Annotated in this window: 51 protein-coding genes, 1 tRNA gene and 1 pseudogene (2 of these 53 only partly in view); 14 read left to right on the top strand and 39 right to left on the bottom strand. The window is 69.5% G+C overall.

The window, feature by feature from the left end; all coding sequences use genetic code 11:
• The 4 genes from AC3DE3_RS14215 to infC form a co-directional block, all read right to left on the bottom strand.
• Positions 1-579, bottom strand: the 5' portion of a protein-coding gene (locus AC3DE3_RS14215; RefSeq protein WP_488370418.1) for a TrmH family RNA methyltransferase. Its footprint begins 261 nt before the window's first position; the window shows 579 of its 840 coding nt (coding positions 1-579); the start codon lies at positions 577-579; its stop codon lies off the left edge, out of view.
• Positions 580-590: 11 nt separating this feature from the next.
• A complete protein-coding gene (gene rplT / locus AC3DE3_RS14210; RefSeq protein WP_260487226.1) occupies positions 591-971 on the bottom strand; it encodes a 50S ribosomal protein L20 in 381 nt (126 codons plus the stop codon).
• Between the two features lie 68 nt (positions 972-1,039).
• Positions 1,040-1,234, bottom strand: a complete 195-nt coding sequence (gene rpmI / locus AC3DE3_RS14205) for a 50S ribosomal protein L35 (protein ID WP_007630819.1) — start codon at positions 1,232-1,234, stop codon at positions 1,040-1,042.
• A 91-nt stretch (positions 1,235-1,325) separates the two neighbouring features.
• Positions 1,326-1,946 (bottom strand): translation initiation factor IF-3, encoded by a 621-nt coding sequence (infC, locus tag AC3DE3_RS14200; RefSeq protein WP_260487225.1) that lies wholly within the window; start codon positions 1,944-1,946, stop codon positions 1,326-1,328.
• 318 nt (positions 1,947-2,264) lie between these two features.
• Here infC and AC3DE3_RS14195 point away from each other — a divergent pair, with 318 nt between their 5' ends.
• Positions 2,265-2,666, top strand: coding sequence for a DUF1844 domain-containing protein (locus tag AC3DE3_RS14195; RefSeq protein ID WP_488370416.1), 402 nt, complete (start codon positions 2,265-2,267; stop codon positions 2,664-2,666).
• Between the two features lie 103 nt (positions 2,667-2,769).
• Here AC3DE3_RS14195 and uvrA read toward each other — a convergent pair whose 3' ends face one another.
• Positions 2,770-5,814: an excinuclease ABC subunit UvrA gene (uvrA, locus tag AC3DE3_RS14190; protein WP_488370415.1), complete on the bottom strand. Its 3,045-nt coding sequence runs from the start codon at positions 5,812-5,814 to the stop codon at positions 2,770-2,772.
• A gap of 148 nt (positions 5,815-5,962) precedes the next feature.
• On the opposite strand from uvrA, the gene AC3DE3_RS14185 reads away from it, so the two are divergent.
• From AC3DE3_RS14185 to AC3DE3_RS14170, 4 genes are all read left to right on the top strand, one after another.
• Entirely contained in the window at positions 5,963-6,664 is a 702-nt protein-coding gene (locus AC3DE3_RS14185) for an MBL fold metallo-hydrolase (protein WP_260487222.1), read from the top strand.
• A 195-nt stretch (positions 6,665-6,859) separates the two neighbouring features.
• Positions 6,860-7,939 (top strand): DoxX family protein, encoded by a 1,080-nt coding sequence (locus tag AC3DE3_RS14180; protein ID WP_260487221.1) that lies wholly within the window; start codon positions 6,860-6,862, stop codon positions 7,937-7,939.
• A gap of 164 nt (positions 7,940-8,103) precedes the next feature.
• Complete coding sequence (locus AC3DE3_RS14175) at positions 8,104-10,497, top strand: HelD family protein (RefSeq protein ID WP_488370414.1); 2,394 nt, start codon at positions 8,104-8,106, stop codon at positions 10,495-10,497.
• Positions 10,494-10,922, top strand: coding sequence for a DUF732 domain-containing protein (locus AC3DE3_RS14170; RefSeq protein WP_260487219.1), 429 nt, complete (start codon positions 10,494-10,496; stop codon positions 10,920-10,922). Before AC3DE3_RS14175 ends, AC3DE3_RS14170 begins: the two co-directional genes overlap by 4 nt.
• Positions 10,923-10,952: 30 nt before the next feature.
• Here the strand turns inward: AC3DE3_RS14170 and AC3DE3_RS14165 are convergent, their stop codons facing one another.
• Both AC3DE3_RS14165 and uvrB read right to left on the bottom strand, forming a co-directional pair.
• Positions 10,953-11,402 carry a universal stress protein gene (locus AC3DE3_RS14165; protein WP_260487218.1) on the bottom strand — a complete coding sequence of 150 codons (450 nt, stop codon included), beginning with the start codon at positions 11,400-11,402 and terminating at the stop codon, positions 10,953-10,955.
• 90 nt (positions 11,403-11,492) lie between these two features.
• Entirely contained in the window at positions 11,493-13,622 is a 2,130-nt protein-coding gene (gene uvrB / locus AC3DE3_RS14160; RefSeq protein ID WP_488370413.1) for an excinuclease ABC subunit UvrB, read from the bottom strand.
• Between the two features lie 126 nt (positions 13,623-13,748).
• Between uvrB and AC3DE3_RS14155 the strand changes: the two genes are divergently transcribed.
• Positions 13,749-15,167 carry a glycoside hydrolase family 183 protein gene (locus AC3DE3_RS14155; protein WP_488370412.1) on the top strand — a complete coding sequence of 473 codons (1,419 nt, stop codon included), beginning with the start codon at positions 13,749-13,751 and terminating at the stop codon, positions 15,165-15,167.
• A 1-nt stretch (position 15,168) separates the two neighbouring features.
• Positions 15,169-16,725 (top strand): glycoside hydrolase family 183 protein, encoded by a 1,557-nt coding sequence (locus AC3DE3_RS14150; RefSeq protein ID WP_260487216.1) that lies wholly within the window; start codon positions 15,169-15,171, stop codon positions 16,723-16,725.
• A gap of 38 nt (positions 16,726-16,763) precedes the next feature.
• Here AC3DE3_RS14150 and coaE read toward each other — a convergent pair whose 3' ends face one another.
• Positions 16,764-17,855, bottom strand: a complete 1,092-nt coding sequence (gene coaE / locus AC3DE3_RS14145) for a dephospho-CoA kinase (RefSeq protein WP_488370411.1) — start codon at positions 17,853-17,855, stop codon at positions 16,764-16,766.
• Positions 17,856-17,945: 90 nt separating this feature from the next.
• Between coaE and AC3DE3_RS14140 the strand changes: the two genes are divergently transcribed.
• On the top strand, positions 17,946-19,517 hold the full coding sequence (locus AC3DE3_RS14140; RefSeq protein WP_488370410.1) for a glycoside hydrolase family 183 protein: 1,572 nt from the start codon (positions 17,946-17,948) through the stop codon (positions 19,515-19,517).
• 387 nt (positions 19,518-19,904) lie between these two features.
• Here the strand turns inward: AC3DE3_RS14140 and rpsA are convergent, their stop codons facing one another.
• Positions 19,905-21,383: a 30S ribosomal protein S1 gene (gene rpsA / locus AC3DE3_RS14135; RefSeq protein WP_260487213.1), complete on the bottom strand. Its 1,479-nt coding sequence runs from the start codon at positions 21,381-21,383 to the stop codon at positions 19,905-19,907.
• A gap of 142 nt (positions 21,384-21,525) precedes the next feature.
• On the opposite strand from rpsA, the gene AC3DE3_RS14130 reads away from it, so the two are divergent.
• Positions 21,526-22,281, top strand: coding sequence for a class I SAM-dependent methyltransferase (locus AC3DE3_RS14130; protein ID WP_260489295.1), 756 nt, complete (start codon positions 21,526-21,528; stop codon positions 22,279-22,281).
• 81 nt (positions 22,282-22,362) lie between these two features.
• Here AC3DE3_RS14130 and AC3DE3_RS14125 read toward each other — a convergent pair whose 3' ends face one another.
• From AC3DE3_RS14125 to polA, 4 genes are all read right to left on the bottom strand, one after another.
• The gene (locus AC3DE3_RS14125; RefSeq protein WP_312027425.1) at positions 22,363-23,124 is read right to left on the bottom strand and encodes an amino acid ABC transporter ATP-binding protein; all 762 of its coding nucleotides are present in this window, start codon (positions 23,122-23,124) and stop codon (positions 22,363-22,365) included.
• Entirely contained in the window at positions 23,121-24,104 is a 984-nt protein-coding gene (locus AC3DE3_RS14120) for an amino acid ABC transporter permease (RefSeq protein ID WP_260487212.1), read from the bottom strand. The genes AC3DE3_RS14125 and AC3DE3_RS14120 overlap by 4 nt, the downstream gene beginning before the upstream one ends.
• Positions 24,105-24,115: 11 nt before the next feature.
• A complete protein-coding gene (locus AC3DE3_RS14115) occupies positions 24,116-25,018 on the bottom strand; it encodes an ABC transporter substrate-binding protein (RefSeq protein ID WP_260487211.1) in 903 nt (300 codons plus the stop codon).
• An 85-nt stretch (positions 25,019-25,103) separates the two neighbouring features.
• Positions 25,104-27,896 carry a DNA polymerase I gene (gene polA, locus AC3DE3_RS14110; protein WP_260487210.1) on the bottom strand — a complete coding sequence of 931 codons (2,793 nt, stop codon included), beginning with the start codon at positions 27,894-27,896 and terminating at the stop codon, positions 25,104-25,106.
• Positions 27,897-27,975: 79 nt separating this feature from the next.
• Here polA and AC3DE3_RS14105 point away from each other — a divergent pair.
• The 3 genes from AC3DE3_RS14105 to AC3DE3_RS14095 all read left to right on the top strand — a co-directional run bounded on the left by AC3DE3_RS14105 (position 27,976) and on the right by AC3DE3_RS14095 (position 30,493).
• Positions 27,976-28,052: transfer RNA gene (locus AC3DE3_RS14105), tRNA-Leu, on the top strand.
• Positions 28,053-28,199: 147 nt separating this feature from the next.
• Positions 28,200-28,670 (top strand): MarR family winged helix-turn-helix transcriptional regulator, encoded by a 471-nt coding sequence (locus AC3DE3_RS14100; protein ID WP_163375661.1) that lies wholly within the window; start codon positions 28,200-28,202, stop codon positions 28,668-28,670.
• Entirely contained in the window at positions 28,667-30,493 is a 1,827-nt protein-coding gene (locus AC3DE3_RS14095) for an MDR family MFS transporter (RefSeq protein WP_240341259.1), read from the top strand. Before AC3DE3_RS14100 ends, AC3DE3_RS14095 begins: the two co-directional genes overlap by 4 nt.
• A 67-nt stretch (positions 30,494-30,560) precedes the next feature.
• Here the strand turns inward: AC3DE3_RS14095 and AC3DE3_RS14090 are convergent, their stop codons facing one another.
• The 25 genes from AC3DE3_RS14090 to AC3DE3_RS13970 all read right to left on the bottom strand — a co-directional run bounded on the left by AC3DE3_RS14090 (position 30,561) and on the right by AC3DE3_RS13970 (position 54,395).
• Positions 30,561-31,010, bottom strand: coding sequence for an SRPBCC family protein (locus AC3DE3_RS14090; protein WP_260487209.1), 450 nt, complete (start codon positions 31,008-31,010; stop codon positions 30,561-30,563).
• Positions 31,011-31,091: 81 nt separating this feature from the next.
• Positions 31,092-33,839: a cation-translocating P-type ATPase gene (locus AC3DE3_RS14085; protein ID WP_488370409.1), complete on the bottom strand. Its 2,748-nt coding sequence runs from the start codon at positions 33,837-33,839 to the stop codon at positions 31,092-31,094.
• Positions 33,840-33,905: 66 nt separating this feature from the next.
• Positions 33,906-34,565: an MBL fold metallo-hydrolase gene (locus tag AC3DE3_RS14080; RefSeq protein WP_205475720.1), complete on the bottom strand. Its 660-nt coding sequence runs from the start codon at positions 34,563-34,565 to the stop codon at positions 33,906-33,908.
• On the bottom strand, positions 34,562-35,647 hold the full coding sequence (locus AC3DE3_RS14075) for an S-(hydroxymethyl)mycothiol dehydrogenase (RefSeq protein ID WP_488370408.1): 1,086 nt from the start codon (positions 35,645-35,647) through the stop codon (positions 34,562-34,564). The genes AC3DE3_RS14080 and AC3DE3_RS14075 overlap by 4 nt, the downstream gene beginning before the upstream one ends.
• A gap of 139 nt (positions 35,648-35,786) precedes the next feature.
• Positions 35,787-36,500, bottom strand: a complete 714-nt coding sequence (locus AC3DE3_RS14070; RefSeq protein WP_163375657.1) for a M23 family metallopeptidase — start codon at positions 36,498-36,500, stop codon at positions 35,787-35,789.
• Positions 36,501-36,706: 206 nt separating this feature from the next.
• Complete coding sequence (pyk, locus tag AC3DE3_RS14065; protein ID WP_163375656.1) at positions 36,707-38,125, bottom strand: pyruvate kinase; 1,419 nt, start codon at positions 38,123-38,125, stop codon at positions 36,707-36,709.
• A gap of 46 nt (positions 38,126-38,171) precedes the next feature.
• On the bottom strand, positions 38,172-39,080 hold the full coding sequence (lgt, locus tag AC3DE3_RS14060; RefSeq protein WP_163375655.1) for a prolipoprotein diacylglyceryl transferase: 909 nt from the start codon (positions 39,078-39,080) through the stop codon (positions 38,172-38,174).
• Positions 39,077-39,868, bottom strand: a complete 792-nt coding sequence (trpA, locus tag AC3DE3_RS14055) for a tryptophan synthase subunit alpha (RefSeq protein WP_488370407.1) — start codon at positions 39,866-39,868, stop codon at positions 39,077-39,079. Before trpA ends, lgt begins: the two co-directional genes overlap by 4 nt.
• Complete coding sequence (gene trpB, locus AC3DE3_RS14050) at positions 39,865-41,160, bottom strand: tryptophan synthase subunit beta (protein WP_488370431.1); 1,296 nt, start codon at positions 41,158-41,160, stop codon at positions 39,865-39,867. The genes trpA and trpB overlap by 4 nt, the downstream gene beginning before the upstream one ends.
• 66 nt (positions 41,161-41,226) lie before the next feature.
• Positions 41,227-42,039 (bottom strand): indole-3-glycerol phosphate synthase TrpC, encoded by an 813-nt coding sequence (trpC, locus tag AC3DE3_RS14045; RefSeq protein ID WP_488370406.1) that lies wholly within the window; start codon positions 42,037-42,039, stop codon positions 41,227-41,229.
• A gap of 95 nt (positions 42,040-42,134) precedes the next feature.
• Positions 42,135-42,782, bottom strand: a complete 648-nt coding sequence (locus AC3DE3_RS14040) for a TIGR02234 family membrane protein (RefSeq protein ID WP_240341258.1) — start codon at positions 42,780-42,782, stop codon at positions 42,135-42,137.
• On the bottom strand, positions 42,779-44,320 hold the full coding sequence (locus AC3DE3_RS14035) for an anthranilate synthase component I (RefSeq protein WP_163375652.1): 1,542 nt from the start codon (positions 44,318-44,320) through the stop codon (positions 42,779-42,781). The genes AC3DE3_RS14040 and AC3DE3_RS14035 overlap by 4 nt, the downstream gene beginning before the upstream one ends.
• On the bottom strand, positions 44,317-44,496 hold the full coding sequence (locus AC3DE3_RS14030; RefSeq protein WP_163375651.1) for a tautomerase family protein: 180 nt from the start codon (positions 44,494-44,496) through the stop codon (positions 44,317-44,319). Before AC3DE3_RS14030 ends, AC3DE3_RS14035 begins: the two co-directional genes overlap by 4 nt.
• Positions 44,497-44,501: 5 nt before the next feature.
• Positions 44,502-44,855 (bottom strand): phosphoribosyl-AMP cyclohydrolase, encoded by a 354-nt coding sequence (hisI, locus tag AC3DE3_RS14025; RefSeq protein ID WP_488370405.1) that lies wholly within the window; start codon positions 44,853-44,855, stop codon positions 44,502-44,504.
• On the bottom strand, positions 44,852-45,625 hold the full coding sequence (hisF, locus tag AC3DE3_RS14020) for an imidazole glycerol phosphate synthase subunit HisF (RefSeq protein WP_163375649.1): 774 nt from the start codon (positions 45,623-45,625) through the stop codon (positions 44,852-44,854). Before hisF ends, hisI begins: the two co-directional genes overlap by 4 nt.
• 7 nt (positions 45,626-45,632) lie before the next feature.
• On the bottom strand, positions 45,633-46,547 hold the full coding sequence (locus tag AC3DE3_RS14015; RefSeq protein ID WP_488370403.1) for an inositol monophosphatase family protein: 915 nt from the start codon (positions 46,545-46,547) through the stop codon (positions 45,633-45,635).
• A gap of 66 nt (positions 46,548-46,613) precedes the next feature.
• Entirely contained in the window at positions 46,614-47,369 is a 756-nt protein-coding gene (gene priA, locus AC3DE3_RS14010) for a bifunctional 1-(5-phosphoribosyl)-5-((5-phosphoribosylamino)methylideneamino)imidazole-4-carboxamide isomerase/phosphoribosylanthranilate isomerase PriA (protein ID WP_163375647.1), read from the bottom strand.
• Entirely contained in the window at positions 47,369-47,620 is a 252-nt protein-coding gene (locus AC3DE3_RS14005; protein WP_163375646.1) for a hypothetical protein, read from the bottom strand. Before AC3DE3_RS14005 ends, priA begins: the two co-directional genes overlap by 1 nt.
• A 22-nt stretch (positions 47,621-47,642) precedes the next feature.
• A complete protein-coding gene (gene hisH, locus AC3DE3_RS14000) occupies positions 47,643-48,311 on the bottom strand; it encodes an imidazole glycerol phosphate synthase subunit HisH (RefSeq protein ID WP_163375645.1) in 669 nt (222 codons plus the stop codon).
• Positions 48,308-49,555 (bottom strand): MFS transporter, encoded by a 1,248-nt coding sequence (locus tag AC3DE3_RS13995; protein WP_488370402.1) that lies wholly within the window; start codon positions 49,553-49,555, stop codon positions 48,308-48,310. Before AC3DE3_RS13995 ends, hisH begins: the two co-directional genes overlap by 4 nt.
• A gap of 7 nt (positions 49,556-49,562) precedes the next feature.
• Entirely contained in the window at positions 49,563-50,186 is a 624-nt protein-coding gene (gene hisB, locus AC3DE3_RS13990; protein WP_488370401.1) for an imidazoleglycerol-phosphate dehydratase HisB, read from the bottom strand.
• Complete coding sequence (locus tag AC3DE3_RS13985; RefSeq protein WP_488370400.1) at positions 50,183-51,322, bottom strand: histidinol-phosphate transaminase; 1,140 nt, start codon at positions 51,320-51,322, stop codon at positions 50,183-50,185. Before AC3DE3_RS13985 ends, hisB begins: the two co-directional genes overlap by 4 nt.
• On the bottom strand, positions 51,319-52,659 hold the full coding sequence (gene hisD, locus AC3DE3_RS13980; RefSeq protein ID WP_488370430.1) for a histidinol dehydrogenase: 1,341 nt from the start codon (positions 52,657-52,659) through the stop codon (positions 51,319-51,321). The genes AC3DE3_RS13985 and hisD overlap by 4 nt, the downstream gene beginning before the upstream one ends.
• A 207-nt stretch (positions 52,660-52,866) precedes the next feature.
• Positions 52,867-53,820, bottom strand: coding sequence for a hypothetical protein (locus AC3DE3_RS13975; RefSeq protein WP_488370399.1), 954 nt, complete (start codon positions 53,818-53,820; stop codon positions 52,867-52,869).
• Positions 53,820-54,395, bottom strand: coding sequence for a serine/threonine protein kinase (locus AC3DE3_RS13970; RefSeq protein WP_260487197.1), 576 nt, complete (start codon positions 54,393-54,395; stop codon positions 53,820-53,822). Before AC3DE3_RS13970 ends, AC3DE3_RS13975 begins: the two co-directional genes overlap by 1 nt.
• 148 nt (positions 54,396-54,543) lie before the next feature.
• Between AC3DE3_RS13970 and AC3DE3_RS13965 the strand changes: the two genes are divergently transcribed.
• Positions 54,544-55,230 (top strand): YceI family protein, encoded by a 687-nt coding sequence (locus tag AC3DE3_RS13965; RefSeq protein ID WP_488370398.1) that lies wholly within the window; start codon positions 54,544-54,546, stop codon positions 55,228-55,230.
• A 383-nt stretch (positions 55,231-55,613) separates the two neighbouring features.
• On the top strand, positions 55,614-56,072 hold the full coding sequence (locus AC3DE3_RS13960; protein ID WP_260487194.1) for an Hsp20/alpha crystallin family protein: 459 nt from the start codon (positions 55,614-55,616) through the stop codon (positions 56,070-56,072).
• Positions 56,073-56,153: 81 nt separating this feature from the next.
• On the opposite strand, the pseudogene AC3DE3_RS13955 reads toward AC3DE3_RS13960, so the two are convergent.
• A pseudogene (locus AC3DE3_RS13955) lies at positions 56,154-57,671 on the bottom strand (NERD domain-containing protein) (it continues 92 nt past the right edge of the window).

Raw genomic sequence — 57,671 nt, 5'->3', positions numbered from 1 at the left:
GATGAGGTCGTCCTCGGCGATCCCCCGGACGACGGGCAGGTGGAACACACTGCCGGCGGAGGCCCGGACCGCCTTGGGGTTCTCCGGGTCCGCGCCGCCCTCCGTGAGCCAGACCGAGTCGGCGCCGAGGGCGTCGGAGACCCGGACCAGGGTGCCCACGTTGCCGGGCTCGGTCAGCGACTGGCCGACGGCGACCAGCCGGGGCGTCGGTGCGGCGACGTCTGCGGAGTCCGTGCGCACCACCGTGCGGCACAGGGCGACGATGCCCGTGGGGGTGACCGTGTCCGACAGCCCCTTCAGGGCCCTGTCGGTCGCCACGGACACCGGCACCCCGGACGACCGGGCGACGTCCAGGAGGTCGGCGAACCGGACGAGAGCGTCCTCGGTGCAGAAGACCTCGATCGCGGCGCCGGTGGCCAGTGCCGCCTCGACGGAGTTGGCGCCCTCGGCGAGGAACCGGCCGGCCTTACGTCTGGCGGCGGCGCGGTGGAGCTTGGATGCGGAAACGACCCGCGGGGTCCGTTCGGTGAACGGATCCGCGGGTCGTCCCGTGCCCTGGGCGGGCGGAGTGTTCGTCAATTCGCCCCGCGTCAGGCAGCCGGCGCGTTGACGTCGGCCGGCAGCGCCTTGCGGGCGACCTCGACCAGCGCCGTGAAGGCGGCCGGGTCGGTGACGGCGAGATCGGCGAGGACCTTGCGGTCGACCTCGACACCCGCGAGCTTGAGGCCCTGGATGAAGCGATTGTAGGTCATGTCGTTGGCGCGGGCCGCAGCGTTGATGCGGGAGATCCACAGCTTGCGGAAGTCGCCCTTGCGCGCACGACGATCGCGGTAGCTGTAGGTCATCGAGTGGAGCATCTGCTCCTTGGCCTTGCGGTACAGCCGCGAACGCTGTCCGCGGTAGCCCTTGGTGGACTCGAGTACGGTCCGACGCTTCTTCTGGGCGTTGACGGCCCTCTTCACGCGTGCCACTGGTCAATCCTCACTGGTCTGGGTCGACCGCCTGCCGGCGGCCGGGAAGTTCTTCGAAGGTGGGGGGCTCAGAGCCCGAGAAGCCGCTTGATGCGGGGCACGTCGGCCGGGGCGACGTCCGTGCGGCCGTCGAGACGACGGGTGCGCTTGGTGGGCTTCTTCTCCATGATGTGGCGGCGGTTGGCCTGCTGACGCACCAGCTTGCCGGTTCCGGTCTTACGGAAGCGCTTGGCGGTGCCCTTGTGGGTCTTCATCTTCGGCATGATCGGTCTTCCTCACATGGTTCGTCCCGGAAGGCCCGGTGGGGCCTCGGGTGTGCGGACGTCGGGCGTCCGTGGTCTGGTCGGCGGGGGCCTACTCGGAAGCGGGGTCGGTGACCTTGGAGTCCTGGGCCTTGGCGCGGGTCTTGGCACCACGGTGGGGTGCCACGACCATGGTCATGTTGCGACCGTCCTGCTTGGCGCTGGTCTCCACGTATCCGTAGTCGGTGATGTCGTCCGCCAGGCGTTGGAGCAACCGGAAACCGAGCTCGGGCCGGGACTGCTCACGACCGCGGAACATGATCGTGACCTTGACCTTGGAGCCCTTCTCGAGGAAACGGACGACGTTCCCCTTCTTGGTCTCGTAGTCATGGGTGTCGATCTTCGGCCGGAGCTTCTGCTCCTTGACGACGGTCTGCTGCTGGTTCTTCCGCGACTCGCGCTCTTTCTGCGCCGCCTCGTACTTGAACTTGCCGTAGTCCATGATCTTGCACACCGGCGGGCGCGCGTTGGGCGCGACCTCGACGAGGTCCAGATCGGCCTCCAGGGCCAGACGAAGTGCATCTTCGACGCGAACGATCCCCACCTGCTCGCCCCCGGGGCCGACGAGTCGGACTTCGGGGACACGGATTCGTTCGTTGATACGTGCTTCGGCGCTGATGGGCCCTCCTCGGTAGTTACGGTGCTCTGCACACGACCACTCACGCGGTCGCACAACCGCCCTCGAGGACCCCGGCCCGCCGGCGACTACCGGTCAAACCGAGAAGGCCCCACGGTATGCCTACCGGGGGCCTCTCACTCCTCACCCGTCGACGAGGACACTTCCGCGATCGCTCGCAGCCCCTCGCCGGGGTGGTGACCATCAAACTGCCTTCCGGCGTCGGATGGTGGGAGATTAGGCTCCTCTTGGACGACGGAACCCGCTACGTAGCGGATTCCCACAGTCGATACATCACTATACCAGTCTTGACCATTGCCCCCAAACCGGTGGCTGGCCACACGATGGGGATCGGTCCGTGGGACAGTGTTCGGCATGACCACCGATCAGCCCGCCTCCACCGACCAGGCCGGCACCGAGAACCTGCTCGAGGGGCACCTCGACGCCCGTGAGGTCGAGATCGTCGACCTGGCTGATGTCTCCGCGCAGGAGATCATCTTCCGCTCGATCGTCGTTCTCATGAGCGCCGCGGCCGAGAAGCTGGGGCTCTCCGACGACGACCCCACGTCGAGCCCGCGACTGGATCTCGACGAGGCACGCAAGCTCATCACCGCCCTCTCCGGTCTGGTGGCCGGGTCCGCCGAGCATCTCGGGCCCCAGGCCCGGGTCGTCAAGGACGGCTTGCAGGGCCTCCAGCGCGCGTTCCGGGAGGCCAGCGCCTACCCCGACGAGCCCGGCGAGGGCCCCGGCGAGAAGTTCACCGGCCCGGTCTACTGACCGCGCCCAATCGAAAAGGTCGGCGCTGAACCGGAAGATCGGCGCCGACCACGCCGCCCCCGGTGTTCCCGGTCCGGAACCGGCTGCCCGGACCGGGTACTCGTCAGCGTAGGGCTCGCGCCTTGCGGGCCGCTTTCGCAGCGGTCTTCTTGGCCGCCGCGGACGCGGGGGGCGTTGCGGGCGATGTCGCGGCCCGGTCTGTGGAGCCGGCCGTCTTCGTGGCGGCCTTCTTCTTGCCGGCCGTCTTCTTGCCGGCCGTCTTCGCCGGCGCCTTCTCCGACTCCTCGGTCACCGCAGGGAGGACCTCCGCCAGGAACCGGCCGGTGTGACTCTCCGGAACGACCGCCACCTGCTCCGGGGTTCCCTCCGCGACCACCCTGCCGCCGCCGGCGCCGCCCTCGGGTCCCATGTCGATGACCCAGTCGGCGCTCTTGATCACATCGAGGTTGTGCTCGATCACGATCACCGTGTTGCCCTTGTCGACCAACCCCTGGATCACCAGCAGCAGCTTGGTGATGTCCTCGAAGTGCAGGCCGGTGGTCGGCTCGTCGAGGATGTACACCGTCCGACCACTCGACCGCTTCTGCAGCTCCGCGGCCAGCTTGACCCGCTGGGCCTCACCGCCCGACAGGGTCGGGGCGGGCTGGCCCAGTCGGACATAACCGAGCCCGACCTCGGTCAGGGTCTTGAGGTACCGGTGGATCGAGGTGATCGGCTCGAAGAACTCGCACGCCTCCTCGATGGGCATGTCCAGCACCTCGGCGATGGTCTTCCCCTTGTAGTGCACCTCGAGGGTCTCGCGGTTGTACCGCGCACCGTGGCACACCTCGCACGGCACGTACACGTCCGGGAGGAAGTTCATCTCGATCTTCAGCGTGCCGTCACCCTGGCACGCCTCGCAGCGGCCGCCCTTGACGTTGAACGAGAACCGGCCCTGCTTGTACCCGCGGACCTTGGCTTCCGTGGTGGCGGCGAACAGGGTGCGGATCTTGTCGAACACCCCGGTGTAGGTGGCCGGGTTGGAACGCGGGGTGCGTCCGATCGGCGACTGGTCCACCTGGACGAGTTTGTCGAACCCGTCCACGCCGTCGATCCGGGAGTGACGGCCGGGCACCTGCCGGGCCCGGTTGAGCTGATTGGCCAGCGAGGTCGCGAGGATGTCGTTGACCAGGGTGGACTTCCCCGATCCGGAGACACCGGTGACCGCGCACAGCACGCCCCCGGGAAACACCACGTCGACGTTCTTCAGGTTGTTCTCCCGGGCGCCCTTCACGCGAAGGCTCTTGTCGGGGCTCGGTGTGCGCCGCTTGTCCGGGATGGCGATCTCTCGCCGGCCGGCGAGGTAGTCACCGGTCAGCGACTCGGAGTTGGCCAGCAATCCCTTGTAGTCGCCCGAGTGGACCACCCGTCCCCCGTGCTCCCCGGCGAGCGGTCCGATGTCGACGATCCAGTCCGCCGATCGGATGGTGTCCTCGTCGTGCTCCACCACCAGCAGCGTGTTGCCGAGGTCGCGCAGCCGGACGAGTGTGTCGATGAGTCGGCGGTTGTCCCGCTGATGAAGTCCGATGGACGGCTCGTCCAGGACGTAGAGCACTCCCGCGAGACCCGATCCGATCTGCGTGGCCAGTCGGATCCGCTGGGCCTCGCCCCCGGACAGGCTGCCCGCGACGCGGTCGAGTGACAGGTAGTCCAACCCCACGTCGAGCAGGAAGCCCATTCGTGCCTGGATCTCCTTGAGGACTCGACCGGCGATCATCGCCTGGCGGGAGTCGAGTTCGAGTCCGCCCAGGAATTCCGCGCAGTCCTCCACGGACATGCGGCTGATGTCGGCGATCGAACGCTCCTGCCCCCCGGGCCCGGCGAGGGTGACGGCGAGGATCTCGGGTTTGAGCCGGGTGCCGTCGCATCCGGGGCACGGGACCTCGCGCATGTACCCCTGGTAGCGCTCCTTCTGCGACTCCGATTCGGTCTGCTCCAGGCGCCGCTTGAGGAACGACATCACGCCCTCGAATTTGGCGTCGTAGGTCCGCACGCGCCCGAACCGGTTGCGGTACTGCACCCGGACCTTCGTCGGCGCGCCTCCCATCACGGCTTTGCGGACCTTCGCGGGCAGGTCCTGCCACGGAGTGCGGAGGTCGAATCCCATGTCGCCGGCGAGCCCCGTGAGGAGCTGTTGGAAGTAGTCGGCGCTCTGTCCGCCGGACCAGGGGGCGATCGCACCGTCGGCGAGCGAACGCTCGGGGTCGGGGACGACGAGGTCCGGATCCACCTCGAGGTGGGAGCCGAGGCCGTCGCACACCGGGCAGGCACCGTAGGGGTTGTTGAACGAGAAAGCCCGGGGCTCCATGTCGTCCAACGCGATCGGATGGCCGTTCGGGCAGGCCATGTGCTCGGAGAACCTGCGGTGACGGGCCGGATCCGAGTCCTCGAGGTCCACGTACTCGATCACGATCACGCCATCCGCCAGACCGAGCGCGGTCTCCACGGAGTCGGTGAGCCGCTGCCGGGAGGACGACTTGGCCGCCAGCCGGTCCACGACGACCTCGATATCGTGCTTCTCCTGCTTCTTCAGCGTCGGCGGCTCCGCGAGCGTGTGCAGCTCGCCGTCCACCCGGACGCGGCTGTACCCGTCGGCCGCGAGTTGCGCGAAGAGGTCCACGAACTCGCCCTTGCGGGTCCGCACCACGGGGGCGAGCACCTGGAACCGCGCGCCCTCCTCCCCCTCGAGGATCTGGTCGACGATCTGTTGCGGCGTCTGGCGGGAGATCACCTCCCCGCAGGTGGGGCAGTGCGGGATCCCCGCGCGGGCGTAGAGCAGCCGCAGGTAGTCGTGCACCTCGGTGATCGTGCCGACGGTGGAGCGAGGGTTCCGGTTGGTCGACTTCTGGTCGATCGACACCGCCGGAGAGAGGCCTTCGATGAAGTCGACGTCCGGCTTGTCCATCTGTCCCAGGAACATCCGGGCGTAGGAGGACAGCGACTCCACGTAGCGACGTTGGCCCTCGGCGAAGATCGTGTCGAACGCCAGTGAGGACTTGCCGGATCCCGACAGCCCCGTGAACACGATCAGCGAGTCGCGGGGGACGTCGATGTCGACGCCCTTGAGGTTGTGCTCCCGTGCGCCGCGGACGACCAGACGGTCCACCATGGGTTCTCCTTCCGAGTCGGGAGGCCGCCACGTACCCGTGACGAAAGCCGCACCTGCCGCATGGCTGCCGATCCCGCAGACGAAGGTACCAACGTAGTACGACACGGTTCCGGCCACCGACTCCGTCCGCCGTCGGTAGCCTGCAGTTATGGCGAATCCCACCGAGTCTTCATCCGACCGCATCACCCTCACCGAGGGTTACTCCGGACGCACCGCCGGCCGACTGACCGGCGAGCGATGGACCGTGGGTCCCGCCCGGCTCTCCAAGATCTCGGTCGGCGAGATGGACAACAACGTCTACGTGATCGAGTCCACGGCCACGGGCGAGGTGCTGCTCGTCGACGCCGCTGACGACGCGCCACACCTCGTCGCGCACCTGCGGGACCGCGCGCCCGGTGTCAGGGAGGTGCTCACCACGCATCTCCACGCCGACCACTGGATCGGGCTCGCCGAGACGGTCGACGCCCTGGGCCTGACCACCATCGCCTCCCCCGGCGACGCCGGGGGCATCGACGTCCCCACCGATCGCCACGTCTCGCACGGGGACGAGGTCGTGGTCGGCGACCTCCGGCTGGAGGTGATCGGACTACGGGGCCACACTCCCGACGGGATCGCGCTGGTATTGCGCACCGACGCCGGAACCCACCTGTTCTCCGGGGACTCCCTCTTCCCGGGCGGGCCGGGGAAGACCGGATCGGAAGACGATTTCGCCCAGCTGATGAGTGACCTCGAGACGCGGATCTTCGACGCCCTCGCCGATGACGTGGTGGTTCATCCCGGTCACGGGGACGACACCACCATCGGAGCCGAACGGCCACACCTGACGGAGTGGCGCGAGCGCGGCTGGTGACGACGATGGCGTCGCCGTCCCCTCCGCCCCGTGGCCCGTCATCCAATCGTTATCAAACGGCCGCCGTGCGCGATCAGCGCAGCGCACTCCCCCGCTGACGGACCGACCACGGTCCGCGGGGCAACGCGACCGGAGGCGCCCTCCCCGGGTTCGGGCTAGGTTCGACCACGCACTCCCACTTACACAGGAGGAACGATGATCCGACGACTCGCACGACCCATGCTCGCCACGGTGTTCGTCATCGACGGCGTTGAGACGCTTCGCAATCCGCAGGCCCATGTCGCCGACGCGGCCCCGCTCGTCGACAAGGCCACCCCCCTGGTGGAGAAGGGTGAACAGGCCGTCAACGAGGCGGTCTCCGCCAACGTGCCGCCCGTCCCCAAGGACACCGAGACGCTCGTCAAGGCCCTGGCCGGGGTCAAGATCGGCGCGGGAGTCCTGTTCGCGCTGGGCAAGGCCCCCCGCCTCTCGGCAGTCGCCCTCACGGCCGCGCACGTGCCCTCGACCATCAGCCGCCACGCGTTCTGGATGGAGTCCGACAAGGCCGCCCGCAGCCGCAAGACCACCGGTCTGGCGACCGACGTGGCGCTCCTCGGCGGGCTCGTCCTCGCATCGGTCGACACCGCCGGCCAGCCCGGTGTGGCGTGGCGCGCCCGTAAGGCCGGGGACAAGGTGGCCGCCAGGCTGCCCGGCGCCAAGGCGGAGTCCGCCGCGGCCGGCGCCGCTCTCGCCGGTGTCGCCCACACCGTGGCCGATCAGGCTCGTGGCGCCGCGGACACCGTCCGTGACAAGGCGCCCGAGGTGGCCGAGACCGTGCGCGCGAAGGCCCCGGTCGTCGCCGATCAGGTCCGCGACCAGGCGACGGGTTTCGCCGGGATCGTCCGAGAGACCGCCCCGGTGGTCGCCGCAACCCTTCGGGACCGGGCGAGCGCTGCCCGGGAACAGGCCGCACCTCTCGCTGCCCAGGTCCGCGACCAGGCGGGGGCCGTGGCCCACGCAGCGGCCGAGGAGGCGCGGCCCTACACCGCACAGGTCCGCGACCAGGCCGGTGCCGCCGCGCGGCTCGCCGCGGTCCAGGCCGAGGACGCCCGCAAGGTCGCGCAGGCCAGGAAGAAGGTCGCGGAGAAGGACGCTCGCAAGAAACTCGCCCGGGCTGGCAAGGACGCCAGGAAGAAGTCCGCCCGGTTCGAGAAGGAGGCCGGCAAGAAGGCTTCCGAGGCCAAGAAGATGACGGACGAGGTCCGCGAGAAGGCCGCCGACGTCATCCGTCCCTGACACCCCGGGGCCCCGCCCCCACCCGGAATGACCGCCGGCGACCCCACGCCGCCCCCGACGACCCCGCCCGCGCCCGGGCGGGGTCGTCGTCGTGGGAGCACCCGCCCGGTTCCCGGTAGCCTGGTCATCCTGCCCGAACAGCCCACACCCCGGAAGGAGCGCCCGTGACGGGACACGATGCCGTCGACGAGGAACAAACTCACCTCGGTCGTCTCCTCGACCGCCTGGACGAGCTGAAGGCGGATACCCGCGCACGCCTCGACGCTGTCCTGCGCGGATCCGGTGGCACCCCCCAGGCGAGGTCGGAGCGGGAGTCCTACGCCCGCCTCTACTCGTCGGAGCTCGCGGCGTACGGCGCCGCCAATCTGGGGCTGTACTTCGGCCGGTTGGACATGGCCGACGGTGAGGTGCGCAGGATCGGGCGCGTGGGGCTCCGCGACGACGACGAGGACCTCACCACGCTGCTGCTCGACTGGCGTGCCGACCACAGTCGCCCCTTCTATCTGGCCACGACGGCCCGGCCGGAGGGCGCTCACCGCCGGCGCCACCTGCGTACCATCGGTCGCCGGGTGATCGGGATCCACGACGAGTACCTCACGGCCCCCGCCGACGGCGAGCTTCCGGAGGACCACGACGACGTGGTGGGCGAGTCCGCCCTGCTCGAGGCCCTGGACTCCGCACGGTCCGCGCACATGACCGACATCGTGGCCACCATCCAGCGGGAACAGGACGAGATAATCCGCAACCCACACGCCGGGGTGCTCGTGGTCCAGGGTGGACCGGGCACGGGCAAGACCGCCGTGGCACTGCACCGCGCGGCGTACCTGCTCTACACGCACCGCCAGCGACTGGACCGGAGCGGTGTGCTCATCGTCGGACCCAACGCGCGATTCCTCGACTACATCGCGCGCGTGCTGCCGTCCCTCGGTGAGTCCGGCGTCGTCCTGCGCACCCTCGCGGACCTCTACCCGGGCATCCGCGCCACCGGCCCGGAGACCCTGCGCGGGGAGGAGGTCAAGGGCTCGGGCGAGATGGTGGGCATCCTCAAGGCGGCGGTCCGGGCCCGCCAGCTGGCGCCGGAGGCCGACGTCGTGGTGCGGGTCGAGGGACACGATCTGACCCTGACCCCGGCGATGGTGCGGGCGGCACGGGGACGCGGCCGGATGACCCGACGACCCCACAACCAGTCCCGCGGCGCGTTCGAGACCCGGATCATCGATGCCCTGACCGAGCAGTACGTCGCCGCGCTGACCGATCCGGTCGGGCACGCGGAGGACGAGGCGTGGTCGCCGGATGGGGACGGTGTCGGTGACCTCGGCGATCCCGCCCGACCGTTGCTGGACGCCGACGACCGCGCCGAACTCCGACGCGAGGTGGAGGCCTCCCGCGAGGTCATGCAGGTGATCGATGAGTGGTGGCCCGTTCTCCGACCCGAGCAGCTCCTCGCCGATCTGCTGTCGAGCCGCGAGCGGATCGCCGAGGCGGCGGGCGACTACGTCGCGGAGGACCAGGACGCACTGTTCCGGGAGGACGGCACCGCGTTCTCCGTCGCGGACGTCCCGCTCCTGGACGAGCTCGCAGAGCTCCTCGGGGACGACCCGACCGCCGAGGGCAGTGAAGCGGACCGAGCGTGGGAGGAGCAGCTGCGGCAGGCCGAGGAGGCACTCGAGATCCTCACCGGTTCGGCCGTGCAGGACATCGAGGACGACCTCGATCCCGAGGTGCTCATGGCCTACGACGTCGTCGACGCCGAGTCCCTGGCCCGCCGCCACAGCGCGGATTCCGACCTCACCGTGGCCGATCGTGCCGGTGCGGACCGGACATGGGCGTTCGGACACGTGATCGTCGACGAGGCCCAGGAGCTGTCCACCATGGCGTGGCGGGTGCTCATGCGTCGCTCCCCCAACCGGTGGATGACCCTGGTCGGGGACGTCGCCCAGACCTCGAGCCCGGCGGGCATCGACTCGTGGGATGACGCGTTGTCGCCGTACGTGGACGATCGGTGGGTACTGTCCGAACTGACGGTCAACTACCGCACCCCGGAGACCATCTCCGCGGTGGCCGAGCTGCTTCTCGCCGAGATCGACCCGCAGGCGCGCTCGCCCCGGACGGTTCGTCCGGGGCGGCGGCCGGTGGCGTGGATCGAGCCTGATGCCCGGTCGGTGGAGCAGGCGGTGGCCGAGGAGGTCACGGCGGTGCCCGCCGAGCGGGCGGTGGCGGTATTGCTGCCCGACCCCGGGGGCGACGACACGGTGGATGGAGACGACGACGCGAAAACCGGCGCGGGCTGTCCCGCCGTCCGCGAGGCCGCCGAACTGGCTCGGCCGGGCACCACGGTGTTACCGCTGGCTCTGGCCAAGGGGCTGGAGTTCGATGTCGTCGTGGTGGTGGACCCCGAACGGGTCCTCGCACGCTCTCCCCAGGGGGTCCAGGACCTCTACGTCGGCGCCACCCGGGCCACGCAGGAGCTCGTCCTGATCCAGCCGGGTGGCTTCGGCCCGCTACTCTCGGGTATCCGGGACAGCCTCGGCGACAGTGCACAGGAGCTCACCGCATGACCGACAGCAGACCACGCGTGCTGGGGGCGTCGGCCCTCGTCGCCCTCGCGGCCGTGGCCGGCGCGTGCGGCACCGGTGCCGAGGATCCCGCCGGCACGATGTCCACCGTCGCCGCATCCGGATTCGGATCCGAGTCCTCCGAACAGCTCCCCCCGGAGGACCGGATCGACACACGGACCGACGAGGAGCAGGCGTTCCTCGCCGATCTTTCCGGCTTCGGCCTCCCCACCGAGATGACCGCGGCCACCACCGTCGAGGTGGGCGTCGGAATCTGCAGGGGGATCGCCGACGGGGCGGACACCGAGACGATCCTCGACCGGATCCGTCCGCTCACCAGTGCGATCGCAGCCCAGACCCCGGACCTCGACACCGCAGAGGTGGGTCGGGCGATCGTCGATGCGAGCCGGACCCACCTCTGCGACTGACCACCGCGCCCCGGGTGGGGCGAGGCGGTCCTAAGTGGTGTGGACGATGAGTACGTCGCAGGTCGCGCGACGGGCGGCATCCGCGGGCACGGACCCGAGCAGCCGACCCGTCAGCGAGTTGAGGCCCTTGTTGCCCACCACGAGGAGGTCGGCGCCCACCTCGTTCGCCAGCTTGATGAGTGATTCCACGGGCGCGCCCTTCACGGTGCGCGCCTCGATCCTGTCGGCTCCGGCCTTCAGGGCCCGGTCCTTGGCGCCCCGGACGATGTCCTCGGCGGGATTGTCCCCACGGATCTGGTAGGCGTCGTCACCGAGCTGGTCCGCGGCCTGGCTGACGGACCGCGGATCGGCGGGCACGTAGGCGCAGGCGATCACGAGGTCGGCCGAGGCGTCGGCGGCCAGCTGTGCGGCGCGGTCGACGGCTCGGTAGGACGACTCGGAACCGTCGGTTCCCACCACCACTTTGGTGTAGGCGCTCATTTGCTTCCTCTCCTCGGGAACACGTTTCACCCAGAGTAGTCGGACGACGCGCCCGACGGGCGGGGTAAACGGGCGAGAAACCGGTCCGGGTCAGTCGATCCCGGCCTCACGCATCCCCTTGAGTTCCCTGCGCAACTCCGCGATCTCGTCGCGCAATCGGCCCGCCAGTTCGAACCGCAGGTCCGTGGCCGCGGACATCATCTGCTCGGTCATCTCCTCGATGAGCTTCTCGAGCTCCTTGCGGGGTCTCGCCGACCCGTCGGCCGCCCGGGCGCCCACGAGCTCCGGTCGGTCCTTGGGATCCGCGTCGTCCCCGCGTTCCTCTCCGACCCGGTCGAGGATGTCGGCGATCTTCCTGCGGAGCGGCTGCGGGTCTATACCGTGCTCGGTGTTGTACGCGACCTGCTTCTCACGCCTGCGATCGGTCTCGTCGATGGCCTGCCGCATGGCCTCGGTGACCGAGTCCGCATACATGTGGACCTCACCGGAGACGTTGCGGGCCGCACGCCCGATGGTCTGGATGAGCGAGGTGGCCGAGCGGAGGAAACCCTGCTTGTCGGCGTCCAGGATCGCCACGAGCGAGACCTCTGGCAGGTCAAGTCCCTCCCGGAGCAGGTTGATGCCGACCAGGACGTCGTACTCTCCGCGCCGGAGATCCCGGAGCAGCTCCACCCGCTGGAGGGTGTCGATCTCCGAGTGGAGGTACCGCACGCGGATCCCCAGTTCGAGCAGGTAGTCCGTGAGGTCCTCGGACATCTTCTTGGTCAGCGTGGTGACCAGTACCCTCTCGTCGCGCTCGGCGCGCTGACGGATCTCGCCGATCAGGTCATCGATCTGGCCCTTGGTGGGTTTGACCACGATCTTCGGGTCGACGAGGCCGGTCGGCCGGATCACCTGCTCGACGAACTCGCCGCCCGCGCGGCCCATCTCGTAGGGCCCCGGCGTGGCGGACAGGTATACGGTCTGCCCCACCCTGCCCGAGAACTCCTCCCAGGTCAGCGGACGGTTGTCGAGTGCGGATGGTAGACGGAATCCGAAGTCGACGAGATTGCGCTTGCGGGATGCGTCGCCCTCGTACATGGCGCCGATCTGCGGCACGGTCACGTGGGACTCGTCGATCACCGTGAGGAAGTCCTCGGGGAAGTAGTCGATGAGCGTGGCCGGGGAGCTTCCCGCCGGCCGCCCGTCGATGTGCCGCGAGTAGTTCTCGATGCCGGAGCAGAAGCCCACCTGTTGCATCATCTCGATGTCGTAGGAGGTCCTCATCCGCAGCCGCTGCGCTTCGAGCAGTTTGCCCTGCTTCTCCAACTCGGCGAGCCTCTCCTCCAGCTCGGCCTCGATGGAGGCGATCGCCTTGGCCATCCTCGCGGGACCGGCGACGTAGTGGGTGGCCGGGAAGATGCGCACCTCGTCGACCCTGCGGACGACGTCGCCCGTCAGCGGGTGGATGTAGTACAGCGCATCGATCTCGTCGCCGAAGAACTCGATGCGGACGGCGAGCTCCTCGTAGGTCGGGATGATGTCGACGGTGTCGCCCTTGGCGCGGAACGTGCCGCGGGTCATGGACACGTCGTTGCGTTCGTACTGGACATCCACCAGTAGTCGGAGGAGCTGGTCACGGTCGACCTCCTGCCCGATGGACAGGGCCACCGACCTGTCGAGGTACGACTGGGGGGTGCCGAGTCCGTAGATGCACGAGACGGAGCTGACGACGACGACGTCGCGCCTGGACAGCAGCGACGAAGTCGCGGAGTGCCGAAGCCTCTCCACGTCATCGTTGATGGACGAGTCCTTCTCGATGAAGGTGTCCGTCTGGGCGATGTACGCCTCAGGTTGGTAATAGTCGTAATAGGAGACGAAGTACTCGACCGCGTTGTTGGGCAGCATCTCGCGCAACTCGTTGGCGAGCTGCGCGGCGAGCGTCTTGTTGGGCGCCATCACCAGGGTCGGCCGCTGCACCTTCTCGATGAGCCACGCGGTGGTCGCCGACTTGCCGGTGCCCGTCGCACCCAGGAGGACGATGTCGCGCTCTCCCCGTGCCAGGCGCTCGGTCAGCTCCGCGATCGCGGTGGGCTGATCGCCCGACGGGGTGAATTCGCTCACCACCTCGAAGCGCGTCGTGCTCCGTTCGACGTCGCCGATCGGTCGGAATTCCGAATAGGAGAGCACTGTCGGGTCGGCGGGGACCCCGTCGTCGGGGATCTCGGTCGCGAATGCCATGTCACCAGCGTACGAGCAGCTGTTCACCCCCGCCCACCGGAGTTCCCGGCTCAGATGTCAGAGGTGCCAACTACCGTGTCGTCTAACACCCCTTGCAGCCCCTGCCCACTCGTCTGGAGATCACCCGTGGCCCGCAGCTCCCTTCGTCGTCGTACCGCCTGCCCACACGGCGTGCGTCGGCCGATCACGGCGGTCACCGCCGCCTCACTCGCGGCGGGGGCTCTCACCCTTCTCGCTCCGATCGCCGTGGCCGCGCCCTGTGACCCGTGGCCCCCGGCCGGCGCGGGCGCGGGATCGGGATCCCTCTCGGGCTCCCTGGGCGGGTCCGCACCAGAGCCTGCCACCCCGTGGGCCAACGGTGAACGGGGATACATCCCGGTCCTCCAGGGCCGCACCACCACGGTCGAACTGCTCACGGGGCCGACCAGCCCCAACGACACGGTCGACCGGTTCGGCATCACCGGCACTGACCTGGGGATCCTGTGGGACAACGGCGACTCCGCCCGTCCGCAGGTGATGATGGCCCTCGGCGACACGATGGGCGACTGCACCGCGCCCGATGACGAGTGGCGCAGCAACATCCTCTTCCGGTCCGACGACCGCACCCTCACCGACGGGATGCGCGTCACCGACGCACCGATGGAACGGCCCGGGATGGCCAAGTCGATCCTCCCCCGCACCGGCCAACCCGGCGAGACCACGGTGATCCCGACCGCCGGCGTCGAGGTGGGCGGCACCCAGTACCTGCGCTACATGTCGGTGGAGCGCTGGGGCGACCCCGGCGAGTGGACCACCAACTACTCCGCGCTCGCCCGGTCGACGGACAACGGTGAGAACTGGCGTCCCGTACGCGGCACCGCACGCCGGGGAACCGCGCCGATGCCTCTCCCGGCCGACCTGGGCGCGGAGTCGACGACCCACGTCGCCGGGCAGATGAGCGCGTTCGTCAAGCACGACGGGTTCGTCTACGAGTACCTCACGCCATCGGGCCGCAGCGGGTCCGCGCGGCTGGCGCGGGTTCCCGAGGCACAGATCGAGGAGATGGCGGCCTACCGGTTCTGGGACGGCAGCGACTGGGTCGTCGATCACCGCGACGCCGTCCCGGTGCTCGGCGCCCCGAACGGGACGTCGGTGAGTGAGTTGTCCGTGTCCTGGAGCGAGCATCTGGGCCGATTCATCGCGCTGTACAACAACCGCGCCAACAACATCGTCATGAGCCAGGCGGCCACTCCGTGGGGGCCGTGGTCCGGTGAGGACATCCTCCTCTCGTACCAGCACGTCCCCACCCTCTACGGCGCCTTCGTCCACCCGTGGAGTCCGGCCGTGGAGACCCGCGGCGAGGACCTGTACTCCACCATGTCCACGTGGGACGCCTACAACGTCTTCCTCATGAGGACCGACCTGACCCAGATCCCCACGAGGACCCTGCCCGACGCCCGGGCGCGGATGCAGACGTCCGATGACAGCTGGACCCGCAACACCCCCGATCCGGCGGACACCGGAGAGACCGTCCTCGTCGATCGACTCCCCATCCCGGAGGCATGACATGTCCCGCCCTCTCACTCGTCTCCTCAGCACGGTGGTCGCGGCGACGATGACCACGGCCGCGTCGGTCGTCACCATCGGCACGATCGGTGCCGGCACCGCCTCGGCCGGCCCGTGCAGTGAGATGTTCGGCAACTTCGGCTCCCTGCTCGAGAACCGGACCGGGGCCGGAATGGCCACCGGCTCTCTCGGCTCACTCGGTTCGACCGGAGAATCCGGGTCGCTCGGTTCCGCCTCCCGCGCCCTCGGATCCGCGGACCGCTCAGGATCGCTGGTCCAGCAGTTGGAGACCGGTTCGCTCGGCAACGGACTGTCCGGCTCCCTCGACCCGATGATCGGCTCGGTCTACGGGATGCCGCCGTGGATCACGGGCGAGGAGGGCACGGTGCCCGTCCTCCGCGGCCCCACCCGCTTCGAACAGCTGGTCACCGGCCCCACGAGCCCCGGCGACTCCGTCAACAGATTCGGGGTGGCCGGAACGGACCTCGGCATCATGTGGGACAACGGCGATCCCGACCATCCGGAGGTCCTCATGGCCTTCGGCGACACCATGGGCGACTGCACCGTGCCCGGCAACCAGTGGCGATCGAACGTCCTGTTCCGATCCGCTGACACGGACCTGACCGACGGCATCTCCGTCGACTCGGCGGCCGTGGGCACCGACGGACTCGCCAAGTCGCTCGTCCCGCGATCCGGGCTGCCCGGTGAGGTCACCATCATCCCCACCGCGGGCATCTCGGTCGACGGTGTCCAGTACCTGCGGTACATGTCCGTGGCCCACTGGGGCCAACCGGGAACGTGGACCACCAACTACTCGGGGATGGCGTACTCGACGGACAACGGCGAGAACTGGACCGCCGTGCCGGCGATGGCCCGCCCCATCACCGACACCATCCCCCTCGGCGAAGGGGCCCCGACCGTGGACTCCGCCTGGCGGGGCGCCCAGATGAGCTCGTTCCTCAAGGCGGACTCGCATCTCTACGAGTACCTCACCCCGTCCGGGCGGCAGGGCTCGGCGATCGTCGCCCGCGTCCCACTCGCGGGTTCCCCGACCGCGGGCGAGCTCGACGCCTCGAGCACCCCGCCCACCGCAGGTGTCCTCGACCCGACGGACTACGAGTACTGGGACGGTTCGGAGTGGGTCTCGGACATCGGCGCGGCGGAGCGGGTCCTGCCAGCTCCGGCGAGCGAGATCTCGACCATGTACAACGAGTACCTCGGCAAGTACACGGCCATGTACTCGCAGGGCTACAACTCGGTGGTCATGCGTACGGCCGACCGGCCCGAGGGGCCGTGGAGCTCGGCGACGGTCCTGGTGGACTACTCCGTGCTGCCGGGCGTGTACGGGGCGTTCATGCACCCGTGGGCGCAGGGTGAGGACCTCTACTACCTCGTCACCACGTGGAACGCGTACAACGTCTTCCTCGTACGCACCCGCCTGTCGGAGGTGTTCCCCAACCCGAACCTGCGCCGAGCGGCCGCACAGCCCGTGGAGACCGAGGTCATCCGCCGGGTGCCGGTTTCCGAGCTGGTGGACGGAGTGGTCCCGACGGCGTGAGCGCGGCGGCGGGCGGGTCTCGGACCCGCCCGCGGTCGTCACAACCGGCCGCGCAGCAGGGCCTCACTCAGGGTGCGTTCCCACTGCCGGGTCTCCTCGCGATCCGCCCGACGGAGGATCTCCGAGTACTCGGCCCGGGCGGCGGAGTCCGCGCCGATCGCCTCCGCTATGAGAAGCGAGAACTCGTGCTCGGGGTCGTCCTCGGCGAGAATCGAGACCTCCAGAGGACGCGCGGGATCGCACCAGTGCAACAACGGGCGTTCGCTGGACCGGTCGCGTACGTAACCGGCCCCGGTGAGCGTGGTCAAGGCCGCCTCCACCGCCGCGGTGTCGCGGACCGTCACCTGGAGGTCGATGACGTCGGGGGCGTCCAGCCCCTCGACCGCGGTCGGACCGACATGGTCGATCCTGGTCGCGATCTCCCCCACCACGTGACGCAACCGGGCACACGCCCTCTCCGCCTCCCCCGCCCATTCCGGACGGAACGGCACGACGGTGCGATCACCCACCACCGGGGTCCCGGTGCGCAGATTGTGTTCGAACGGATCCAGCCGGATCTCGACCAGGGCACGGGTCAGGTCCACGACCGTCTGTCGATCCCCGGAGTTGTCGATCAGCACGTCGGCGACGGCCCGCCGGGCCTCATCGGTCGCCTGCCGCGCCATACGGGCCCGGGCATCGTCCTCCGGCATCCCCCGGAACTCCACAAGGCGCCGGAGACGGATCTCCGCCGGGGTGTCCACGACGATCACCAGGTGGTAACCGGGCGTCATCCCGCCCTCTACCAGCAGCGGCATGTCGTGTACGACGATCGCGTCCTCCGGGGCCGAGCCGAACAGCTCCGCCGTCCGCTCGCCGATGAGCGGATGGGTGATGGCGTTGAGGGCCGCGGTCCGGTCGGCATCGACGAAGGCGCGGGCGGCGAGGGCCGCGCGGTCGAGCGCGCCGTCGGGCCCCAGGATGTCCTCACCGAACTCGGCGACCAGCATCGCCAGACCCGGGGATCCCGGTTCGACGACTTCGCGGGCGATGAGGTCCGCGTCCACGATCACCGCCCCCGCCTCCGCGAGCACCGCCGTCACCGTCGACTTGCCGGCACCGATCCCACCGGTCAGACCCACCATCAGCATTCCAGGAGTGTAAGTGAACCCGGGATGTTTACAGCGCATCGACGCAACTATAAGGTCGCACGCATGGTTCGACACTCAGCAAGAACCTCAGTGCTCCTCACGGTCCCCGTGACGATCCTGGCCACCTCCCTTCTTGTTCCCGCCACCGCGAACGCCCAGTCCTCGGGCTCACTCGGCACGGCGGGCTCCGCGGAGGTCCCTGGTTCGTCAGGGTCCGCTGGATCGTCGGGTTCCAGCGGCTTCGAGAGCGGGCCGTGCAACAACTTTTTCGGCAACTTCCCTCCCGGATCGCTTGGCCTCAACCTCGCGACGGGCTCGCTCGCGAACGCGGCCAATTCCGTCGCCGGTACCGCGGCCTCCTCCGTACGCGACTTCCCGCGATGGATCACCGGGGACCAGGGCACGATCCCCGTCCTCAAGGGCGCCACGTCAGTGCTTCAGTTGATCACCGGCCCCACCAGCCCTGCAAATACCGATTCCGCATACAACATCTACGGGACCGACCTCGGGATCATGTTCGAGCACGGCGACGAGACGATGGTGCTGTTCGGCGACACCTTCGGCGACTGCACCCCGTCAGGCAACGACTGGCGCTCCAATGTCATGCTCACTGCCCAGAGTGGACCGCCCGAAAACGGCCTCAAGATCACTGGTGCACGACCGAGCGGACTTACCGGCTACGCCACGGCGTTGGTTCAGGGCGCCCATCAGCCGAACGGCATCGGCGAGGTAACGGTGATCCCCACCGCCGCGATCAGCCTCCCTGACCCGAACAACGCCACCGGCGACGCCCTGTACATGCGCGTCATGTCGGTCCGCGACTGGAACGCCCCGGGCGGCTGGAACACCAACTACTCCGCGCTGGTGAAGTCGGATGACGACGGCAACACGTGGAAGATCCTCGCCAACTCGATGCGCCGGGTCACCGAGTTCACCGGCTGGAACAACGACGTCGAGTTCGAACCCGACGCCGACGACCTGCCCGAGGCCGACAGCAGCCTCTGGTACGGGATGCAGATGAGCGCATTCCTCGAGAAGGACGGCTATCTGTACGAGTATCTGACACCGTCCGGGCGTCGCGGGCCGGCCACGCTCGCGCGAGTGCCGATCGATCAGGTCGAGAACCCCGGCGCTTACCAGTGGTTCAAGGGAGGTTCCACCTGGGAGTCCGACCCGAGCGGGAGCGAGGTGATCCTGCCGGCGCCGGTCGAGGAGTTGTCGGTCGCCTACAACGAGTACCTGAACAAGTACATATCACTGACGTCCACCGCGTCGGGAGTCGTCTCGATGCGGGTGGCGAGCGCACCGGAGGGCCCCTGGTCTGCGCCCCAGACGCTCGTCGATCGCCGTATGTTCCCCAACGCCTACGCCCCGATGATCCACCCGGACTCGATCACCTCAGACGGCTCCCACCTGTTTTTCACTCTGTCCACCTGGGATGCGTACAACGTCTTCTTCCTGCGCACCGATCTCAGCCAGTTCAACTTCAACGCCCCCGACACGAACACGCACACCGAAGTGCAGTCGCGCGTCAGAGTGAGCGACGCCGTGGAGGCCGGGGCCATCGATGACGAGGGCGTGATCGACGAACAGCGTCTGGAGGATGCCTCCGAGGTCATGCCCGCGGCCCCGGAGCCGATCGCCGAGCCGCCGGGCCGCTAACGCCCCTCCGGCAGATGAACCTTCGATCTGTCGGGTCGCACACCTGATTGCGCGGGCGTCGAATACTCACCACCGTCGGACTCACCGCCATCGTCGCCGGTGAGTTCGTCCGAGGCCCGGCGGAGGACTGTCCCACCACGCTGCTCGGTCGCCGCTGGCGCCGGGCTCTGCAGCGGCCGATGTCCCGTACTCAGAGGACTCACGGGCATGGCAGTCCCGATCGCATACGGAGATAGCAGTGGGGCCGCCTCCCCACCGGGCCACACGCTTCAGAGACAATCGGGCGACAAATGCGCGGCGGCCCCGGCCGCGCCCACCATGTGGTGGTGCGCGCGGCCGGGGCCGTGCGACGTGCTATGAGACGATCAGCGCCTCAGTCAGCGACGATCACTCACCACCGGCGAGCTTGGCCCGCAGGGCGGCCAGCTGCTCGTCCGAGGCCAGCGAACCGCCGGTGGTCTCCGCCGGAGCGGCGTCGGCCGCAGCAGCGGGACGCGACGACGGGGTGGACTCCGACGAGTAGTTGGTCGGAGCGGCCTCGGCGGCCTCCGCCGCAGCGGCCCGACCCTTCTCGATCTGGGCCGTGTGCATCTTGTGGCGACGCTCGGCCTCCGCGTAGCGGTTCTCCCACTCCTCGCGCTGCTTCTCGAAACCCTCGAGCCACTCGTTGGTCTCGGGATCGAAGCCCTCGGGGAAGATGTAGTTGCCGGCCTCGTCGTAGCTGTCGGCCATGCCGTACTTCGACGGGTCGAACTCCTCCGTGTAGTCCTCGTCCGCCTGCTTCAGCGAGAGCGAGATACGACGACGGTCGAGGTCGATGTCGATGACCTTGACCATGGCGTCGTCGTTGACCGTGACGACCTGGTCCGGGACCTCGACGTGGCGCTCGGCCAGCTCGGAGATGTGGACGAGGCCCTCGATGCCCTCGTCGACGCGCACGAAGGCGCCGAACGGCACGAGCTTGGTGACCTTGCCCGGGACGATCTGACCGATCGCGTGGGTCCGGGCGAAGTGCCGCCACGGATCCTCCTGCGTGGCCTTGAGCGACAGCGAGACGCGCTCGCGGTCCAGGTCGACGTCGAGGACCTCGACGGTGACCTCCTGGCCCACCTCGACGACCTCGGACGGGTGATCGATGTGCTTCCAAGACAGCTCGGAGACGTGGACCAGACCGTCGACGCCGCCGAGGTCGACGAACGCACCGAAGTTGACGATCGAGGAGACGACGCCCTTGCGGACCTGGCCCTTCTGCAGCTGGTGCAGGAACTCGGAGCGCACGGCCGACTGGGTCTGCTCGAGCCACGCACGACGCGAGAGCACGACGTTGTTGCGGTTCTTGTCCAGCTCGATGATCTTGGCCTCGAGCTCCTGGCCCACGTAGGGCAGGAGGTCGCGCACGCGACGCATCTCCACCAGCGAGGCGGGGAGGAAGCCACGGAGACCGATGTCGAGGATCAGGCCGCCCTTGACGACCTCGATGACGGTGCCCTTGACGGCCTCGTCCTTCTCCTTGAGCTCCTCGATCGTGCCCCAGGCGCGCTCGTACTGGGCGCGCTTCTTGGACAGGATCAGACGGCCGTCCTTGTCCTCCTTGGTCAGGACCAGGGCCTCGACCTCATCGCCCACCTCGACGACCTCACCCGGGTCGACATCGTGCTTGATGGAGAGCTCGCGCGAGGGGATGACACCCTCGGTCTTGTAGCCGATGTCGAGCAGGACCTCATCACGATCGACCTTGACGATCGTGCCCTCGACGATGTCGCCATCGTTGAAGTACTTGATCGTGGCGTCGATGGCGGCGAGGAAGTCCTCAGCAGAGCCGATGTCGTTGACGGCTACCTGCGGGGACGTGGTGTTGGTGGTCATATGGTGGGGTGCTCCGGAGTGGATAGGAATCGTAGCGGACAGGAAGAAAGCGAGCGCGTACGCACGCGACCGTCAACTGTACGCTTCACACGTGACGTCCACAAACCCCCCCGGACATGGAGAGTCGGTCCGAGCCTCACGGATGTGGTGGGACTCGGAAGCGACCGTCTACCACGATCAACACGGCGACTTCCTCGGCGCCCACTCCCCCGAGGGTGAGTTCATCTGGTGCCCCGAGGGCCTGCACGAGGGTGACTGGCATCTGCTCGGCGACGTGGCGGGCCGCGATGTACTCGAGATCGGGTGCGGGTCGGCGCCGTGCTCGCGGTGGCTCGCGGGCCAGGATGCCCGCGCCGTGGCCGTGGACCTGTCCGCCGGGATGCTCCGAGTGGGGGCCGAGGCGGCGAGCCGGTCGACGGGCCCGGCCGCGACTGTTCCTCTCATCCAGGCCGATGCCGGTCGGCTCCCGTTCGCGGAGGACAGCTTCGATGTCGTCTTCTCTGCATTCGGCGCGGTCCCGTTCGTGGCCGATTCCGCGGGTGTCATGGCGGAGGCGGCTCGCGTCCTGCGGCCGGGCGGCCGGTTCGTCTTCTCCGTGAACCACCCCATGCGGTGGATATTCCGTGACGACCCGGGGCCGGAGGGACTGCTGGCGATGTTCCCGTACTTCGACCGGTCGCCGTACACCGAGTACGACGACTCCGGCGAGTTGACCTACGTCGAGCACCACAGGACGGTGGGTGACCGAATCCGCGAACTCGTCGCCGCCGGTTTCGTGGTGCAGGACCTCATCGAGCCGGAGTGGCCGGAATGGCTCGACAGGGAGTGGGGGCAGTGGAGCCCGCTCCGGGGCGGGATCTTCCCCGGCACGGCGATCTTCGTGGCCACGCTTCCCTGAACGATTCGACGCCGGGCCGCGACGGCCCTGATCCCCCGCGTCCGCAGGGGATCAGGGCCGCCGACCCGGGGCGCCTGCGCGTCAGAGGATCTTCGACAGGAAGTCCTTCGTACGCTGGTGGGACGGCGACCTGAGCACGTCGGCCGGCTTGCCGGATTCCACCACGACGCCGTCGTCCATGAACGCCACGGTGTCGGCGACCTCGCGGGCGAAGCCCATCTCGTGGGTGACCACGACCATGGTCATCCCCGCGTCCGCGAGATCCCGCATCACGCCCAGGACCTCTCCGACCAGTTCGGGATCAAGCGCGGAGGTGGGCTCGTCGAACAGCATCAGCTTGGGGTCCATCGCCAGGGCGCGGGCGATAGCGACACGCTGCTGCTGCCCGCCGGACAACTGAGCCGGATAGGTGTCGGCCTTCGCTGCGAGGCCGACCTTGGCGAGCAGCTCCCGGGCCCGCTCGGTGGCGTCCGAACGTGACTGACCCTTCACCAGCATCGGTGCCTCGATCACGTTCTCGAGGGCGGTGCGGTGGAGGAAGAGGTTGAAGTGCTGGAACACCATGCCGATGTCCCGGCGCTGGCGCGCGGCCTGCTTCGGGGAGATCTCGTAGAGCTTGTCGCCCTTCTCGCGGTATCCCACGAGCTCCCCGTCGACGTAGAGCCTGCCCGCGTCGACCCTCTCCAGGTGGTTGATGCACCGGAGGAACGTGGACTTGCCCGAGCCGGAGGGCCCGACCAGGCACAGCACCTCACCAGCGGCGACCTCGAGGTCGATGCCCTTGAGGACGCGGAGTGACCCGAAATTCTTACAGACCTGCTCGGCCCTGACCATCGGCGTCATGGCTTGCCTCCGGACGGGTCGGCGGCCCGGGCCGCGGCGAGAGAGGACGGGGTGAGCCCGTCCGCATCGGCGAGTGCACGCAGCTGTCGACCCGTGAGCTGACGGGTGGCGCCGCGGGAGAAGCGCTTCTCGAGGTAGTGCTGGCCCACCATGAGGACGCTGGTGATGACCAGGTACCAGGTGGCGGCCACCAGTAGCAACGGGATGGGCTGGAAGTTGACGCCCGAGATGTCGCGCGCCTGCCCGTACAGCTCACCGGAGAAGGGGATGGCGACGACGAGCGAGGTGGTCTTGAGCATCGAGATGAACTCGTTGCCGGTCGGGGGGATGATGACCCGCATGGCCTGCGGCAGGATCGTCCGCCGCATGGTCTGGCCCCACGTCATGCCCAGTGCGGTCGAGGCCTCGGCCTGCCCCTCCGGCACCGAGGAGATGCCGGCGCGGACGATCTCCGCCATGTACGCGGCCTCGTTCATGGCGAGTCCCACCACGGCCAACCAGAAGGCCGAGTACAGCACCATCGTGTCGTCGAAGCGGACGATCTGGAAGTCGGTGAACGGGATCCCGAACTGGACCTGGCGGTACAGGGTGAAGATCAGGCCCCAGAACAGCAGCTGCACGTAGATCGGGGTCCCGCGGAAGATCCACAGGTACACCCACGCCACGGCCTTGAGGACCGGGTTGCTGCTCATCCGCATCACCGAGAGGATGACGCCCAGGACGACGGCGAGGATCATCGACAGCAGGGTGAGCGCGATGGTGTAGAACACCGCCATGCCGAACCGGGTGTCGAACAGATACCTCCCGTACGTGCTCCAGCCGTAGGCCGGATTGGTCGCCGCGCCCCAGATGAAGAGGAACACCAGCACCAGGACGACCGTCGCCGAGACCCATCGCCACGGATGCCGCAGGGGCACCGCCTTGATGGGTTCCGGGGCGTCCGCCCGGGGGGTCGTCGCCCCCTGTTCCGCGGTACTCACCTACCGGTCACTCAACCCTTCCGGATCTCGGCGTCGTCGATGAGCCCGGCCTCGAGGCCCCAGTTCTGGGCGATCTTCTCGAAGTCGCCGGTCTCGATGAGCTTGTCTGCGGCGGCTTCCAGGGCGGCGGTCAGCTCGGAGTCCTTGCGGACGGGCCAGCCGTAGGGTGCGGAGTCGAAGACGTCGCCGGCCAGCTGCATCTTGCCCTCGGACTGCTTGACCGCATAGGCCGAGATGGGCGAGTCGGCGGACATCGCGTCGACCTTGCCCAGGGCGACAGCGGTGGAGGCCTCGTCCTGGGAGTCGAACTGGACCTTCTCGATCGCGGGCTTGCCGGCGTCCGTGCAGGCCTTGCTACGGGCGGGCACGTCCTCCTGATCGGAGACCGTGGTGCGCTGGACGGCCACGTTCAGGCCACAGGCGTCATCCGGGTCCACCTCGTTCCCGGCGGCGGAGGCCCACTGGATACCGGCCTCGAAGTAGGTGACGAAGTCGACGGTCTGGAGCCGCTCGTCGTTGACGGTGAACGAGGAGGCGCCCATGTCCATGGTGCCGCCCTCGATCGCCGGGATGATCTTCTCGAAGTCGGACTCCCGGAACTCGGCGCGCAGCCCCATCAGCTGGGCGGCCGCGGTCATCACGTCGATGTCGAAACCGACGATCTCGCCCTTCTCGTTCTTGAACTCGTTGGGCGCGTACGGCGGGTTGGTGCCGATCACGATGACGCCCTTGTCCCGGATCTCGGCCGGGACGAGGGCTGCGATCTCCTCGTCGGTCTCGAGGGACACCTCCTCGCGGGGCTCCCCGGAGTCCTGCGGCCCCTCGGTGTTGGTGGTGCAGCCGGTCAGCGCGAGGGCAGCGGTGGCCGTGAGTGCCAGGGCGGCGCGTAGACCGCGCCGAGAGGTGAGGGTCATGGTTGCCCTTTCAGGCGTCGTGGAGCCGAATCTGAAATGAACTTAGGGTACAGGTCGGCGGGCTCCGAGGAGGTGGACGGGGATGTCAGTGCGCCGCAGAGTCCCAGTTCGGGCCGGTGCCGGTGGACACGTCCAGCGGGACGTCGAGCTCGATGGCGGAGAACATGCGGTCCACGACCAGGTCGCGGACCTCGTCGAGTTCACCCTGCGCCACCTCGAGCACCAGTTCGTCGTGGACCTGGAGCAGAAGACGGCTCTTCAGCCGCCGCTCGGCGAGGTCCGCGTCGACCTTGAGCATGGCCGCCTTGATGATGTCGGCGGCCGTGCCCTGGATGGGCGCGTTGAGCGCAGCACGTTCGGCGTTCTCCCGCTTGAGCCGGTTGTCCGAGTTGAGCTCGGGCAGGTAGCGGCGCCGACCGAACAGGGTCTCCGTGTACCCGTCGCGGCGGGCCTGTTCGACCACTGCGCGCAGGTAGTCGCGCACGCCGCCGAAGCGCGAGAAGTAGGCCTCCATCTGCTCTTTCGCCTCGCCTTGGCTGATCCCGAGCTGGGCGGCGAGGCCGAACGCACTGAGCCCGTAGGCCAAGCCGTAACTCATGGCCTTCACCCGGCGACGGAGCTCCGGGGTGACCTCGTCGATGGGAACGCCGAACGCACGGGAGCCCACGAACGAGTGGAGGTCCTCCCCCGTCCGGAACGCCTCGATGAGCCCGGCGTCTCCGGACAGGTGCGCCATCACCCGCATCTCGATCTGGCTGTAGTCAGCGGTGAGGAGGCAGTCGTAGCCGTCGCCCACGACGAACGATCCGCGGATGCGTCGACCATCCTCGGTGCGTACGGGGATGTTCTGCAGGTTCGGGTCGGTCGAGGACAACCGGCCGGTCGCTGCCACGGTCTGGTTGAAGGTGGTGTGGATTCGTCCGTCGTCACCGATGGTCTTGATGAGCCCCTCGACCGTCGTCCGCATCTTGGTGGTCTCGCGGTGCAGCAGCAGTGCCTCGAGGAACGCCCGACCCGGGGTGTCCCCCGTCTCCTTGGCGAGCAGTTCCTCGAGGGCCTTGGCGTCGGTCGTGTACCCGGTCTTGGTCTTCTTGGTCTTGGGCATACCGAGGGTCTCGAACAGCACCACCTGGAGCTGCTTGGGTGAGCCCAGGTTGATCTGTTCCCCGCCGATCGCGGCGTAGGCCGCGTCGGCAGCCTGCCGACCGCGGTCGGCGAAGTCGTCCCGCAGCCCGTCCAGGGCGCCACCGTCCACCGCGATGCCGATCGACTCCATCCGCGCCAGCACCGGTACGAGCGGCAGTTCCATCTCGGCCATCAGGCGCGCCCCGTGCACCTGCTCCAGTTCCACGTCCAGCCGCTCCGCGAGATCGACCACCGCGCGGGCGCGGGTCGCGGCGGCGTCGGCGTTCTTCTGTTCCGCCTCGGCGTCATCGACCTCGTCGAGCAGGGACAGTTGCTTGTCCCCCACCTCCGCCTCGGGCAGTTCGCGCCGCAGGTGACGCTGGAACAGTTCCGCCAGGCCGTAACTGCGCTGGCCGGGCCGCACCAGGTAGGCCGCCAGGGCCACGTCCATGGTGACCCCGCCCAACCGGAACTCGCGCCCCATCAGCGCGTGGGTGGCCGCCTTGGCGTCGTGGACCGCCTTGTGCACCGCGTCGTCGGCCAGCCAGTCCCGGAGGGCCTGCTCGTCGTCGGGTCCGAGTGTCGCCAGATCGAGGTGCCCGGAGGCGCCGCCGGCGGCGGCGATGGTGATCGTCTGCGCGTCGCCCGCGCCGGGTCGGGAGGGTCCGACGACGACGAGGCCGTGCCGCTGCCCGGCCGGCGCATGGGCTGCGAGCCAGTCGGAGACCTCGCCGGCGTGCAGGACCGAGGCCTGCTCCAGTTCCACCTCCGCTGCCGGCGCGGGGGAACCCTCCGGCAGGAACGCCGTGAGGAATCGATCGCGAGCCTGCGGCCCGAACTCCAGCCGGTCGAACAGTGCGTTGACGTCAGCGCGCTCCGGGGTCGCCCGGACGAGGTCGCCGATCCCGACGCCGAGGTCCAGGTCGCGGGTGAGCTCGGTGATCCGGCGGTTGAGCTGGACCTGGGGTAGGTGCTCGCGGAAGCTCTCTCCGACCTTGCCCTTGATCTCGTCCGCGTGCGCGATGAGTTCGGAGAGGGTGCCGTACTGGGTGATCCACTTGGCGGCGGTCTTGTCGCCGACCTTGGGCACACCCGGGAGGTTGTCTGAGGTGTCGCCCCGCAGCGCGGCGACGTCCGGGTACTGGGTGGGCGTCACCCCGTATTTCGCCTCGACCGATTCGGGCGTGAACCGGGCGAGTTCGGAGACGCCCTTGACCGGATAGAGGACGGTGACCTCGTCCGTCACCAGTTGCAGGGCGTCGCGGTCCCCGGTGCAGATCAGCGTCTCGGCGACGCCCGCGTGGGTGGCGAGGGTGGCGATGATGTCGTCGGCCTCGTGCCCTTCCAGGGACAGGGTCCGCACGCCCAGTGCCGCCAGCGCCTCCTGGATGAGCTCGACCTGCCCCTTGAACTCCTCGGGCGCGGCCGAACGGGTCGACTTGTACTCCGGGTACTCCGCCGTGCGGTGCAGCGTCGCCCGCGAGACGTCGAACGCCACGGCCAGATGCGTGGGCTCCTCCTCGGTCACCAGGTTGGCCACCATCGACAGGAAGCCGTACACGGCGTTGGTGTGTTGGCCGGAGGCCGTGGAGAAGTTCTCTGCCGGCAGCGCGTAGAACGCGCGGAACGCGAGCGAGTGCCCGTCCAGGAGCAGCAGGCGGGTCGGCCCCTCCCCCGCGGTGGCCCCGGAAGCGGCGCCGGGTCCGGTGCCGGGGGTGGTGCTGGCTTCTGCGGTCTTACTCGTGGTGCTCACAGGGCCACTCTAGGGTGGGCGTCGGACAGAAGCTCATCGGTCGTCGGTTAGACTTCCGGACCAGCGGTTCGCCGCGTTCGCCCCCGTAGCCCAATTGGCAGAGGCAACGGATTCAAAACCCGTCCAGTGTCGGTTCGAGTCCGACCGGGGGCACCACATCCCGAGCGAGGTCGGACCCGCTCGCGTTCCCCTCATCACGCTTCACCGCCCTCTCCCCTCCACCCCGCAGCCCACCCGGTGGCGCAATGGTGCGCTCCGCGCGTAATGTTTGCTTGCTGCAAGCAACCGAAGCGAGGGGTGGGCATGCCGATAGACGCGGAACGCGGCGGGCGAGTGGTGGTGGACCTGTCGCGGGTGGTCAAACTCCTTCGTGCGGTGAACCTCTCGGTTCCCAGCTACGACGAGGCCGTCGAACCGACCGCCCATCCGCTCCTGTTCGCCATCCATGACGGCCCCGCCCGGGTCACCGATCTGGCCGCGCGGATCCACACCGACGTGTCGGTGGTGAGCCGCCAGGTCAGCCAGCTCGAGAGCCGCGGCCTCATCACCAAGGTCCCCGACCCCGATGACGGGCGCGCCAGCCTCGTCACGCTCACCTCCGCGGGCGCCGAGCTCATCTCCCGGGTCCTCGACAGCAGCGGGGAGTGGATGGCCGGCCTCCTCCGGGACTGGACACCGGACCAGGCGGACACCTTCATCTCGGACCTGCGCCGACTCGCCGATTCCCTCCACACCGAACTCTGCTCCCTCACGTCCGCCGAGGAGAGCCGATGACCACCGCCAAGACCTCCACGGCGCTCGCAGGCGAGGACGGCGAGTTCACGCACCGTCAGATCCTCGTGATCCTCGCCGGGCTCATGTCCGCGATGTTCCTGGCCAGCCTGGATCAGACGATCGTGAGCACCGCGATCCGGACCATCGCCGACGACCTCCAGGGCCTCGACGCCCAGGCATGGGTCACCACCGCCTATCTCATGACGTCCACGATCTCGACGCCCCTGTACGGCAAGCTCTCGGACATCTACGGACGCAAGCCGTTCTTCGTGATCGGCATCGTGATCTTCGTGTTCGGCTCTCTGCTGTGCACGCTCGCCACCTCGATGTACATGCTCGCCGTCTTCCGCGGCATCCAGGGACTGGGTGCCGGCGCACTGATGTCCCTGGCGCTCGCGATCATCGGCGACATTATCCCGCCCCGTGACCGCGCCAAGTACCAGGGCTACATGCTGGCGGTCTTCGCGTCGTCGTCGGTCCTCGGGCCGGTGATCGGCGGGTTCTTCGCCGGGGCGGACACGATCTTCGGCATCGACGGGTGGCGCTGGATCTTCCTCATCAACATCCCCATCGGCGCGGTGGCGCTGACCCTCGTGATGATCACCCTCAACGTCAAGAACGTCCGGGTCGATCATCGCGTGGACTGGGCGGGGGCCGCCGCGATCGTCGTCGGTCTGGTACCTCTCCTGCTGGTGGCCGAGCAGGGCAACACCTGGGGGTGGGGTTCCACCGCCGCCCTCGGCTGCTACGTCGTCGGGCTGGCCGGCATCGGGCTCTTCCTCCTCGTCGAGGCCCGCGCGGGCGACCAGGCCCTCATCCCGCTCCGCCTGTTCCGCGACCGCACCTTCGCGATCGTCACGGTCGGCGGCGTGATCGTGGGTATGGCCATGTTCGGCGGCATGATGACGCTGCCGCTGTACATGCAGATCGTGCACGGCGCCGACCCCATGGAGTCCGGGCTCATGATGCTCCCGCTGGTCGCGGGGATGATGGGTGCCTCGATCGTGTCGGGCCAGCTCATCTCCAGGACCGGCCGTGTCCGCGAGTTCCCGATATTCGGAACGGCGGTGGCCGCTGCCGGCCTGTTCCTGCTGTGGACGATCGATGCCGACACGTCGCTGACGCTGGTGATGGTCTACATGCTGGTGCTGGGCATCGGGCTCGGCAACTGCATGCAGCCGCTCACCCTCATAGTCCAGAACGCCGTGAGTCCCCGCGAGATCGGAGTGGCCACCGCCTCGGCGACCTTCTTCCGCCAACTCGGCGGTACCGCCGGCGTCGCGGTGTTCCTGTCCATCCTGTTCAGCCGCGTCGGCGGCTCCATCTCCGGCCAACTCGAGCAGGCCGCCGCCGACGGTAGTCTCGCCCGCGGCGTTCAGGAGGGCCTCACCGATCCCGCACTGCAGCGGGATCCCGACGCGTACGGGATCGTCCGGGCCCTCGCCGACCCCACCACCGGCGCGGGGGCACTGGAGACGGTCACCAAGGATTCCTCGGTGATCAACCGGCTTCCCGAGCTGGTGGCGCATCCCTTCGAGCAGGGTTACGCGCTGAGCATGTCCGAGATCTACCTGGTGGCCGGCATCCTCGCCGTGGCCGCCTCGGTGATCCTGGCGTTCATGCCGCAGATCGTGCTCCGGACCGGCTCCGCGCAGGCCGAGGCCGCCCGCGAGGCGGCCGCCGCGGCCGCGCCCACGGGGACCGACGCCGACGCCGCCGAGGCCGCCACCGGAACCGACGCGTCACCGACCCCGACGGGAAAGGGGACGACGACGAGGACCGCCCCGGCGGATCGATCGCGGTCGGCCGAGCGAACGGACTGAGCCCGGTCGGCTGGGCTGAGCCCGGTCGGCTGGGCTGAGCTCGAGCGGGCGGACGGAGCCCGGTCGGCTACCCCTCGACGTCGTCCTTGAGGTTGGTCAGCAGGGCGTGCTGGATGCGCTTGAGACCGGCCGGAGCGAAGGTCCGCTCGAAGAAGCCGCCGACACCCCCGGCGCCGTCCCACGACGTCGTCATCTCGACGAGCGAGCCCCCTGTCGCCTCGCGCACCGTGTAGGTGGTGGCCATGGACGAATTCTCGTCTTCTTCCACCAGCGACCAGTGGGCGGCGGCGTCATCCACGGTGACGTTGGCCTTGACGTCCCGGTTGCGCTTCTTGGTGGCCTGGAGATTCCAGGCGGCGACGGTGCCGTCTCCCTGCCCGCCCTGGATCAGACGGTAGGCGCTGAACTGCTCGGGTTGGATGCGGGGGCGGACCTGCGCGTAATCGGCGATCGCCGCGGTCACGGCCTCGACGGGTGCCTCGATGACGATGGTGTTGGTGGCGGTGACCCTGGCCATGGTGATGACTCCTCCTCGACGGTCCGACCGATCGTTCCGCACCGGACGCGTTCGCGGCGGCGGCACCCTCGGGTGGGCGCGTCAGACCACGTCCATCCTGCCCGACCCGGCGGCGCGCCGCGTACGCCATCTCACGCCGGCCTTGCGGAGCTCCTCCAGCCAGAGGATCGACGACCCCACGGCGACGGCGAGCAACCATTCGTCGGCCCGCAGCGAGGTCGTGTCGAACACCCCTTGGAGGAACGGAACCTGGATCACCGCCACCAGTAGGAGCGGCACGGCCCCCAGCGCCACCCAGATCGGGGCGTTGCGCGCCATGTCGCGGGAGAAGACCGAACCGTGGTCGGACCGCACGTTCATCAGGTTGAACACCTGAAAGAAGACGAACGTCGCGTACGCGAGCGTCGTGGCGAACAGGGTCTCCCCCGTTCGCTCGGGGAAGACGACCTCCGCGAACGCCAGGACGAGCAGGGTTCCCGCGGCCATCACCACGCCCAGCCACAGGATCCGCATCAGCCGTACCGGGGTGAGGATCTGTTCGTCCGCCGGTCGAGGCCGCCTCCGCATGGCGTCCTTCTCCACCGGCTCCACGCCCAGCGCCATCGCGGGTGGGCCGTCCATGACGATGTTGACGAGCAGCACCTGCAGGGCCGTGAACGGCACCGACGCCAGGCCCAGCAGGCCACTGGCCAGGAAGACGAGCACGAACGCCCACGCGGTGGTGAGCTGGAACTTCACGAACTTGACGATGTTGTCGTAGATCCCCCGCCCCTGGTGTACCGAGGAGACGATCGTCGAGAAGTTGTCGTCGGTGAGCACCATGTTCGCCGCGCCCTTGGACACATCCGTGCCGGTGATCCCCATCGCGATCCCGATGTCGGCCTGACCCAGGGCGGGCGCGTCGTTGACCCCGTCGCCGGTCATGGCGACCACGTGCCCGCCGGACTGCAGGGCACGTACCATCCGGATCTTGTGCTCGGGGGTCACGCGGGCCAGTACACCGAGCCGACCTGCCCGGGTGCGCAGCTCGTCATCGTCCATCCGGTCCAGCTCGGCACCGCTCACGGCCTCCCCGCCGATGCCGAGATCGCGGGCGATGGCCGAGGCGGTCACCAGGTGGTCCCCGGTGATCATGTGTACCGAGATGCCCGCTTCGTGTGCGATGCGGATCGCCTCCGCCGCCTGCGTGCGCGGTGGGTCGACGATTCCCAGGACCGCGAGCACGGTCAGATCACGGACCTCGTCGAGCAGCGTGTCCTCGTCCGGTGGGCCGTCGGCTCCGTCGAACGGCCGCGCCGCCACGAGCAGGGTACGCAGGCCGGACGCGGCGAGCCCGTCCGTCGCGGCCCGCAACGCCTCGCGGCGCTCGTCGGTGAGCTCCGCCTCCGAGGTGCCGTCCCAGACCTGCGTCGCCCGCGGCAGTACCGCGCCGGTGGCACCCTTGACGTACAGGACGGGGTCCCCGCTCGGTGACCGGTTGACCGTCGCCATGAACTTGTACGCCGAGTCGAACGGTACCTCTGCCACGCGCGGCCGAGCGGCGCGCAGGCCCTCCACGTCGATCCCGCACTTGGTCGCCGCCACGAGCAGGGCGCCCTCGGTCGGGTCGCCCACCAGGACCCCGTCGTCGATGATCGCGTCGTTGCACAGCGACATTGCCACCGCGGCCCGCCTCAGGTCCGGTACGACGTCCGGGTCGGACGAGAGGACGGCCCCGGACCCGCCGTATCCGGTCCCGGTCACGGAGTATGACCCGCCACCCGCGACGATCCGCGTCACGGTCATCTCGTTGAGGGTCAGGGTGCCGGTCTTGTCCGTGGCGATGTGACTCGTCGACCCGAGGGTCTCGACGGCCGCGAGGTTCTTGATGATCGCGCCCTCACGGGCGAGGCGAGAGGCACCCATGGCGAGCGTGAACGCCACGACCGCCGTGAGCCCCTCCGGAATCGTGGCCACGGCCAGGGAGACCGCGGACAGGAGCATGTCCTCCCAGGTCTGACCACGGACGAGCCCGATCACCAGGACCAGGCCCACCACGACCAGTGCGATCGCGGTGAGGACGCGCGCGAGCGCCCCGATCCGCTTCTGCAGCGGGGTCTGCCCGGGCGCCGCCCCGCTGAGCAGGTCGGCGATAGCGCCCATCTCGGTGTGTTCGCCGGTGCCGGTCACCACCAGGCGGGCCCGGCCGCGGGTGACCTCCGTGTTCATGAACACCATGCTCGAGCGGTCGCCCAGCGGTGCATCGACGTCCTCCACCGCCCGAGGGGACTTGTCGACGGGGACCGACTCCCCTGTCAACGACGACTCGGCCACCTGCACCCTCGACCCGGCGAGCACCCTGCCGTCGGCGGGCACACGGTCCCCGGATTCCACCACCACGATGTCGCCCGGCACGAGATCGCTGCTGTCGACCTCGATCTCCACGCCGTCCCGCACGACCCGACTGCGGGGAACCGACATGTCGCGCAACGCCGCGAGACCGGCCTCCGCGCGGGTCTCCTGGACATAGTTGAGGATCGTGTTGAGCACTACCACCAGCAGGATGACCACCGGGGTCTCCCACTCCCGGGAGACCCCCGCGCTCACCACCGCCGCCACTGCGAGCACGAGGATCATCGGGTCCGCCAACAGCCTCGCCACCCGCCGCAACGCGGACACCGGCGCGGCGTCGGGCATCGTGTTGGACCCGTGCCCGGCCAGGCGCTCCCCCGCCTCGGTACTGCTGAGCCCGCCCGGGCCCGTTCCGAGACGGGAGAGCACCTCCTCCGGCGGGAGGGCGTGCCACGGCGTGGGTGTACCGGACTCCGCTGCCGACCTCGTCGTCGTCATCTCCCCGGTCCTCCCGCCACGCCGTCCCGGGCCGCACCGGTCCGGGTCCCGACCACCACCGCGGTGTCAGTGCCCGCGAGCGATCCACTCCTCCAGGTGCGGGGACTCGTCCCCGACCTTCGTCCCGTCACCGTGGCCGGTGTGCACCAAGGTCTCCGCGGGCAGCGTGAGGATGCGCTCGCGGATGGAGGTGATGATGGTCGGGAAATCCGAGTACGACCGGCCAGTCGCGCCCGGACCGCCGGAGAACAGGGTGTCGCCGGAGAACAGCACGCCCGCCTCGGGAACGTGGAACACGCAGGATCCCGGTGAGTGCCCCGGCGTGTTCATCACCTCGACGCGGGTACCCGCGATCTCGAGCCGCTGCCCGTCCTCCAGATCACCGTGGGAGACCGTGGGATGGGTCTCGTCCCACAGCATCTGATCACCCGGGTGCACCAGGATCGGCGCATCCAACTTCTCCGACAGCTCCGGTGCCACGGTGATGTGGTCGTTGTGGGCGTGCGAGCACAGGATGCCCTTGACCTTGCGGCCCGCCACCGCATCGATGATCGGCTGCGCGGAGTGGGCCGCGTCGATCACGAACACCTCGGAGTCGTCCCCGAGGATCCAGATGTTGTTGTCCACCTCCCACTCGCCGCCGTCGAGCGCGAAGATCCCGCTCGTCACGACCTTCTCGATACGCAGACCACCGGCAGTGCCGGCGCTGGTGTGGATCTCGCTCACAACGTCACCACCGATCGGAGGACGGACCCGGACTTCATGGCGTCGAACGCCGCCTCGACGGCGTCGATGCCGATCCGCTCGGAGACGAACTTCTCCAGCGGGAGTCGACCCTGCAGGTGCAGGTCGACGAGCATCGGGAAATCACGCTCGGGCAGGCAGTCGCCGTACCAGGACGACTTGAGCGAACCACCGCGGCCGAAGAAGTCCAGCAGCGGCAACTCCAACCGCATCTCCGGCGTGGGCACGCCAACCAGGACCACGGTCCCGGCGAGATCCCGCGCGTAGAAGGCCTGCTCGTACGTCTCCGGCCGACCGACGGCGTCGATCACGACGTCGGCCCCGAAGCCACCCGTGAGCTCCTGGATCGCGGCCACCGGATCGGTCGAGGTCGAGTTGACCGCGTGGGTCGCCCCGAAGTCCTTCGCCCACTCGAGCTTGGTGTCGTCGATGTCCACCGCGATGATCGTCGACGCGCCCGCGAGCCGGGCGCCCACGACCGCGGCGACGCCGACGCCACCACAGCCGATGACGGCGACGGACTGACCGCGGCTGACCTGACCGGTGTTGACGGCCGCACCGAGGCCGGCCATGACGCCGCAGCCGAGCAGCCCCGCCACGGCCGGGTCGGCGGCCGGGTCGACCTTGGTGCACTGACCCTCGTGGACGAGGGTCTTGTCGATGAACGCGCCGATCCCCAGGGCGGGGGTGAGCTCGGTGCCGTCCGTCAGCGTCATCTTCTGCGAAGCGTTGTGGGTGGCGAAGCAGTACTGCTGCTGACCCCTCTTGCATGCCCGGCACTCGCCGCACACGGCGCGCCAGTTGAGGACGACGAAGTCGCCCTCCGCCACGTGCGTGACCTGATCCCCGATGGTCTCGACGATGCCCGCGGCCTCGTGGCCGAGCAGGAACGGGTACTCGTCGTTGATCCCGCCGTCCCGGTACGCCAGGTCCGTATGGCAGACGCCGCACGCCTGCACCCGCACGATCACATCGTTCGGTCCGGGATCGGGGACGACGACGTCGACCAACTCGACCTCGGACCCCTTGCTGCGGGCGATGACGCCCTTGACGGTCTGCGACATGGATCGCCTCTCGACTGTTGGTGGATTCTCTCGACCCACTGTGTCAGAAACGCCCGACACGTGGCCGGACAACGCGGCGCGCCCCGCCTCCTCGAGGGGAGACGGGGCGCGACGTGCGTGGCGGGTGGCCGGCGACCGATCAGACGGCGACGCCGTTGGCGCGCAGCCACGGCACGGGATCGATCCACTGGCCGGCCGGGTTGCGGACGCCGAAGTGCAGGTGCGGACCGGTGGAGTAGCCGCGGTTGCCGACCGTTCCGATGACCTGGCCGGCGTTGACGCGCTGGCCGACCGCGACGTAGTTCTTGTCGTTGTGGCCGTACTCGAGCAGGTGCCCGTCGTCGGTCTGGATGCGGATCCACAGACCGTAACCGGAGGCCGGGCCGGCCGCGACGACGGTGCCGGACTTGGCGGCGAACATCGGGGTGCCGATCGGCGCACCGAAGTCCGTGCCGTTGTGGAAGGTGCCCCAGCGGGGGCCGAAGCCGGAGGTGATGGGCCCGTAGGTCGGGGCGTGGCCGCCGCCGATCGCCGGGATACCGAGCGAGCCGAAGACGGCCGGGTCGATGGCGTACTCGCGCAGCTGGTCCTCGGTCAAGCCGATTCCCTGGATGACGCCCTGCGCCATCTCGGCGAGCTGGTCCGCGTTGACGTCCGCGGACTGGGCGGAGGCGACGGGGGCCGCGGCCATGGCCAGGCCTCCCGAGAGGGCGGCGCCCGCGACGGTGCCGGCCACGATGCGGCCCATGTGGGTCGAGCGGGCCGCGCGGTGGCGCCCGGCGGTCGCGCCGGAGCCCTCGACACCGAGTCGATCGGCGAGCTCGGCGAAGGGAATGCGAGTGGCGTCGGACATCAGGGAACCTCAGAGACTGGAAAGCGGGTGAAGCAGGGACGTGACCGGCTTCCCCGGTCGACTCCAAGAAGGTAACAGAAGTGTCTCGGCCCTGTCACGTCAAAAGCACGAAAGGATACGAAAGCGCCGGTGAGCGGGGTGCTCACCGGCGCCGCGACTTCGTTACCTGACGGTGATCAGGCGAAGTCGGTGTCGCAGTTGCTACTTCAGTGGTCGACCTCGCCCATCCGGTGGACGAGGATGAAGTTGGTCGATCCCTCGACGCCCGGCACGTTCCCCGCGACGAGCACGATCAGGTCGTCCTCGTTGTACCCGTCGAGCGGGAGGAGCATCTCGTCGGTCACCTTGACGATCTCGGCGGTCTCGGTGATGCGGTCGGTGAGGAAGGTCTCGGTCCCCCACGTCAGAGCGAGCTGACTACGGATACGCGGGTCGCTGGTGATCGCGATGAGCGGAAGGTGGCTGTGCAGCCGGGCCAGCCGCCGCACCGTGTCCCCGGTCGAGGTGACCGCGACGAGCGCCTTCGCCCCCAGCCGCTCACCGATCTCCCGGGCCGAGGCCGAGATGACACCCCTCTTGGTCCGCGGGACGTGCACCAGTTCGGGCGCGGCCGTGGAGTCCGACTCCACCGCGAGCGCGATCGACGACATGGTCCGCACGGTCTCGATCGGGTACTTGCCCACCGAGGTCTCGCCCGACAGCATCACCGCGTCCGCCCCGTCGAGGACGGCGTTCGCCACATCGGACGCCTCGGCCCGGGTGGGCCGGGAGTTCGTGATCATCGACTCGAGCATCTGGGTGGCCACGATCACCGGCTTCGCGTTCTCGCGCGCGATCTGGATGGCGCGCTTCTGGACCAGCGGCACCTCCTGCAGCGGCAGCTCCACACCCAGATCACCCCGGGCCACCATGATGGCGTCGAACGCCAGGACGATCGACTCGAGGTTCTTGACGGCCTCCGGCTTCTCGAGCTTGGCGATGACGGGCACGTGGATCCCCATCTCGTCCATCACCTCGTGCACGAGTTCGACGTCCGCCGGCGACCGCACGAACGACAGGGCGATGAAGTCCACCCCCAGGTCGAGGGCGAAACGCAGGTCGGCGATGTCCTTCTCGCTCAACGCGGGGACGGAGACGTTCATCCCGGGGAGGGAGACGCCCTTGTTGTTGGAGACCGTGCCGCCCTCGGTGACGACACAGTGGACGTCGTCCCCGTCGACCTGTTCGACGGTGAGTCCGATGTTGCCGTCGTCGACCAGCAGCCGATCGCCCGGGCGGGCGTCGTTCGCCAGCCCCTTGTAGGTGGTGGAGACGCGGTCCTTGGTGCCCTCCACCTCCGCGACGGTGATGACGACACGGTCACCCTCGACCCACTCGTGCTTGCCCTCGATGAAGCGTCCGAGTCGGATCTTGGGGCCCTGCAGGTCCGCGAGGACGCCGACGGCCCTGCCGGACTCGTCGGAGGCCTTGCGGACCCACCGGTAGTTGGCCTCGTGGTCGGCGTGCTCTCCGTGGCTGAAGTTGAGGCGGGCGACATCCATCCCCGCGTCGACCAGCTCGCGGATTCCCTCCTCGGAGGCGACGGCGGGACCCAGGGTGCAGACGATCTTGGTACGACGATTCACTCCACCCAATCTAGTCCCCTCGACCGGCCGCCCGGTTAACCCGAGGTCAACGACCGGCCAACGGGGGTGCGTCGCCGGCGGAACCGCCCGATGCCGTGTCGTCCACACCGTCGTCGGGGGCCCGCAGCTCGGACGGCTCCTCGCGACCGCGGCGCGCCCGCCAGAGGTACACCAGTGCGCCGAGCATGACGACCAGCGAGACGATGGTGTTGATGCGCAGTCCGAACACCTCGGTGGCGGCGTCCGCGCGCAGCAGCTCCACCCAGAAGCGTCCGAAGCAGTACAACGCCACGTAGAGCGCGAAGAGCCGACCGTGGCCGAGTCGGAACCGTCTGTCGACGAGCACCAACACGAGCGCGACCAACACGTTCCACAGGAGTTCGTACAGGAACGTCGGATGGACGGTCGCCAGGACCTGGCCGGTCGACCGCCCGATGGTCTCGGAATACCCGTAGGACTCGTCGTAACGCTGGTAGATCTCCAGCGCCCAGGGCACGTCCGTCTCGCGACCGTAGAGTTCCTGGTTGAAGTAGTTGCCGAGTCGGCCGATCCCCTGCGCCAGCACGACGCCGGGCGCGATCGAGTCGCCCAGGGCGCCCAGTGCCCGGATCCCCTGTTGGCGCAGCCCGATGTAGGCGCCGAGAGCGCCGAATGCGACGGCACCCCAGATCCCCAGGCCGCCGTCCCAGATCTTCAGCGCATCAACCGGGTTGCGCCCCTCCCCGAAGTAGCGGTACCAATCCGTGGCGACGTGGTACACGCGGCCGCCGATCAGACCGAACGGGATGGCCCACAGTGCCGTGTCGAGCACGACCCCGGCGCGACCCCCGCGGGCGACCCAGCGCTTCTCTCCCCACCAGATGGCGATGACGATGCCGAGGATGATCCACAGGGCGTACGCGCGCAGAGGGAACGGCCCGAGCTCCCACACCCCCTGGGGAGGGCTGGGGATCACGAGCCCGCCCCGGGACGACGGACGCCCTCCGCCAGCTCGGCGGTCAGTCGCCTCAGGGAGTCCAGTCCCTCGGTCGCCGCCGTGATGAGCGCCGACCCGACGATCACGCCGTCGGCGTAGGAGGCGATCTCGGCCGCCTGGTCGCCGTTGCGGACCCCGAGTCCGACCCCGCAGGCGAGGTCGGAGACCTCGCGGACGCGCTCGGTGAGGATCCGGGGCGCGTCCGAGACGACGTCGCGGGCGCCGGTGACCCCCATGACCGCCTGGACGTAGACGAAACCGCCCGTGTGGGAGAGCGTCATCGCGAGGCGCTCGGGGGTCGACGACGGGGCGACGAGGAACACCCGGTCGATGCCGTGGGCGTCCGACGCGGCGATCCAGTCGTCGGCCTCGTCCGGGATGAGGTCCGGCGTGATGACGCCGGTCCCGCCGGCGGCGGCGAGGTCCGCCGCGAAACGGTCGACGCCGTACTGCAGCACCGGGTTCCAATACGTCATCACCACGGGCACCGCCCCTGCCTCGGCGACGGCGCGTACCACCTCGAAGGTGTCCGCGACGCGGAACCCGGCCTCGAGTGCGGTGTCGGCGGCGGCCTGGATGGTCGGCCCGTCCATCATGGGGTCGGAATAGGGGATGCCGACCTCGACGATGTCGCACCCGCCCTCGACCATCGCGTGCACGGCGTCGATCGATCCCTCGACGGTCGGGTAACCGGCCGGGTAGTACCCGATGAGTGCGGCCCGGTTCTCGCCCCGGCACCGCTCGAACACGTCACTGAGAACGCTCATCCCTCGACTCCCCCGTCCGCGTACTCGCCCTCGCCGTCGTCGGCGCCCTGGCTCGAATCCACCCCGGCCTCGGGCGGGGTCCCCCCGTCCAACAGGCCGAACCACCGGGCGGCGGTGTCGACGTCCTTGTCGCCACGACCCGAGACGTTGACCAGGATCAGCCCCACGCCCTCCGCGGCGAGCTGCGCGGCGCCGGCGATCGCGTGAGCCGACTCGATCGCGGGGATGATGCCCTCGGTGCGGCACAACTGTGCGAACGCATCCATGGCCTGAGTATCCGTGATCGGGCGGTACTCGGCCCGCCCGATCTCGGCCAGGCGCGAGTGCTCGGGCCCGACACCCGGGTAGTCCAGGCCGGCCGAGATCGAGTGGGACTCGATCGTCTGCCCGTCGGTGTCCTGCATGAGATGGGCATACGACCCCTGGAAGACGCCCGGCGTACCGGCGTTGACGGTCGCCGCGGTTCGTCCGGACGCCACGCCGTCGCCCCCGGCCTCGCAGCCGACGAGACGGACCGACTCGTCCCCGAGGAACGGGTGGAACAGGCCGATCGCGTTGGAACCGCCGCCGACGCACGCCACGGCGGCGTCCGGCAGACGCCCGGCCTGCTCGAGGATCTGCACCCTGGCCTCCGCACCGACGATGCGCTGGAAGTCGCGGACCATGGTCGGGAAGGGGTGCGGCCCGGCCGCGGTACCGAAGGCATAGTAGGTGTCGTCCGCGTGAGCGACCCAGTCCCGCATGGCCTCGTTGATCGCGTCCTTGAGTGTGGCCGAGCCGATCTCCACGGCCTCCACCTCGGCACCGAGCAGGCGCATCCGGGCGACGTTGAGCGCCTGCCTGCGCACGTCCACCGCGCCCATGTAGACCTTGCATTCCAGTCCGAGGAGAGCGCAGGCGGTGGCGGTGGCCACACCGTGTTGGCCGGCACCGGTCTCCGCGATCACCCGCTTCTTGCCCATCCGCTGCGCGAGCAGCGCCTGGCCGAGGACGTTGTTGATCTTGTGGGAGCCCGTGTGGTTGAGATCCTCACGCTTGAGGAAGACCCGCGCACCGATCTCCGCACCGAACCGCTTCGCCTCGTACAACGGCGACGGCCGGCCCGAGTAGTGACGCTGCAGCCGGTCGAGCTCGTCGAGGTAGTCCTCGTCGGCCCTGGCCTTGGCATAGGCGTCGGTCACCTCGTCGACCACCGCCATCAGCGCCTCGGGGACGTAACGGCCGCCGAACGGCCCCCAGTGGCCCCGTTGGTCGGGCTCATGTCCGGTGGTGGACCGGAGCACCTCTCCCATGGTGGGCAGTGACGGAAAATCCTTGGAGTTCACGCCCCCAGTCTGCCGGAAGCCCGCGACCCCGGCCTAGCGGGGCCCTTGCGGGCAGGACGGGTGGGCACCGGCCGTGGCCAGGGCGTTGCAGGCCGCCCGCGGGTCGCCCTGCGTCACCAGTCCCTCGCCCACGAGCACGGCGTCCGCCCCGACGCTGGCGTACGCCAGGAGGTCCGAGGCGTCCCGGACCCCGGACTCGGCGATCTTGACGACGTCGGACGGGAGCCCCGGCGCGATCCTGGAGAACACGTCCCTGTCGACCTCGAGTGTCTTGAGGTTGCGGGCGTTGACACCGATGACCGTGGCGCCGGCTTCCAGCGCGCGGTCGGCCTCCTCCTCGGTATGGACCTCCACCAGAGCCGTCATACCCAACGACTCCGTGCGATCGAGGAGCGACACCAGGGCGTCCTGCTCAAGCGCGGCCACGATGAGCAGGATCAGATCCGCGCCGTGCGCCCGCGCCTCGTGGATCTGGTATGGCCCCACCACGAAGTCCTTCCGCAGGACCGGGATGTCGACCGCGCGGCGGACCGCGTCGAGATCTGCCAGGCTGCCGTGGAAACGGCGCTCCTCGGTGAGGCACGAGATGACGCGCGCCCCGCCCTCCTCATACATCCGGGCAAGGACCGCGGGGTCGGGGATCTCGGCCAGCGCACCCTTGGACGGGCTGGCCCTCTTGACCTCGGCGATGACGCCCACCCCGGGATCGCGCAACGCCTTGAGCGCGTCGAGTGGGTCCGGCGCCGACTGGGCCGCCTGCTTCACCGCCGCCATATCGATGACGGCCTCACGGGCCGCGACGTCCTCACGGACCCCGTCGAGAATCGAGTCGAGCACGGTACCCACCGTGACCTCCCTCTGCAGTCGTAGGGCGGAAAGTGTGATCGAGATCAACAATAGAGGTCCCGGCCGGGGTTCCCGAATCGGGACCCCCGACCCGGTCAGCCGGTCGGATCCCGTCCGTCGTCCAGTTCCTGCCACAGATCCCGCCCGGCGTCGTCCTCCGGGCCCGGTCCGGTCGCCGCACTCTCCCGCCGGGCCGCCGGGGTCACGTACCGGTCGTCGCGGCGCACCGGACGGGCCGGATTGACGAGGACGACGATCCCCGCCGCCAGCAGGGCGACGGCCCCCGCGCCGGTGATCACGGGTCCCGCGGGCCGGGTCGACAACTCGATGATCTCCGACCACTGCGGGATCGCCTCCGCGCCCTCGGAACCCGGCCCGGCATCGGTCCGGGCCAGGCCCTCGTCACTCGTGATCACCGAGTGGACCCGGTCGGCGTCGACCTCCCCCACCGACATCACCATCAGGCCCCCGGCGGCCACGCCGAGAAGTGCGATGACGGCGCCCACCGCGCGGGCGGCGGCGCCGCGGACCAGAGCCACCGCGGCGACCGCCGCCAGGGCGCCCAGCGCGAGCGGGACGAGAGCGGGTTGCCAGTCCGCGCCGGTCAGGGCCCGCCGAGCCTGTCCCGATTGGTCGTTGAAGGCCTCCACGTCGAGCCACACCATCCGCGAGGCGACCCACAGCAGGGCCGCCCCCACGAGCAACAGGACGACCGGAACCAGGAGACGGGAGCGCTGGGTCACCGGCTCCGCCCCGCGTCGCGCAGCGTCTCCGCGGCGGCGACGGCCCGCAGGACCGCCATCGCCTTGTTGCGGCACTCGGCATCCTCCGAGGTCGCCACCGAGTCGGCGACGATCCCGGCACCCGCCTGGACATAGGCCGTGCCGTCCTTGATCACTGCCGACCGGATCGCGATGGCCTGGTCGGTGTTTCCGGCGAAGTCGACGTAGCCCACCACTCCCCCGTAGACACCGCGTCGCGTGTCCTCGAGATCCTCGATGATCTGCAGCGCACGGGGCTTGGGCGACCCGGACAGCGTGCCCGCCGGGAAACACGCGGTCACCGCGTCGATGCCGGTCTGCCCCTCGGCCAGTCGACCGGTCACCGTCGACACCAGGTGCATGACGTGGCTGTAGCGCTCGACCTGACGGAACTCCGTCACCTCCACCGTGCCCGGCACGCAGACCCGGCCGAGGTCGTTGCGGCCGAGATCGACCAGCATCAGATGTTCGGCGTTCTCCTTGGCGTCGTCCACCAGGTCCTTGCCGAGCAGGATGTCGTGCTCGTCGTCGTCGCCCCTCGGCCTGGTCCCCGCGATCGGATGGGTCGTCGCCACACCGTCCTTGACGGTCACCAACGCCTCGGGGCTCGATCCCACGATGGTGAAGGCGGTCCCGCCGAAACCGTCCTCCCCGCTCCCGTCCGGGATCGTCATGAGGAACATGTACGGGCTCGGGTTGGTGGTGCGCAGGATCCGATAGACGTCCCGCGGGGAGGCCTGGGTGTCGACCTCGAACCGCTGACTGAGGACCACCTGGAAGGCCTCGCCCGAGTAGATCTGTTCGATGATGTCTGCGACCCGCGAGTGGTAGGTCTCCTCATCCGTGCAGCGACGTACGTCTGGAGCCGGGGTGTCGAACACGCTCACCCCGCCCGCGCCGGGCGCGGCGAGTCGCGCCGTCATGGAGTCGACCCGGGCCACCGCGTCCGCGTAGGCCTCACCGACCCGCTCGTCGCTGCCGTCCCAGTTCACCGCATTGGCGATGAGATGGATCCGGCCCTCGTGATGGTCGAAGGCCGCCAGGTCAGTGGCGAGCAGCTGGACGAGCTCCGGCACCTGCAGGTCGTCCACCGTGTCCGGTTCGATCCGCTCGAGTCGACGCACGATGTCGTACCCGAGGTAACCCACCATCCCCGACGTCAACGGGGGCAGACCCGGGATCTGATCGGTCCGCAACAGGTCCAGGGTCCTCCGGAGCGCGTCCAGCGGGTCACCGCCGGTGGGCGCACCCGCCGGCACGTGGCCCCACCACGTGGCCTCCCCCGCGTCGTCGACGGTCAGCGCGGCGGCCGCGCCACAACCGATGAAGGACCACCGCGACCAGGAGCGTCCGTGCTCGGCCGACTCCAGGAGGAAGGTGCCCGGCCGGTCCCCGGCGAGCTTGATGTACGCGGACAGCGGCGTCTCGGAGTCCGCCAGCACCGTGCGCACCACCGGCACGACCCGGTGCCCCGCGGCGAGCGCGCGGAACTGTTCGAACGTCGTGGTCTCGGTGCTCATCCGAGGGCCTTGCCGCCGATCCCGAAGGAATCACGCGGCATGTCGTTGACGTGGACCCACACTTTCGCCGGGTCCTTGCCCGAGGCCTCCGCGTACGCGGCCGTGACGGCCTCGATGACGCGGGCCTTGTCCGCCGCGGCCATCCCGTCGAGCTGGTTGATCTGGATGAAGGGCACGCCGATCAGTCCTCTCCGAGCAGGGTTGCGGTGTCGAAACAGCTGGTGGTGGCGTTGTGGCAGGCCGCCCCGGTCTGGTCGACGTGGAGCAGGACGGCGTCGCCGTCGCAATCGATCTCCACACGACGCACGTGCTGGACGTGGCCGGAGGTCTCCCCCTTGACCCACCGCTGACCCCGCGAGCGGGAGTAGTACACACCCCGCCGGGTCGCCAGGGTCTCGGCGAGGGCCGCGTCGTCCATCCACGCCATCATGAGCACCCGGCCCGAGGTGGCGTCCTGCACGACCGCGGCGACCAGCCCGTCGGCGTTGCGGGACAGCCGCTCGGCGATGGAACGTTCCAGGACGTGAGTGCTCATCGGACCGTGATCCCCTCGGCCGCGAGCGCCGACTTCACATCACCGATGGTCATCTCGCCGAAGTGGAAGACACTGGCGGCGAGGACGGCGTCGGCCCCGGCGTGGACCGCCGGAGCGAAGTGCTCCACCGCGCCGGCCCCGCCCGAGGCGATGACGGGGATGGACACGGCCTCACGGACCGCCCGCACCATCGCCAGGTCGAAACCCGCCTTGGTGCCGTCGGCGTCCATCGAGTTGAGCAGGATCTCACCGACACCGAGGTCCTGGCCCCGCCTGGCCCACTCGACGGCGTCGATCCCGGTCCCACGTCGACCGCCGTGGGTGGTGACCTCCCAGCCGGACGGGGTGGGCTCAGACCCCTCGGGCACGGTGCGCGCGTCCACCGACAGGACGATGCACTGCGAGCCGAAGCGGCGACTGAGCTCGCCGAGGAGCTCGGGACGGGCGATCGCGGCGGTGTTGACGCTGACCTTGTCCGCACCCGCCCGCAGGAGCTGGTTGACGTCCTCCTCGGTCCGCACCCCACCTCCGACGGTGAGCGGGATGAAGATCTGCTCGGCGGTGCGCCTGACCACGTCGATCATGGTGCTGCGTCCCGACGACGACGCGGTGACGTCGAGGAAGGTGAGTTCGTCGGCACCCTGCTCGTCGTAGGCGGCCGCCAGTTCGACGGGATCCCCCGCATCCCGGAGGTCGAGGAAGTTGACGCCCTTGACCACGCGGCCGGCGTCCACGTCGAGACACGGGATGACCCTGGTTGCGAGTGTCATGACCCGGTCACCGCCCGTTCTGGAGCCACGGACGGGGGCTCTCGGGTTCCGGAGTGGCGCGACGTCGCCCCGCCTCGAAGAAGTTGCTCGGCTCGCCGAGCTGTCGGATGGTGTCGAGGACCTCGGCGTGGGCCCGCGGGCCCGCGACGAGGATGGACTGGGAGTCGGTGGACCAGGGCTCCCCCGCGAGGTCCGTGACCACACCACCCGCGGCGCGGACGTGCGAGGCGCCGGCCGCGTTGTCCCAGGCGAGGTTGCCGAAGCTGACCGCGGCGGACAGCCTGCCCGACGCGACGAACGACAGATCGACCCCGGTGGAGCCGAACTTCCGGGTCCGTGCGGCGTCGAGCGTGAGCTGCTCGAAGACCTCGCGTCGATAGGCCGGCGGGTAGGTCGTACGCGCACCGGTGTTGAGCGACCCCAGTCCCAGGGCGACGTCGCGGATGGAGACGTCGGGGATCCGTGCGACCTCCTCACCGTTCTCCTTGAGCGGTCCGCCCGCGACGGAGGTGAACGTCAACCCCAGCAGCGGCAGCCACGTCAGGCCGAGCACCGGCTGGCGCTCGTGGACCAGCGAGACCAGGATGCCGGCGGTGGGGATACCGAGGGAGTAGTTGGCGGTGCCGTCGACGGGGTCGACGACCCACAGGGTGCCCTCGTTCACGGGCGGACCGCCGTACTCCTCGCCGTGCACCTCGAGCCCGGTCCCCTCCCGCAGCGCCTCCGAGATCCGGCGCTCCAGCTCCAGGTCCAGTTCGGTGGCGAAGTCGTTGCGCGAGCCCTTGTTCTGGATGCCCTGCGCCCCCACCCCCTCGACGAAGCGGGGCGTCACCTCATCGAGGACGCGCGTCGCCAGCGCGAGGGCCTCGGCCGGGTCGACGGGGAGGTCCGTCGGCAGGGTGTTTCCGGTCTGATCGTTCATCTCGGGCCTCCTGCTCGAGGTCATGCGGGGTCGGGAAGCTGCCAGGGGGGTGACGGCGTCGTGGAGTCAGCGGCGGCTGACTGCGGCGAGCGCCTCGGGGAGGGTGAACCTGCCCGCGTAGAGGGCCTTGCCCACGATCGCCCCCTCCACGCCCTGTGGCACCAGCGAGGCGATGGCCTCGAGATCCGCGACCGACGAGACGCCGCCCGACGCCACCACGGGGGCGTTGGTGGCCGCGCATACCTGCGAGAGCATCTCCAGGTTGGGTCCGTTGAGCATGCCGTCCTTGGAGACGTCGGTGACGACGTACCGGGCGCAGCCGTCCTTGTCCAGACGTTCGAGGACCTCCCAGAGGTTGCCACCGTCGGAAACCCATCCACGACCGCGCAACCTGGGCTCGCCGTCGACCACCCGCACATCGAGGCCCACCGCGATGCGGTCACCGTGACGGGCGATGGCCGAGGCACACCACTCCGGGTTCTCCAGCGCGGCCGTCCCGAGGTTCACGCGGGCGCACCCGGTGGCCAGGGCGGCCTCGAGCGAGTCGTCGTCGCGGATACCACCGGACATCTCGACCCTGACGTCGAGCGCCCCCACGACCTCGGCGAGCAGGTCCCGGTTCGACCCCCGACCGAAAGCGGCGTCGAGATCCACCAGGTGGACCCATTCCGCGCCGTCCCGCTGCCACTGCAGAGCCGCGTCCAGCGGGGCACCGTAGGACGTCTCGGTCCCGGCCTCCCCCTGGACGAGACGGACGGCCTGACCGTCGGCGACGTCGACGGCGGGAAGGAGTTCGAGGTAATTGGCGTTGGTCACGGCCATCAGCCTAGTCCGTCGTCACCGGCGTGCTCCGCCTGCCCGCCGGGCTCCTCGCCGTACTCGGCGCGGATCGCGCGATCGGTGATGCGGTTGGACACCAGGCCCATCGCGACGATCGACAGGATCACGCCGACCAGCGCGACGAGAGCCTTGCCGGCCGGCGGCACGGGCAGGAGGGCCACCGCGAGCGCGGTCAGGGCGAGACCCGACACCCCCGCCCCCGCGACTCCCAGTGCGAGCTGGGCGAAGGACACCGGGGCGGGGTCCCGAGAGCCGTCAACGGCGGACAGAACGAATCCAGTTCTCGAGCAGATGCAGTCCGGCATCGCCCGACTTCTCGGGGTGGAACTGGGTGGCGGACAAGGGCCCGTTCTCCACCGCGGCGATGAACCTCGTGCCGTGTTCGGCCCAGGTGACGTCCGGGGCACGGAGGTGGTCCGACGGCTCCATCTCCCAGCGCTGCACGCCGTACGAGTGGACGAAGTAGAAGCGTTCGTCAGCGGGCATGCCGGCGAACAACACCGATTCCGACGGCGCCTCGACGGTGTTCCACCCCATGTGCGGCAGCACGGGTGCGTCCAGCCTCTCCACCACGCCGGGCCACTCACCGCACCCGGGAACACCGGGCGAACCCTCGTGCTCACCGTCCGAGAACTCGGTGCCCCGATCGAACATGACCTGCATTCCCACGCAGATCCCCAGAACGGGGCGACCACCGGCGAGACGCTCTCCGATGATCCGCGGTCCCTTGACCGCCTCGAGGCCCTTCATGCACGCCGCGAACGCGCCGACCCCGGGGACGACCAACGCCTCGGCCTCGGTGGCGACGCGGGGGTCCGACGTGAGTTCGACCCGGGCGCCGACCCGCTCGAGCGCACGATGCGCCGAACGCAGGTTTCCGGAGCCGTAGTCCAGGAGTGCCACCCGCGTCGCCGAATTCGTCATTGGTCCACCTTATCGCCGGGGTCGTTCGGGGTCAGATCGCGCGTGGGTCTCGTACGCCGGGCACCCACCGCCGCAGGGCCGCCCACCGCGAGGACGACCCCCGCCGCGACGGTGAACAGCACGACGTAGCCGAAGCCCGCGAACCCGCCCATGACCACGGAGCCGAGACCGGTTCCGGCGTCGAAGGAGATGTTCCACGACGCGGACGCCGTCCCCAGTCGCGAGCGCGGCATCCGCTCGAACGACGCAACCAGGGCCTCGTTCTGTACGGCACCGAACCCGAGGCCGAAGACGACGGTCGGGACGAGGAACCACCACGGGTTCACCTCCATCGTCAACAACCCGGCGATGCCGAGCATTCCGAGTGCCGCGACACCGAGGCCCGGCCAGACCAGCGACCCCGGGCCACGCCGGTCCGAGATGAGGCCGGCGACGGTGCGTCCGACGATGACACCGACGCCCAGCAGTCCGAGCCCGACGCCGGCGACAACGGCGCCGCTACCGGAGACCAGGGAGTCCAACGCCGGCGACAGGAACGACGCCGCCGCCCCGTAGGGCAGGGTCACCGCCACCATGACGAGGAACGGGCCCGCGAGGAGGAGCACGACCTGCTTGGTACCGAGCGCCGACCGGTCCGTCTCCCCCGGTGGGCTCGGGTAGACGTGGGGCAGTCGCGTCGCGGCGACCAGGCCGACGACGCCGAACGCGGTGGCGGCCCAGGCCACCGTCGGCAGCCCGAGGAGGTCGAGCAGCCACAGTCCGACCGGCAGGAAGATCGCTTCGGAGATGCCCACGGCGAGACCGATCAGCGACGTGGCCCGACCGAGCATGCCGGGCGGGGCGAGCTCGGCCACGAGGGCGGAACCGGCGACGGTCATCATGCCGAACCCCGCACCGCGCACGCCGCTGATCGCCAACACCGCGATCGGGTTGTCGGAGAGGGCGAGCAGTCCCGAGGGCAGTCCGAGCAGGGAGCTGCCGATCCCCAGGACCCAGCGATAACCGATCGCACTCGTGACACGCGGGGTGGCGAGCTGGAACAGGACGGTCACCGTCATGAACACGCCGGTGGTGGCGCCGGCCACGAACTCGCTGCCGCCTCCGCGGACAACGGCGAGCGGTACCACCGGCAGCAGGAGGGAGAAGCCCCCGAACGCGAGCAGGACCAGGACGAACGCGGCCACGACGCCGGGGGTGCGGGCCAGCGTCGAGAACGCCCCCGGCGTGGCGACGCGCGGGGTCACGCCGGCATCACAGCGCGCCCTTTGTCGATGGGATTCCGGTGATCCTCGGATCCGGTTCGACGGCTGCGCGCAGCGCCCGCGCCACCGCCTTGTACTCGGCCTCGGTGATGTGGTGCGGATCGCGGCCGTAGTGCACGCGGACATGCAGCGCGATCCGGGCGTTGTAGGCGAGGGTCTCGAACACGTGGCGGTTGAGGACCGTGCCGTAGGGCGCGCTGGCATGGCCGATGACCACGTAGCCGATCATCATCTCCGGCTCACCGGTGTGCACGAAGTAGGGCCGCCCGGAGACGTCGACGACGGCCTCCGCGAGAGTCTCGTCCATCGGCAGCGAGCACTGGCCGAAGCGTCGGATGCCGCGCTTGTCGCCGAGGGCCTGCGCGAGGGCCTGCCCCAGGACGATCGACGTGTCCTCCACCGTGTGGTGTGCCTCGATCTCGCTGTCACCCGTCGCGCGCACGGTGAGGTCGAAGGCGCCGTGTTGGCCGAAGGCCGTGAGCATGTGGTCGAAGAACGGCACCCCGGTCGAGATGTCGGTCCGGCCGGTCCCGTCGAGGTCGATCTCCACGACGATCGACGACTCCTTGGTCGTCCTCTCGACCCGTCCCCGCCGCGCGGTCTGTTCACTCATCGCTTCTCCTCGGTTCCGGTCTCGATCTCCTCGGCCGCCAGTGCGGCGCTCACCTGCAACAGCTGATCGTTCTCGTGCTCGAGCCCGATGGTCGCACGAAGTCGACCCGGGATGCCCACGTCGCGGATCAGGACGCCCGCGTCCAGGTATCGCTGCCAGGCGCGCCCCGCGTCGACGAACGGCCCGTAGAGCACGAAGTTGGCCTCACTGGGAAGTACCTCGTACCCCTGTTCCTCCAGCCCGGCGGTGACGCGCTTGCGTTCCTCGGCGAGGAGCGCGACGGAGGCGAGTGTCTCGTCGGCGTGCCGGAGAGCTGCCCGGGCGGCGGCCTGCGCGATCATCGACAGGTGGTACGGCAGCCGCACGAGCAACACCGCCTCGACGAAGGACGGGTCGGCTGCGAAGTACCCGAGCCTGCCGCCGGCGAAGGCGAACGCCTTGCTCATCGTCCGCGACACGACGAGCGTGGCCGGATAGTCGGCGAGCAGGGTGCAGGCGCTCGGGGAGGGCGAGAACTCCGCGTACGCCTCGTCCACCACCACGATGCCGGGCGCGGCGTCGAGCAGGCGGCGCAGGTCGTCGAGGTCGACCACGTGCCCTGTGGGGTTGTTGGGCGTGGTGACGAACACGACGTCCGGCCGGTGCTCCCCTATTGCCGCCACCGCGGCGTCGATGTCGATCGACAGGTCGGGCCCGCGGTCCACCGGGATCCACTCGGTGTCGGTACCGGCCGCGAGGATCGGGTGCATCGAGTAGCTGGGGACGAAGCCCATGGCGCTGCGCCCGGGCCCGCCGAACGCCTGCAGGAGCTGCTGCAGGATCTCGTTGGACCCGTTGGCGGCCCACACCATGTCGGTGTCGAGGTCCGCGCCGGTCTGCCGGGTCAGGTACGCGGCGAGATCACCGCGCAACCCGACGGCGTCACGGTCGGGATAGCGGTTGAGGTCCGCGGCGGCCGCCGAGACCGCGCCGGCGATGTCGGCGACCAGTTCCGCACTGGGCGGGTGCGGGTTCTCGTTGGTGTTGAGTTGCACGGGCACCTCGAGCTGCGGGGCACCGTACGCGCTCCGTCCGCGCAGGTTCTCCCGCAGTGGAAGGGCGCTCAGTCCCACCCCCGGACGTGGCGATCCGGTCACTGTCCGTCCTCCCCTGCGCTGAGATCCTCGAAGCGTGCACGCACCGCCTCACCGTGCGCGGGCAGGCGCTCGGCGTCCGCGAGCGCGACGACGGTCGGCGCGATCTCCTTGAGTGCGGCCTGGTCGTAGTCGATGACGTGGATTCCCCGCAGGAAGGTCTGCACGCTCAACCCCGACGAGTGACGGGCCGTCCCGGAGGTGGGCAGGACGTGGTTGGACCCGGCGGCGTAATCGCCGAGCGGGACCGGCGAGTAGGCGCCTACGAAGATCGCGCCGGCGTTGCGCACGCGGGCCGCGTCGGCCGCCGAATTGCGGGTCTGTACCTCGAGGTGCTCGGCGGCGTAGGCGTCGACCACGCGGAGCCCTGCCTCGATGTCGTCCACCAGGACGATGCCCGACTGGGGCCCCTCCAGCGCGTCCCGCACCCGATCCGAGTTGAGGGTCACGTCGTAGCGCGCCTCGATCTCGCGGTCCACGGCGTCCGCGAACATCTCGGAGTCGGTCACCAGGACGCTCGCGGCGTTCGGGTCGTGCTCCGCCTGGCTGATGAGGTCGTAGGCGACGTGGACCGGGTCGGCCGTGTCGTCCGCCAGGACCGCGATCTCGGTGGGACCCGCCTCGGAGTCGATGCCGACGACGCTGCGGCACAGACGCTTGGCCGCGGTGACGTACACGTTGCCGGGGCCGGTGACCATGTCGACGGGCTCGAGATCGGAGTCATCCGTGTCCCGCCCGCCGTAGGCGAGCAGCGCCACTGCCTGGGCGCCGCCCACGGCCCAGACCTCCTCCACCCCGAGCAGCGAGCACGCGGCGAGGATGGTCGGGTGCGGCCACCCGTCGAAGTCTGCCTGGGGAGGAGAGGCCACCACCAGCGACCCGACTCCCGCGACCTGCGCGGGAACGACGTTCATGATGACGCTGGACGGGTAGACGGCCTTGCCACCCGGGACGTAGAGGCCCACCCGCTCGACCGGTACCCAACGCTCGGTGACGAATCCGCCGGGAGCGACCTCCGTGACGGTGTCGCTGCGACGCTGCGCGGAGTGGACTATGCGGGCACGACGGATCGCCTCGGACAGCGCTGCGCGGATGTCCGGGTCCAGATCCTCGACCGACCGCGCGATGACCTCGGTCGGGACCCGGACGGTCTCCGGGCGGACCGAGTCGAACCTCTCGCCGTAGTCGAGCGCCGCCTTGGCCCCGTGCTCGCGGATCGCGTCGACCACAGGGCGGACGGTGTCGACGACGGAGTCGACGTCGGCGGCACCGCGCGGGAGGGTACGTCGCAACTCGGCCGTGCCGAGTGAGCGACCGCGCAGGTCGATGCGGGAGAGCATGGTGTGGCCTTTCTTCGGGAGCGCCGTGGCCGCGAGCGGGAATCCGGCGATGGATTCCGGCAGGACGTGGACGCCCGTGGCCCGCGGGACCACCTGGCACCAGTCTAGTTGTGGGTCACCCGACCGCGACTCGGGCACCTGCGCGGGTGGCCCCGACATCGACCGGCATGACCCCGTGTGGCCCGACCGGGCGCGATCCCCCTCGGATCAGCACCCTCCGCCGGGAAGGGACGCGAGCTGCGGTGCGAGGGCGTCCGCCATCGTGCTCAACGCCGCAGTCCCGGCTTCGAAGGTCGGGGCGTCGACCGCGAGCGAGACCGCGACGTCGCCCCCTGCGGCGGGGATCAGCCCGAACTGGCGGACGAGGTACCCGCCACCGTCTCCCGGACCCCATCCGCCCTTGAACCGCGCGCCGGGAAGACGCCCGAGACCCCAGCGCTGGTCGGGCGCGATCCGTCCCATGAGCTCGATGACCGGTGAGGCTCCGTCCATGCACGGCAGGGCGGATGCGAACCGGGTCTGATCGACCAACGCCCACCGGGTCTGACCGAAGATTGTGTACCCGGGTCGCATACGGACCGAGGGCACCTCGGAGGTGACGTCTCCGCCCTCGGTGAGGATTCGGCCGGTGGCCGCCGCCGAGGCCGCGCCACCGCCCAGGTGGGCCCAGAGGTTCTCCGCCGCCCGGTTGTCGGAGACGGAGATGGCGGCGGCGTTGTCCCGGAGGACCCGCGGGTCAGTCCGCGCCACGGCGACCGCCAACGGGACCTTGATCGTCGACCAGGCGACGCCGGTGCGCCAGGTCCCGGCCTCCCGGGGCTCACCGCCACCGACCGGGACGACGGCGATACCGGCGTCCCCGGGCACGGCAGCCACGACCGAGTCGAGATCGACTGCCGTCGCCCCCGTTGCCACAGGTGCAGGCGGCGACACGGAATCGGCGGGCAGCGGTTCGGCGGGCAGCGACGCGAGGTCGCCCGGTGCGCCCACCCCGCCCTGGACGGGGAGGCCGGTCACCGTCGCCACGGTCTCGGTCACCACCACCTGTGGGGGGCCATAAGTGGGCGAGAGGGCAGCGCATCCCCCGCCGGCGGTCACTACCGCGAGCAACACGACCAGCGAGATCACTCCCGGCGACCGCCCACCTGGTGTCGGGGCCATCAGTAGAGATGTACGACAGCGTTGTTGCCGCCCGTGCAGGTCACGACGGGGCCACCAGCGCACGACATCGCGTAGCTCTGTCCGGTGACCGGACTGTAGGCGTTCACCGTCATCGCCTGCCCGGTTCCGCCGGATCCCACGTACTGCGACCAGACGACCTCGGCGAACTCGCAGGAGGTCGCCGAAGACCCCACCGCCGCCGCCGAGTACGGACCGGCCCCACGATCCATGCACTCGTACGCGCCGGCGGGTCGACTTCCCTGGGCGGGTCGTGCCGGCTGGACGGTCGGGGGGTTGGCCGCCTCGGCAGGGGCGGTGGCGGTCGCCGATACCGTCCAGGTGGCCGGAGCTGCCGCGGTCCCGGAGAAGCGAGGGGCCAGGACGATCGCGCCGGCGACCAGGATCCCCAACAGCAGGACGGACCCCAGAACCAGGAACACGATCACCGGGACGGAGAGCCCGGATCGCTGGGGCGGCATCCCGTACCCACCGGGAGGCGCCGGTCTGAACTGCGCGTCGGACGGGGAGCTCCAGCTCGGGGCGTTGTCCCATCGTGGGGGCTGGTCGGGCGTCATGGGAAGTCCTGTCGGTTCCGCGTGGCCGGGGTGCCCGCAGTAAACATTGACTTTATCTTAGGTTCACTGAGCATTCGGGACATCCCGACGCACCTGTTGTCAGCCCGCTCTCATCCACCGGCCCGCCGGGCTTTCTAAGCTCAGGTGCATGCGCAGACTGTTCTGGGTGATCGGCGTCCTCGTCGTCGTCATCGTCGTCGTGATCGCCGCTCCGTTCGTCTACAAGGCGGCTCGTGGCGGAGACGACGCGCCGCCCACCGTGATCGACACCCGGGACGTCGCCGCCGCGGCGACGGAGCTCGACGGCACCTGGGAGGTGGTCCCGGGCACCCCACCGAACGGCACGGTCGCCGGGTACACCGTCGACGAGGTCCTCAGGGGCGAACCGGTGACGGTCGTCGGCACCACCGGCCAGGTGGACGGTGAGGTCATCATCACCGGCCGCATCCTCGAATCCGGCGGTTTCGAGGTCCGGATGGACGGCCTCGAGACCGACATCAGCGCGCGGGACAACCGGGCCCGGTCGGCGGACATCCTCGACGCGGACGGCCACCCGGTCTCGACCCTCACCCTCGCCGAGCCGGTCGACCTGGCCGGTCTGCCCGGCGACGGCACCACCTCCACCGTGCCGATGCTCGTCGACCTGACCATCAAGGGGACCACGGTCCGCAGACAGGCCGAGGTGACCGTACTGCGGGCGGGAGACCAGCTCATCGCCTCGGGGCGGGTCCCGGTGACGTGGACCGAGGTGGGAGTGCAGCCACCCAGCCTGGGATTCGTGACCGTCTCCCCCGACGGGACTGTCGACTTCCGGGTGGTCCTGGAGAAGAGCTGAGCCCTCCCCTCTCGGGGTTGCCCGCGGATCCGCCAGGAGACACCGCCCACCATCGTCGGTCGCCTGGGAGTCCACGAGGAGTCCGGGTTCTCCCTTGCACTGGCCCGTGTCGGGGGTGATCGTCCTGTGGGCGCTGTTGCTTCGTTCCCGGGCGGAGACCGTCGTGTTAGTCGTGGTCACCCCGGTGTCCGTCACGGTGGTGTCCACCCGGACGGGATTCGGACCGGTCGAGGCGTTCGTGCTGGCGTCGGCCAGCCTGCCGACATCTGAACCGCGCGAGAATCGAAACGTGAGTCGGGAATACTCAACTACGGATCGCAGTTGTTACGGGTGCGATCCCGGAGAGACCGGGCGCTCCCGACCAGTCCTGAAGGAGACCAGCCATGGCCACCAGTAACCGTTTCGATCCGTTCCGTGAGCTCGACCGCCTCCTGGGCGAGGGGCTACGCACCGCGACCGGCTCGACCTCCCTCCCGATGGATCTGTTCAAGGACGGCGAGCGGTTCGTCGGACTCATCGACATGCCCGGTGTGGACCCCGACAGCATCGATATCGATGTGGAGGACCGCACGTTGACCGTCCGCGCCGAGCGCCGCGCGCCGATCGGTGGCGAGGCGCAGTGGCTCATGCACGAGCGGCAGTCGGGCACGTTCGCCCGGCAGCTCGCCCTCGGCAAGGGCCTGGCCACCGACCGGATCGAGGCCGACTACACCGACGGAGTCCTCCGGCTGGTCATCCCGGTCGCCGAGGAGGCGCAGCCACGCAAGATCGCCGTCTCGCGCGGAACGCAGCGCACCGAGCAGGCGGAGATCGTCGAGGGCTCGTCCGACCTCGGTAGCTGACGACCCGTTCCGACGCGGGCGTACCGCCTCCGCCCCCCGCCTCGTCCGAGGCGGGGGGCGGTCGCGTCGGTCCGCACGATGTCAGAGGTCGGCGTCCCCCACCACCACCAGCACGTCCGTGGCTCGTGACAATCCCACGTAGATCCGTTCGCGGAGGCGGTCGATCCCCTCGTAGCCGTTGCACACCAGCACGACAGCTCGTCGTTCGAGACCCTTGAAGCCGAGGACGTGACCGTAGAAGATGTCCTCCCCGTCCCAGAACGTCTCCCAGTAGGCGTCGTTGCCGTCCTCCTGGAGTTCGACCTGCATCGGATGGCGCGAGCCGATGGTCAACAGCGCCACGTCGCCGGGCTCCCACCCCTCGTCGAGCAGCCGCATGGCCTCGTCGTCACCCACCGCGACGGGATCCGCGCCCTCCGGGACGCCCACGTACCGGACGGCGGGACCGGTGCCACCGCGCAGCTCCATCCGCTGACCCACCAGCGGCATGAAGGCGCTGGCGATCTGCCGGGTATTGCGGAGGTTGTGATCCAGCACGAGCGGAACGAGATCCACGGGTGGGCGGCCCGCACGCTCGAACACACTCTGGCCCGCGTCGCCGACGATCATGAGCCGACCGTTCTCCCTGTCACGCAACGCCCCCACCACCGGCTGCCACCAGCTGTCCGCGAAGTCCTGCGCCTCGTCGACGATCACGGCATCGAAGCGCCTGCCGTCGGGAAGCTCGTCGGCGAGGTCGGACATCAGCCCGGGCAGGTCCTCCTCCCACCACCGCACCGTCTCGGTGGACCGGATCCTCTCGTCCGGACCCACCGGCGCTCCCCATTCGACGCCCAGGGCGTGGAATTCGCCGACGTAGGCGGGTCGCTCCCGCCGCTTCCACCCGCTGGTGACCCGCTTGAGGTAGCTGGCCAGGCCGTGCGAGTAGCAGAGCAACGCGACCCGCTGCCCGTCCCTCGACAGGCGGCGCGCCTGCTCCAGTGCCAGATAGGTCTTACCGCTGCCGGCGCCGCCGCGGATCTCCACCCGAGGCAGCGCGTCGACCGCCCGCAACAGAACCGATTGCTCGCGGGTGAGAGCGTCGGCGATGTCGGCGTTCTCGGCGGCGCGGGCCACGACGTCGCGTTGGGGCAGTCCTCGACCTCCGAGGATCTCCGCCAGCCGGCTGACAGTGTCCGCGGACGGGAAGGGGCGATCCGCCGGGCCGGAGTTCTGTGCCAACAGGTACACACGATGAGCGAGTTGATCGAGTTGATCGCGGTCCACGATCCGGTTGCGCTGGATCTCCGGCCGCGCGAAGTCCTCGGGGATCGAGGCGTTGGGGAACACCAGCATGTGGGTCCACCGCTGTAACCGGTCCGGCCACCGCGGGTCGTCGCTGACGTATCCCCGCAGCGCGTACAGGGCGTCACGACACTGGTTGACCGGGTCGATCGTGAACTTCCTGGTGCCGCTGCCCTGCACCCACACCCCGTCCTCGATCACGATCTGTCCGGCCACACCTCGATCGCCACGATCCCCGCGCCGGGCATCGCCACCAGGATGTCGACCTCGTGTTCCTTCTCGTCGGTGGACACCCGTTGGCCCACCACAATGAGG

The organism is Dietzia sp. IBK-p2-16D (assembly GCF_057773085.1).
The sequence above is the reverse complement of the archived record's forward strand: the minus strand, read 5'-3'. Positions and strand labels throughout refer to the sequence as shown.

Excerpts from the sequence above, each read along its gene's own strand:
- rpmI (WP_007630819.1), bottom strand. The coding sequence starts at position 1,234 with ATGCCGAAGATGAAGACCCACAAGGGCACCGCCAAGCGCTTCCGTAAG.
- AC3DE3_RS14195 (WP_488370416.1), top strand. The coding sequence starts at position 2,265 with ATGACCACCGATCAGCCCGCCTCCACCGACCAGGCCGGCACCGAGAAC.
- uvrA (WP_488370415.1), bottom strand. The coding sequence starts at position 5,814 with ATGGTGGACCGTCTGGTCGTCCGCGGCGCACGGGAGCACAACCTCAAG.
- AC3DE3_RS14185 (WP_260487222.1), top strand. The coding sequence starts at position 5,963 with ATGGCGAATCCCACCGAGTCTTCATCCGACCGCATCACCCTCACCGAG.
- AC3DE3_RS14180 (WP_260487221.1), top strand. The coding sequence starts at position 6,860 with ATGATCCGACGACTCGCACGACCCATGCTCGCCACGGTGTTCGTCATC.
- AC3DE3_RS14170 (WP_260487219.1), top strand. The coding sequence starts at position 10,494 with ATGACCGACAGCAGACCACGCGTGCTGGGGGCGTCGGCCCTCGTCGCC.
- AC3DE3_RS14165 (WP_260487218.1), bottom strand. The coding sequence starts at position 11,402 with ATGAGCGCCTACACCAAAGTGGTGGTGGGAACCGACGGTTCCGAGTCG.
- uvrB (WP_488370413.1), bottom strand. The coding sequence starts at position 13,622 with ATGGCATTCGCGACCGAGATCCCCGACGACGGGGTCCCCGCCGACCCG.
- AC3DE3_RS14150 (WP_260487216.1), top strand. The coding sequence starts at position 15,169 with ATGTCCCGCCCTCTCACTCGTCTCCTCAGCACGGTGGTCGCGGCGACG.
- coaE (WP_488370411.1), bottom strand. The coding sequence starts at position 17,855 with ATGCTGATGGTGGGTCTGACCGGTGGGATCGGTGCCGGCAAGTCGACG.
- rpsA (WP_260487213.1), bottom strand. The coding sequence starts at position 21,383 with ATGACCACCAACACCACGTCCCCGCAGGTAGCCGTCAACGACATCGGC.
- AC3DE3_RS14130 (WP_260489295.1), top strand. The coding sequence starts at position 21,526 with ATGTGGTGGGACTCGGAAGCGACCGTCTACCACGATCAACACGGCGAC.
- AC3DE3_RS14125 (WP_312027425.1), bottom strand. The coding sequence starts at position 23,124 with ATGACGCCGATGGTCAGGGCCGAGCAGGTCTGTAAGAATTTCGGGTCA.
- AC3DE3_RS14115 (WP_260487211.1), bottom strand. The coding sequence starts at position 25,018 with ATGACCCTCACCTCTCGGCGCGGTCTACGCGCCGCCCTGGCACTCACG.
- AC3DE3_RS14100 (WP_163375661.1), top strand. The coding sequence starts at position 28,200 with ATGCCGATAGACGCGGAACGCGGCGGGCGAGTGGTGGTGGACCTGTCG.
- AC3DE3_RS14095 (WP_240341259.1), top strand. The coding sequence starts at position 28,667 with ATGACCACCGCCAAGACCTCCACGGCGCTCGCAGGCGAGGACGGCGAG.
- AC3DE3_RS14090 (WP_260487209.1), bottom strand. The coding sequence starts at position 31,010 with ATGGCCAGGGTCACCGCCACCAACACCATCGTCATCGAGGCACCCGTC.
- AC3DE3_RS14085 (WP_488370409.1), bottom strand. The coding sequence starts at position 33,839 with ATGACGACGACGAGGTCGGCAGCGGAGTCCGGTACACCCACGCCGTGG.
- AC3DE3_RS14075 (WP_488370408.1), bottom strand. The coding sequence starts at position 35,647 with ATGTCGCAGACCGTCAAGGGCGTCATCGCCCGCAGCAAGGGGTCCGAG.
- AC3DE3_RS14070 (WP_163375657.1), bottom strand. The coding sequence starts at position 36,500 with ATGTCCGACGCCACTCGCATTCCCTTCGCCGAGCTCGCCGATCGACTC.
- trpA (WP_488370407.1), bottom strand. The coding sequence starts at position 39,868 with ATGAGCGTTCTCAGTGACGTGTTCGAGCGGTGCCGGGGCGAGAACCGG.
- trpB (WP_488370431.1), bottom strand. The coding sequence starts at position 41,160 with ATGGGAGAGGTGCTCCGGTCCACCACCGGACATGAGCCCGACCAACGG.
- AC3DE3_RS14035 (WP_163375652.1), bottom strand. The coding sequence starts at position 44,320 with ATGAGCACCGAGACCACGACGTTCGAACAGTTCCGCGCGCTCGCCGCG.
- hisI (WP_488370405.1), bottom strand. The coding sequence starts at position 44,855 with ATGAGCACTCACGTCCTGGAACGTTCCATCGCCGAGCGGCTGTCCCGC.
- hisF (WP_163375649.1), bottom strand. The coding sequence starts at position 45,625 with ATGACACTCGCAACCAGGGTCATCCCGTGTCTCGACGTGGACGCCGGC.
- AC3DE3_RS14015 (WP_488370403.1), bottom strand. The coding sequence starts at position 46,547 with ATGAACGATCAGACCGGAAACACCCTGCCGACGGACCTCCCCGTCGAC.
- priA (WP_163375647.1), bottom strand. The coding sequence starts at position 47,369 with ATGGCCGTGACCAACGCCAATTACCTCGAACTCCTTCCCGCCGTCGAC.
- hisH (WP_163375645.1), bottom strand. The coding sequence starts at position 48,311 with ATGACGAATTCGGCGACGCGGGTGGCACTCCTGGACTACGGCTCCGGA.
- hisB (WP_488370401.1), bottom strand. The coding sequence starts at position 50,186 with ATGAGTGAACAGACCGCGCGGCGGGGACGGGTCGAGAGGACGACCAAG.
- hisD (WP_488370430.1), bottom strand. The coding sequence starts at position 52,659 with ATGCTCTCCCGCATCGACCTGCGCGGTCGCTCACTCGGCACGGCCGAG.
- AC3DE3_RS13975 (WP_488370399.1), bottom strand. The coding sequence starts at position 53,820 with ATGGCCCCGACACCAGGTGGGCGGTCGCCGGGAGTGATCTCGCTGGTC.
- AC3DE3_RS13970 (WP_260487197.1), bottom strand. The coding sequence starts at position 54,395 with ATGACGCCCGACCAGCCCCCACGATGGGACAACGCCCCGAGCTGGAGC.
- AC3DE3_RS13965 (WP_488370398.1), top strand. The coding sequence starts at position 54,544 with ATGCGCAGACTGTTCTGGGTGATCGGCGTCCTCGTCGTCGTCATCGTC.
- AC3DE3_RS13960 (WP_260487194.1), top strand. The coding sequence starts at position 55,614 with ATGGCCACCAGTAACCGTTTCGATCCGTTCCGTGAGCTCGACCGCCTC.